This is a genomic window from Stieleria mannarensis, from assembly GCF_014154935.1.
Taxonomy (GTDB): domain Bacteria; phylum Planctomycetota; class Planctomycetia; order Pirellulales; family Pirellulaceae; genus Stieleria; species Stieleria mannarensis.
Map to the genome: position 1 here is coordinate 1 of NZ_JACEHH010000003.1, position 57,671 is coordinate 57,671.

Consider the following 57,671-nt stretch of genomic DNA (forward strand, 5'->3'; position numbering starts at 1 on the left):
ATGAAATCTTGGCAGTCGGACTGCCGATAATGGAAACCACCCGATTGTACGGGGCTCTGTCGGGCTGTTCAACACCTCCGCCAGCCATTACGATCGAGAGGTCAATCGAATCACACGAGGGAAAAATCGATCCTGACACTCCAGCGGTATGACGCTTGTCTGGGATTCTTGAATTTGCCAGCAAAGGAACGGGAGTGGTTTCCTCGCTGGATGAAAGCCTATGCCGACTTCCCCTCAGTCGTCGCCGATCAGTCGGCGGCACCCAACCACACCGTCAAACGCGAGTTGGTGATCGCGTTTCTACAGAGCCTCCATGATCGCAAGATCCAGGCTTGGAGGCGATGGCAGGCTGCCCGTGCGATCGAGGCCTACCAAGGAACCGTGCTCCAATCAAGCGAAGTCGATTTCCGGCCGATTCGGGAGACTTTGCAGGAAACGACAATGATCCATACCCACGTCATGAACCGTCCCGGCCTGGCCGTGACCAGCCGCCTGGCTGAGAGGATTGGGCGGGTGGCCGCGGGGCGGTCAGGGGGAACAGCTGAGGACAGCGGTTCTACACTCGTTCCCGCAGCTTGTAGAACCCATTGTCCGCAATTGTCCTCCGCTGAGCCGCCTGGCTGACCCGTTTTCCGGAACTTTCCCACCGCCACGTTTATCCGGGATGCTTCTCTTTTTGCTGGCCCTTTCCGCCCGCACCTGTTCAAATATTGGGAGCGATGTGAACGATCCCCCAAGGAGAAAACCGCGATGTCCCGCAGACTTCTTCATTCCGTGGCGGCTCTGTTGGTCCTTTCAGCCATCGTTTTCCCGGCGCCCTCAGACGCCCAGGAGATGCGTGTCCGGGACCTGATCGTTCCCGAGGGCGCGACGCAATATAGCATGATGAAACGTCGCGGCGATGTCCGCTTTCAATTGCCGTCGGACTTCAAATCGGTCGGAAACCTTTACGCCCAAAAGTTGACCGAGCAGGGTTGGCGGAAATCTGCAAAAGACAATTTGCAGAGCAGTTTTTGGGTCCAGACCTTTGCCAAGGGGAACGTGTCGTTGGTTGTCCGCGTCAGTGAAGAAGGCGGCGGAACCGCGGTCCGATTGACGCCCACCGGAATGATGTGGGAAGAAGACGACCAACCGACGCCCAAGGAATTGCCGATCCCCGACGATGCCACCGACTTGGAGTACAGCGACTTCTTCGAAACCGTTGAATTTAAGTCTCCATCGGATTTGAAAACCACCCAGCAATACCTGGTCCAGGAACTCGAGAAACGCAACTGGAAGAAGGATGCGACGACGATGGACTTCGCACACTACGTCAGCATGACGTTCTCGCAAAAGAAGTCCTCGCTGACGGTCAACCTGACCGCCGAAGATGACGGATGCGAAGTCGAATTTCGAACCAAGGGCATGCAGTGGGATGGAATGAAGGAAGAGATCGCGCGGGCCAAGAAGGAAGCCGAACAAGCGATTCAGGCGGCGAAAAAGATGGCTGCCGCATCGGCGACTCCGGACGAAGTGGTTGACGCATCGCTGGATTTGCCACCACGAAAGGAGAAACCGAAACAAGGCATCGGCGACTTGCCCAAGCTGCCCAACAAAGGCACCATCGTGATGGATGGCACGACCTACGAACTGCCCCACGTCATCGCGTATGAAGTCTTCCAGTACGACGAGTGGTCGACCAAGATCGTGGCCACTCAAAAGGCGATCAAACAAGACCCACTTGTTGCGCGGCTGCGCAAAACCGGAAGCGATGAAGACGACGACGGCGGGCCATCCTGGCCGCAGCCACACTTGTTGGTCGTGATCGGAGAAAATGACCAACCGCGTCGGTTGAGTTTGCAAGCCGGCGGAACACCCGGTCACGGGTCCGGCGACGAGCTGGTCGGCACAGCACTGGTCGAAGACGGCCGCGCGCGGGGCACGGTCGCGCTGAAAGAACCCGGTGACTTTTTTGACAAAGTCTACACCGCCGAAATCAGCTTTGACGTGCCCGTACTGACGCGCGACTCCACGCCCGTCAAGCAACTGGCCGGCGCACCCAAGCTGCCCAATTTCGGCAAGCTGACTCTCGGCGGCCGAACCTACAATCTGTCCAACGTCGTCGCGTATCCCGTGATGTTCTTCGACGACCCGATGACCGCCATCGTGTTCTCCGAAAGACCGCTGAACATGAACAAGCTGACCGCAGCCTTGGGCCGACCTGCGGCGGATGACTACTTTGAATTCACGCCGCAAATCAAATTGTTGGTCGACGCCGAAGACAACGTCAGCTCCGTTTCGATCTGGGCCGACAACAACAGCATCGGCAGCAACAGCGACCTGGACGACGCCATCGTGATCGAAGACGGACGGGCACGTGGCACCGTACGGATGTCCAAACCGGCTGAGTTCCTGGACAGCACGTACAGCTTTGAAGTCAGCGTGGACGTCAGCGTGCTAGGACAAAAAGCCTCCGCCAGCCAAAAACCGGTCGGTGGATTGCCCGCGGACAGCTACGACGCGTTGCCGGTGCCGCAAGGCCACGAAGGGATCGCTGCTGAAGGCAGCCCATTCCGCAAAGTGATTCAGACGACCGTCGCCGCAGAACTCAGCGCTGTGGTTGATTTCTACCGCCGTCAACTCGGCTCGGGACAGTGGGGGCAATGGAACGAAGCGACGGCGGATGCCAAGATTGATCGTCAGAGCGCCGAGCTGTCGTTTAGCGGACCGAGCGGCGGATTGTCGGTGCAGCTGGCCGGCAAGGGCGACGAAACCGCGATCACGCTGGTGTCCCGCGATGCCCAGGCGGCGAAAGCAGCCGGACTCTGGCCGGCACCGGGCAAGGCGCGACTGTTCATCGCTAACGACACCGCCAGTGCGGCCACGCTGACGATCAATCGCCGCGACTACACCATCGCCGCCGGTGCCGGGGCGCGCGATCCCAAGACGGGGTTCAACTGGGAGGTCGACCCGGGGAATTACACGATCGAAATCAAACCGGCCGGCGGTTCAGGGCAGTCGGAGAAGTTGAAGATCCAAGCCGGCACGACGACCGGAGTGATCGTCACGTCTTCGAGCGCGTTCATGAAGGTGGATCTGTATTGAACATTCTCGTGCCACCGGCGAAGGCTCAAGCGCCGTTGGTGTCTAGCCTTTAGGCCAGAGCATTTGGATTCGTCTCGTTTCGCCTCTGCATTAATCTGGATCTGGGGCTACATCCCCAGATTCCCCAGGTACTGCACTCCCTGTTGAAGCTCTGCGAGCGATGAATCCTCGCGTCCGACGATGCAGGGGCCGCGGAATCCGACGTCTTCCAACGTGGCAAAGATCTGTGGAAAGTCCGCGGTGCCTTCGCCGATCGGGACGTGCAGCCCGCGTCCGGCTGCCAGGTCCAACACACCGTCGGTGGCGCAGACGACATGGATCCGGTCTTTGAGCGCCTTGACCGCCTCGGTGACACTGTGGCGATTGACGATCAAGCGGCCTGGATTGAATGCCACCGCGACGAACCCGTCTTCGTCCTTGTCCAACAACCTCGCCAAGCTCTCTCCGGCCTCCGCGCCGGTTTCCGCGGCCAGAAACGCGCCGACCTTGGCTCCATATCTGCCCAGGTCACTGAGCACGGCTTCAAGTGCTTCATAACGCGGATCGTTCTCCTCGTCGGGGACGAATCCGATGGAATTGATCACGGCTGCCGAGCCCAATTTGTACGCCAGTTTCATCGCCGCCTTGGTCGCTTCGATCCGCCGCTGCAGGTCTTGGGGGTTGTCATAGCCGCGTCGGGTCTGGAACCGCAAACTGGCGACCGAGAGGTTCCGTTCATCCAGCAGCTTCTTCAGATGCCGCAGCCCCGTGTCGGTCAGCGATTCGGGATGGATCTCGCGACGGGCGTTCAGTTCCACCGATCGGATGCCCATTTGGGCGGCGACATCGAGGGCACGTTTCAGGGGCAATCCCAGCGAATCGATCCGGATCGCAAGGTTCAGTTCAGCCATGGGGGTCGCAGGTCTAAAGGAAGGGAAGCGTGAATGGCACGGACAGACGTGTTGGTGTACAGGCTTTTGCCGCCCAGTGTCGCTGCCAAGCAGCGACCGGGAATCGCCTCCAGGCTAGACACCAACGGTTGCTGAATCCCGTGTGAGGTCAGTCCATGCCATTGATGGAGAGCGTGATTTCTCACCATACCCAAGCCGACGGATTCTGCGTAGAGCACTACCAGTGGGAGTGGCGGCCAGCCTGCCAAGCCATGCCAGCACGTGGCGCCAGCGGCCGATTGATTCAATTAGTCGCACGGCGCTAGCCGCGGTTCTCGCCGCCACAAAACCGGGGCTAGCGCCCATCGGCGGATCATTAACTTGTTCATTTCGATTAAATCAACAGGCCGTCACGCTTCCCGCTGGCACTAGAGTTCGTCCAACAGTTCTCCAATCGCCTCGTCGAACGCTTCCGGCTCGGCGGCTTGTTGTCGGGCGACTTCGTTGATCACCCGCAGCGCGTCGCGGGGTGTGATGAACCCGTCTCCGTTGACGTCATAAAACGATGGCGGCCCGACGGTGGCGGTGATTTCGAACAACTTGTACGTCGAGCGGTGATAGACCGACGCCCGCGCCAGTTCGTTCAGCACCACCAGCGCATCCAGCGGCCTGACAAAGCCATTGTCATCGACATCATACTGGTTGATCGGGTTCTGCCATCCGTTACTGGCCTCCAACAGAATGTTGCTGACCTGGACCTGACTGTGGTCCGCATCAAACCCGACCAGATCGAACATCAACGTGGCAGCCTGGCCGCTGGCTTCCGGCGGTAAACTGATCACGACGTCGATCGGCTGAGTCAGATCCCCCAGACGTCCACTGCGGTTCACCCCTTCAACGGTCACCCCATCGGCGAAGTACACCGTCCCATCGGCCTGGATGGACAGCAACGCATCCCCGCCGGGCAACTTGGGCATCTCGCCCATCCAGCTGGTCGCATTGACTGAGTCCATCAAAGCGACCTCAAACACCTCCGGCGGATGCACCGCGTTGCCATCAGCCACGCCCCCGACGTCCATGGAAATCCCGGTCAACGTAAACGAAATCGTATTGATGCCGTTGGGCACGACAAAGGTTTGCGACAGATCGGAAATCATGCCGACGTCTTCTGTAATGATCGCGTCACCGGCGTCGATCGAGATGTCGCCGATCACATCCCAGGCGAAATCGTCGGCGGTCTCATTCGCTTGCTCGAAGTCCTCGTTGGTCAACCCGACAGCCGGACCGGTGACATAGGCGGATGCCACCGAATCAGCCATCAGCACAAATCCCAGCGGAACTCCGTCGTGGCCGTCTTGGTGAACGTAGTTGGCGTTCGCAAACGAATCAAAGTTGGACTCGGTCAGCGTCGCTCTGTTGTAGGCATCGGTAAGAATATCAGTTTCCGCTCCCGGCAACTTTCTCGTCCCGGCCCGCAGCGTTGCAGCCATCAGCAGTTCGCCGTGGCGGGCAGAGTCCATTTCGTTGCCGCCGGGAAGCAGGGTAAACTCGTTTCCTGCGGTCACAATGAATGGTGCCGTCGATTCGATGCCTTGGGTAATCGACGCAAATCCCGGATGCCATTGGCCGAATCCGAGCAAGTGCCCCAATTCGTGCGAAACCACGGTTAATAGATCATAGCCGTTGACCGGTTCGGCGTTACTGAATTCACGATCATCCAGCGGAGTCGGGTCGATGAACCACTGCCGTCCGGCGGCGTTGTCATCGATCAAAATGGATGCCGTCAACGTGCCGTTTTCGAAGGATTCCGGAATCGCAGAGGCCAGTCGTCCGCCTTTCAGGTCCGTAACATCGATTTTGACGGACACGTCGTAGGGGATGCCCAACTCGGCCTTCCAATACATTGCGGCTGCTTCGAGGATTTGCGAAAACGCGGCGGTATCCCCGATGGCTTCGTCCTTTGACAGTTGGAATTCAATGTCGCCGGCGGCCTGTGACACCCCGGTCTTCAACCCGGCCGACCGGTTCGGCGCGGATTGAGTGTCGGCAGAAATCCGAACGTCGACCGGACCATAGATCGCCGACGGTTCATCTGACGCGATCAGGTTGAGATCGCGATTAAAGACTCTGCCCACTGCGTTGATTACCGGCAGGTACGCCTTTTTATAGATCGTCGTGCGTCGCGCATCGGTGAACTGTGAACCCGATTCACTGGTAAACGCGGTGGTTCCGGTTTTTGCGTTATAGCTGACTCCGGTTGCACCCATGCGGATGTGGAATTCAGGATCGGTGTGCAGCCCCTTGGCACTGGTTTCCAACATCCCGTTGCGGCCGACCCAGGCGACAAAATCAAGTTCGATACCGGCGGCTTGTGTCACCAATGCAATCTGTTCACCCTTGCGTACGAACTCGTCCAGATTCTTTGCGAATTGCTGAAACTCTTTCGACCGATGGAATGTTCCCATTTTGTGCTTGGGTACATTGAAATATTGGAGTTGCAGGCCGCCAGATTTGTCCAATCCCAAGCGAACACGCGGCGCGGAGTTGTTGAGTTCGCTGGGATGCACGGCCAAGTTTTTACTGACCGGGTCAATCACATCATGGGCAAACAATTGGTTTCGGCCACCGATGCCGGTTATGAAATCTTCCAGCCCGCGGTGACGAATATCCAGGTCGGCGCTGTTGGGATTTCCGGACGCCTTGAATGCGTTCTTCTTGGTCTTCACCGCGACACCCGGATTGATGAAGTTGTCCAGGATACCGACGATTTTGGTGGCGACGGCATCGGCAATCGCCGCACCGTTTCTGCCGATGGCCGACGCATAGGTCGCAGCCTCGGCGCGGATCGCATTCAAGCCGTCACCGAACGAGGTCAGTTTGGTGTTCTCCAAGAAACTTCCCTTTGCGCCCAAGACAAAGAACTCGCTGTCAAGCAATTGACTGACTGTCCCCAGTGCGTTGGCAGCATCCTGCCGACCGGCAAATGGCCCCGGACCGGAAAGCGTGTTGATAAAATCAAGCGTCGAATTGCTTTGCGCCATCAGGTACCGGATTTCGGTCGCTTGGAAAAAGTCGCGCCCGACATCTTGGAAATCGATCTTGGTTCCCGAATCGCTGAGCTGGTGAACCACTTTTCCGCCGGCGTCTCCGTCGCGAACGATGCGCAAAACTCCGGCAGCGATATCGCCGTTCGGTTTTCCTTTTTGGCGGACTGCGGTTTCCTCCAGAACCTTCAGCATGTGATGGTACTGTTGTGAACCGCTAAATTTGTTGGCGACGCGGTGGCGATCCATGAATCCGGGAGCACCGCTGCCGAGCGTCTTCTGCATGTCGCCAATCAACGAACGAATCGTATCGGCCGAATGACCTTTTTCGACCTGCTGTGCCACCAACGTCTCGATTGCTGTTTTTCGGCTTGAGTCGGTAAACGTCGGCACGCCCGACAGTTCCCTGACACGCGCGGCCAGTCGCAATGCATCGTCACCTGTATAGACACGGTCCTTCGGCTTGGCCTGTTCCAGTCGGTCGACCGGGTGTGTTTTTCCCGGGAACAAGTTTGACGGATCCAGCTGTTTCGCGGCGGCAAGCAATCTGGATGCAATCGATGCATTCTTGACCGCATCATGCGTTGTCGGCTTGGGACGCTCGTTGAACTTCTTCCTTAGGTATTCGACCTTGCCTTTGACGTTGTTATAGAACTTCTCGGCGGTTTCCAGTTTTTCGTAATAGTCACGTTGCACCTCCGGATCGTTGAAGTGATCGCGGACTCCGTTGTAGGTTGCTTTTGCCTTGTCGTAGTATCCTCGCATTTTTACGTAGGAACTGTGTAACGACTTGGCTCCCGAATACAGCGTTTCCCATGCAGACCGGTTTCGCGGAGCCGTCGGCGCCGAATTGGTCGGTTCGGCATTGATGGCGTCGTGTTTGTGCTGCACACGCTGCGCGACGTCGGTGGTTTGACCTTGTGCCGCACGCTCTTGAGCCTTTGCCATAGAGCGGGTTTCGCCGGCGTCGGCTTTGGCACCGTGGCGGATCGAGTTGCCGCCCAAAGCGTTGTATCCAACTGATTTAACGGTCGAATAGGCGGTGCCGATTCCGCCCAGATCTTTGGCTCCGCTATAAACTTCCGTCATTGCTTCCCCAAAACCGCGACCGTCACCGCCGTAATACGCGGTCGTCGTTTTCAGAAAGCTCTCTTGGAAATCATGAGCATTGATCGCTGCGCCGGCAACGGCGGCAAGCGCCGGGCCGATTCCGGGAACTAAACCCAGTACCATCGGCCCGATCAATTTACCGGCTTCGGTATAGTTGCCGTGCACGACGGCCTGGGTCCAGAGTTGTCCTTCGGGCGCTTGGCCAGTCGCCATGCGAATCGGATCAAACACAAACGTGTTGGCCAGTTCGATCCCGCTTTGAATGGACGCGTCGATCGCGCCGTTGACTGCCCCGATGACGAACTTGGCGGTATCGAGCGAATCAACCGGACCGATCGGACGCTGCGCGGCTTGAACGGCGTTTCGGAACGGGTTGGCAAACAGACTCAATCCGCTGGGGTCACGCAAGTTGACCGGGTTGTTTTCAACGTAGCGGTAGAGATTGCTTTCACCGGAAGCAAATCCGATCGGATCCACACTGATAAAACGTCCGACCTGAGGATCAAAGTACCTGGCCCGCATGTAATACAGCCCGGTTTCGTAATCATACTCACGCCCGGCAAACAGATAATCGCTGGAGAAGCCTTCGACGGTTTGCCCGAGAACGCGACCGAAGGAATCGATCCAGAAGTGGGTCAACAAATTTCCGTCTGCATCGGTGATTTCGCGAACGGTGTTTTGATGATCCGTCACCAGCCATTGGTATCCGGCGTCGCCGAAATCCTGAGCCAGTACCAAATCGACTTCCGGGCCTTGCAGGTAGGTCGTGTCGACTTCCGGCAAACTTGCACCGCCGCCGTCAACATCGACCCACTTGATTGCGACCTTTCCGTCGACGTACGTGAAGTACTCGATTTGGGGACCGTTGGAATCACCGGGCGTATCGTCGATGCTACGAGAAACTCGCCGATCCAACGGGTCGTAGCCGTACTGAACGACACGGACCAGCGTGTTGTTCTCGTCATAGGTTTCGACTTGAATCAGGCGGTTGCGGTGATCCCAGGCATAGCGATCCACCGTACTGTCATCGACGTTGGTCGACGTGATTAAATTTCCTTCGTCGTCATACTCATACGCCAGATCTCCTGCCGACAGCAGTTCGTTTTGATCGTCGGTTTGGTAGGCGGTTCCGTGATGCGTCGACGCGATCCGTTGTCCGTTGGCGCCGTATTCATAGATTTCGTCGTCCAGTTCGGTCGCGGTATGCGTTACCGACCTTAGCTGATATTGATCGTCATAGGAATAAATGGCGTCATCAAAGGTGCCGGAGATGAGTTCAATATTGCCCGCGATATCGTAGGCCAGGTCATACTCGCTGATGGCCGAAGCGGAATTGACGTGTCGCAGCACATCCAGGAATCCGCGACTGTCGTAGGTCAACGTCGTATCCAGCAAGCTCTGTGAGCTGCGATCGTCATAGCGTTCAATTCGGGAAATCGATCCGAGTCCGGTCGCGTATTCAAATTTTACCTCTTTGTTGGTAACGGCGGTTCCGGTTTGACGAATGCTCTCCAACCGATCGGTAGCGGCCTGGTACGAATAGGTTTCCGTCAGTAGTGGATCTGCGGTACCGACACGGACTGATTGTTGCGCGGTTTGCCCAAGGATATTGCGGGTGTAGGAGACTTCGATGGGATCGATTCCGGGGACGGCATCGGTCGTTTCGCTGGAGGGATTCCCCAGTACATCGCCACTCAGTTGATAGGAGACCGAAGAGTTCGGGTCCGTGGTGGATATCAATCGTCCGCCGGCGTCGTAAATATTGTTGACTTCGAAAATGACATCGTCGTTGTCATCCAGCCATCGTTCGCGGAGCACTTGATTGCGACCGTTGTAGGTATACAAGGTGCGGCGACCGTTGCGATCGGTGGTCTCAATGATGTTGCCGGCCGGATCCATGACATATTCACGAACGCCTTGGCTGGTGGTTTCGCGGATCATGCGATCAGTGGCGTCGTGATCCATGGTGGTCACATTGTCCGCCGAGTCCGTGACGCTGGTCAAATTGCCGGCGTCGTCGTACTCGTATCGCGTTGTTTCATCGAGCGCATTGGTATAGGTTTTGCGTCGATTGTGCAGGTCATAGTCGGAATGATCGATCAGAACGCCAAACGCATCGAAGGTCTTTGTCAGGTTTCCGTTGGCGTCATATTCAAAACGCGAGGTGTTGCCGTCGGCGTCGGTCGCGGTATCTCGGCGATCGAGCGGATCGTAATCATAAGTAAACGACACGGATCCGCTGGTTTCGGCAATCAAATTGTTGTTGGCGTCATACCGCATTGTTGCGTCTTCATCAAAGCGGCTGGTGACGGAAACGGCGCGTCCCAGCGCGTCGTAGATGGTTTCCGTATCCAGGTTGCCTGCGGCGTCGAAGTACTGGACCGCATAACCGTCAGCGCGGTTGATGTATTTCCACCGATTGACAAACTTCCCCGCCGAACCGGCGGCCGGATCGTCGGTCAGTACTTCTTGTAGGATCACGCGGCCTTTTAAGTCATAGTCGCTGTTGGTTACAAACCCGTTTGCGTCGGTGGTCGAAACAATATTGCCCGCGTTGTTATATTCGTTCAGGACAGTGACGGCTTCGGGCGAATCCGGCGTGCCGACCTGTGCGTCAATCTTGACCAATCGATTTTGCCGATCGTAGGTGAAGACGTTGGTATAGAAGTCACCGCGTACCGAACTCTCCGACGCCACCGATCCGAGTGCGGTGTAGGAGATCTTTCGTACCAATTTGTCTTCGTATCCCGGAGTGGAGATGCCGGGCTCGCCGGGGACACCGGCAGGCATATGAACTTCGGTCAGTCGATTTAGATTGTCGTAAAAATAATCGACGGTGAAATACTGACCCCGCGGATCGGTTTCGGCGACCAAGTTGCCCATGACGTCATACTGCATCGTGTAGGTCAACGCTTCGTCTGTTTCCGCAGCCTTGGTGGACGCGATCAACAGGTTTCTCGCATCAAAGCGATTAACCGTTTTGATACCGCGAGGATCGACCGCTTCGATCGGATTACCGACCGCGTCGTATTGAGTCGTGGCGGTATTTCCAATTTCATCGGTGTGTTCAATGATTCGTCCCAAACCATCCACAACGGTGGTGGATTCGTAACCTCTGGGGTTCGTATCAATCCGTTTGCTGCCGCCGGATTCATAGCGACTCTGTGATTCTTGCCCCAATGCATCGACGGTCAGAACGTTACGATCCAGTTTGTCATAGCGGAATTGTGTCTGGCCGAGCGTGGTTGTCAGCGTGACCAAATTGCCGAAGGCATCGTACACGGATTCCTCGCTCTCACCGATCGGATCGGTCATCAAGACCATCCGTCCCAGCAGATCGTACCGATAGGTCGTTACGTAGTCTTCGCCGCCGATCCCGACGTGTTGAACGACGTTGCCCATCGCGTCATAGCGTTTTCGGTCAATCACCGTGTCGGTTGTTCCGATGTCACCACTGGGGTATTCCGAAGTCAGTGTGCGGCCGGCAAAGTCGACGGTGTAACGACTGATAAATTGCTCGCCCCGCGGATCGATATATGCGATTCGGTTGCCGGCAACATCGTATTGAAACTTGTCGACGTGCTGACTCGGGCTTCCAAATTCACCCGAGGCTCGCGACGTTTCCACGGGATGGTTCATCGTGTCATAAATCGCGGTGGTCGCGTAGGCCGGTCCGCGCGGATCAATGTGACGAACTTGATTGCCGACGCCGTCGTAATCGTACTGATCAACCAGATATTGACCTGAATCGATCGATTCGCCCGCCGGACGTCGTGTTTCCAAAACCAGATTCCGCGCGTCGTATTTGATGAAGGTCGTAAAGAATTCGCCGCGACCGTCGGTGGTGGCGATCACGTTGCCGACAAAGTCGTTCTGGTTTACCGTGGTGTGGTCTTCGGTGTCCGTATGCGTCAATTGAAAATTGAGTGCGTCGTAGGTCCAAGATTGCTCGTGCGGCAATCCGTCTTGGTCCAGTGTCGGGCCGACCACCCGGATCAGGTTGCTGTTTTCATCGTAGAACAGGCGAGATTCGCGTCCGTCGGCATCGATCACGCGTTCCGTACGCCCCAAAGCATCGGGGAAGACGGTTTCAATCTTGGTTTCGGAGAATTCATCCCCGAATCGTGTAGTAACCTCCAGGTTTCCGGCCGCATCATAGGAGTATTCGATGCGGTTGTCTTCGGCATCGATTTCCGCCGACAACAGCCCCCGCGGCGTGTATTCATAGCTGACGATTCCGCGTTCGGTGGGCGTGTTGACCCAAGGCAACTGTATCGTTTGGGTTCTTCCGGCCGCGTCGTAGTCGTAAGTGGTAACCGCAGGTGCGCCCGGTGCGTTTTCGCTGCCAGTCGGTTGAGAGATTTCCCGCAGCATCCCTCGCTCGTCATACGTCATGGTCGACGTGTAGTAGGCACCACGAGGATCGACGACCGATGTCTGGTTTCCGGCAGCGTCATACACATAGGTGCGTACGGAACGCGGCCCGGGTGTGTTTTCGGCGCCCGTGTTCGTCGACTGACTGACGACGCGGTTTTTGGCGTCGTGGGTATATTCGACTTTAAAGAAGTCACCCCGGGGATCCGTGACGGATTCGACGTTGCCCGCATCGTCATGCGTGTACTTGGTGACAAGAACTTGGTCGCTTTCAGCGGCATCGAATGTGTTGACATGAGTTTCCATCAACCGGTGCAGGTCATCATATTTGAACTCCGTCCAATAGCGGTCACCGCGCGGGTCGACTTGGCGGACCAGGTTTCCGACTGCGTCGTATTTGTACTGTGTGACGGCGAAGAGTTCTCCCTGTTCACCGGCCTGTCGAGTTTCAAGCTTCTGATGCCCCAGCCGATCGTAGTGATAGGTTGTCATATAGCCGCGGGCGTCAATCATTTCCGTCAAGTTGCCGACCGGATCGTAGTCGCGTTTTTCAACATTACCCGCTGCATCGGTGCGTTCTTTCAGCCGGCTCAGCGAATCGTAGACTCGCGTGGTAACAATTTCGCCGGAGGGAATTGAACCGTCGCAACTGGAGGCGCCGTTGCGAGGATCCCCCGTCGCGATCACGTTGCCCAAGGCATCGTAGGCAAAACAGGTGGTGTAACCGGCTGTCGTCGCCGCATCGGAATCGGCCGGTTCAGTGATGCCGATCAGCTGATTCAGCCCATCAAAGTACTGTGTCACCAGGTAAGTGTCGTCGGATTCACCGCTGCTTTCCGGCCCACGGATTTCCGTTCGGTTGCCGACGGCGTCGTATTCGTAGTAGGCGGTGAAACCCAAAGCGTCGGTTTCGCTTGTGACACGACCGGCGGCATCATAGGTGAAGGTCGTTTTCCATTCGACGTTTCGCGGATCGGAAACCGAGGTCATGTTTCCGGCGTCGTCGTAGTCGGTAACGATCTCGTAGGGTACCGGATTGTCGGGGGTGCCGCTTGGACCAAATTCCTTGACGAGGCGACCGACTTTGTCGTAATCGTAATTCGTTGTATAGAAGTCGCCGCGGGGGTCGGTCTGGGACATCAGATTTCCGGCGGCGTCATAGACAAACCGATCGACCAATCCATTGCGCGTCCGTGTCTCCATGTGTTTCAGATCGTCGTAGCCGAATTCAACACGCAAACCGGTGGGATCGATGTTGGTTTCGACCAAGCCCAGCGGGTTGTAATCGGTTCCCCAAATTGCTTCTTCGTCGCTACCCGGTGCAATCTTACGTTCGATTTCACGGCCCAAGAGATCGTATTTGAATTCGGTGCGGTGGTCGGCGCCGCGGTCGTCGATCAATTGAACCAGGTTTCCAATCTGGTCATAATCGTAGCGGGTGGTGTTGCCTTCGCCGTCGACGACCTTTCGCAATCGGCCCGATTTGTCATAAGTATTGATCGTCAAATTGGAATTGGTTGAATTTTGACCGCCGAACGTGTGTTCGTAGAATTGGTATCCGACGGCATCGAAATCAAACTCTTTGATAACGCCGGTCGGGTATTCGGCCCGGAACATGCGGTTGATCGGATCGTAGAAATAGGTGCTGGTATAGTCAGCCGCGTCGGCACCGTCTTCATTGCCTCTCGGATCGACTTCGGTCAGCAGGTTGCCGACGGCGTCGTAGGTGTAGGTGGTCATGTTACCGAGCGGGTCGGTCGACGAAATCATCCGGTTCAGTCCGTCATAATCCATCTCGGACCGGAATTCCGTGTTGTCGCGATTGCCGCCGGCGCGGCCGTCGACGGTTGCGATAACGTTTCCATTGCCGTCGTAGAATAGATGAGTGATTTCATCTTCGGCGTTGGTGATTTCGATCTGTCGATCCAACGCATCGTATTCAAACTGGGTTGTAAATCCGCGACGATCGGTTCGTGTTTCGATATTGCCGTCGGGGAAATACGTGAACGACTCGGACGCGGCACCGTTGTAGGTGATGGAGTCGACGCGATTGCGGGTGTCGTAGCCGAATACCGTCGCAAACGGATCGTCGGATTCGGCGGCTTCGATCGTCTGGGTGGGATTGCCAGCCAGGTCGTGGTAGGTCCGCAAGTAATGTCCTTCGGCGTCGATCTGTAAGCCGACCGAGTCGAACACGTTGTAGAAATACTGTGTGATGCGATCTTCGGTGGCATCATTTTCTTCGACAACTCGCGTCAAACGATCCAGGTTGTCGTGTTCAAAATGGCTGACTTCGACGGTCGGACCTGTTTCGGATTCAATTCGACCGCGACCGTCCAGTGTTCGGTCAATGAACACTCCGCCGGGCAACAGATCGTCCTCGTGTCGCCGTGCAGCGTCGTAGGTGAACGTGGTTTGCCGACCAAGTTCATCGTATTGATGGATCAGCAAATTGTGTTTGTCATAGACTTCGGTGGTGTAGTATCCGCGCGGGTTCTTGATGATGCGGTAGCTGTACGATGGATTTCTTTCGATGCTGTAGTCCGGCGTCAGCCCGGTTAAGTCGTATGCGAATTGCGACACGTAGTTCAGCTCGCCGGCATCGTCGATCCGCTCGATCGGCCGGTTCATCACGCCGTAGGCAAAGGTCGTTTGGGTTTCATTGCGATCGGTTTGCAGAATGGGGTTGCCCTGGGCGTCGTAATCACTGGTACTGGTGTATTGAACATCCTGCAGGAAATTGGTGGTCGTCAAAACACGATTCATCGGATCGTAGGTCATTTCAACGACGTCGCCGGCCGGATCGACCGTGCGCGCCAGATTGCCTTCCAGTCCGTCGTAGTCAAAGGTCATCGTGCCGTCGGTAAAGACGGTCGTTTTCATGCGTTCCAGCGTATCGTAGGTATAGCTGGTGACGTTGCCCAAGCCGTCTTCGACCGATGATGGCAGTCCGCTGGCGGTGAACGAAAATTTCTTGACGGTGCTGGTCGGGTTGCCTTCGGGCGCATCCGGCACGGTGGTTGTCACGGTGATCGCATCGCCCACCACGTTGAGCGTGTGAATCGTTTCGCGTCCGTAGGTACCCTGAGAGATCCCTTCGGTGATGCGCACCAGTTGATTGTTCTTGGCAAGATCGAATTCGTATTCCGTCTTGACGGCGACACCGGAATCGGGGCCGCCCGGAAAATCGGTGCGTTCGATGATGTTCCCAAAGGCGTCGTAGACAAAACAGACCACGTTGCTGAGTGCGTCGATTTCCGCGATCATCTGTCCACCCGCAGCGGAGCGATCGAATCGGCGCACGACACCAAGGTCGTCTTCGACTTTGGTTAGTTGACCGAACCCGGTGACTTCGTATTCGACTTTGTTGCCGCGGAAATCGGTGTACGTCGCACCGGCGCGGTAACCTAACGTTTCGTCATTGTTGTGATCCGGATCAATGCCGCACTTTTCAGCTTCGGGGCGATCGGGTTCGGCACGACGTTCCGGTGAAGCGACGATCTCCAGTTTGGGCGCGGAATCATAGTTCGACGCGTCTGCAACCTTTAGAACGGCAAAGGATTGTGATGGAGACAGAGTGAATGTCTTTCCGTCGATTCGTTCACCGCCGTTAACTCGTCCGATTCCGTCGTAGGAAACCGTTTCGTTGAAATCGTCATCCAGGGGATCGTTGGCGTTGCCCCGTTTAAAGACTTGGGACGTGATCAATCCGGTCAGCGGCCTTGCATCGCGATCCGGTTCATACGGCAAAGAATCGTAATTGAACGTTCGAAACGTTTGGTCCGGATCCGTAATCTTGGTCAATTGATCGCCGCTGTATTCAAACCGGGTAACCCGCCCGGCCGGATCGGTAATCGATGTCACTTGATCGCCCGAATAGCCGAACATCGTCACCAGTCCGACGGGATCGGTAACGGAGGTCAAACGTCCGTCTCGGTGAGTGAACCGGGTTTCGTTTCCATGGCGATCGCGGACCACGGACAAACGGTTGTCCGCGTCGAATTGATAGACCGTTCCGTCCAGCATCCGCCGTGTAAAGCGACCGTTGGCGTCCTGTTTCAGTTCGGAGTAGTCCAGTGCCAACGGTGTGTAGGCCTGTCCAAACTCTTCAGGCGCCAGGAAGATTTGTTCGGTTCCGTTGCCGTCGACCAGCAACACTCCGCCGTCACCTTCGAACAATTCCAAATAGCCTTCCAATCCCCAACCCGCTCCGAATGCGCCTTTGCGGGAGTTGACGACGGCCAGCGGTTCGGTTTGGGTTTGAACACGCTCGGGAACCAGACGTCCGCCCTGCTCCCGCACGATTTGGTAATCCATCGACAGTGTGTACAGTCCGCTGGCAGCTTCACTGAGGTCGAACGGGATTCCGAGCCCATACTGCGAATCGCCTTCGACCTTACTGGGCAGTTTGGTAAAGAACGTATTTTCGGACAGTCCCGCATCGCGCAATTGTTCCAATACTTCGTCGTTCGGTTTTGAGTCGGCTTGGAAAACAGCATCAGCGTTCCGTGCGGACAACGAAACGGCAATTCGCGGATCGCCTGTTTTGTCAATCTTATCGGCTTGCGGTATCGCAAAATAATGGATCAATCGAGTTTCGGCGCGCAACGAATCGTAATGGAGATTCAGACCACGGATTTGACCCTGCGATTGATAGGTAACCAGTGAATGCGTTTCGTGGAACGCGCCGGTTTGAATTTCTGCGGACGATTGGATTCCGGTTTCGACATCGGCCGCTTGATTCGGAAAACTTTGCAGACTCGGGGTCTGGTTGTACGGCGTCGGCGAAAGGCCGATCAAATTGCCTTTGAGTGTCGGTTGAATGCTGATGCCGCGCGGTCCGCGATCGGTCCCCAGCGGTGCGTAAAGGTTTGGAGGTCCGTTACCGAAGGGATCGATCGGCGGAACGCCATAGCCGACCGACGGTCGTTCGCCCGGTTCGTTGTCGGCAAAGAATCGGTAATCAGCGGCGATGCCGACTTGGGGCGAGACTGCATCAATGGGAACGGTCGACAGAGGCCCGCGCAGAATCGTCGATAGTTCCGCAATCGAATTTTCCGGCGGTTCGCCGTTGGGATATTGGCCCCACGGTTCCAAAACGCCGCGTTCGGAATACTCTTCGATCAGTGAAATTGCCGAAGCCGTGTCGTACCCGAACACGGTGTTTTTGGCAGTGAACGATGCCAACGCGATACCCGTGGCTGCGGACACGGCAACGTTGTCGGGGAAACCGGCTTCGATCGTTCGTGTTGCCGCAACCAACCGAGGCTCATCGACCAAGCTGTCAAAGTCGCCGGTCGGTTTTCGAATGATCCCGATGTTGCCGCCGGCGACAATCGATTCATTGATTGTCGAACGAGATACCGGGACACCGTTGATCCACTGTTCGAACAATGGGTTGTAGGCATCAAACACTCCCAGGCTGGGATCACTCATCGGATCGCCCGAAGTGAATTTTTTGAACCCCGTGATTAACGCGTAGGAGGGGTGTTCTTTGCCAATCGCGTCTTTGAACAGATTGGCCGGTACAAATTCCACGCTCTGCGCATTGCGGACTCCAAAGGCCTGGGTATCGCGGCCTTCGACCAATCGGGGAATTCGTCCAAACGGATTCAGGTCGACGAATTGGTAATCAAAGACTTCGGTTCCGCGTCGTAGTACTCCGAACCCTTGTCCGCTTGCTGAGCGATCGACAATCAGGAACACCCCGACTTCATCGGTTGCCGTAATGTCGTAGGGATTGGGGCCGACCTCCGTAATCGCATCGGGCAACTGTTTATCAAAGATCAAACGTCCGTCGATCGGCGGTGCCTTGCTTTGTTCCCCCGATCCGGAAACCAACTTGCGTGTGTTTGCGTCGCGAAGCGGGTTCAAATCGATGCGCAACACCTTGCCGGACCGGTTCGCCGGAGCGCTTTCAAAGATGGTTCCCGAAGGCGCCGTCACCATCAACGCACTTCCGTCGGTTTCAACAGCCAGTCCGCGCAATCCGCGGGGGACTTCCATCTCCGGCAAGTCAATCGAATCGACAAGTTCGTGAAATGTCGGCGAGTACGGGTTGATGTCGATCACGTAAATGATCGGATGCCGAAAGTCGGACACGAACAAATAGTGACCTTGGGGATCGACAACGGCATCAAACGGTTGTGCGCCGGAGGGCAAATCGATCGGTTGAACGCCGTCCTTATTCACATCGTCAGGAACTCTCGGATCATCTTCGGTGATCAGATCGGCTTCTTGAAGCGCGACCGCATCGATGACTGCAATTTCGCCGGATCGCTGCAGCGTGACATACACGCGGGTTCCATCGGGCGAAACAACGCTTTTGCGCGGCGCCAGACCATTGGGATCCACATCGGTGCGGCCGGCTCCCAGCGGAATCACTGCGACGACTTTCGGCACCAATTTGTCGTTGCCTTGATAAGGCTGTGTTGCAAACAAGTCATAGACGGTGACGGTATCGGCCCCGCCGGCGGGGACAAAGGCAAACCGGCCCTGCGTCACGGGGGTGACGGGATTACTGGTAAAGATCTGGCGGCCGAATTTACCGTCCAGCGGTGCGTTGTTCGGGCGAGTCACCGTGATCGTACTCGCCCCCACCAACACGCCTTGCGGAATCGGTACCGTCAAACTTGTGGCGTCGCCGGTCAGTTCGGAACCGTCGACGGTGTAATCCAATCCGCCGACCGGAAACACATTGCCGTCGGCATCGAAGGTGTCACGGCCGCCGATTTCAAAGGTCACGAACAAGTCGGCCACGCGTGTTCCCAGCGGTCCTGCATCCGCGTAAGGACTTTGGAACAAAAAGTCCTTGCCGGTAAGTTTCAGCTGTGGTTCTTCGTTGTTCGAACTGCTCACAATCTCGGCCGAAGTGATCGTCGGTGCCTTCAGCGTCGCTGCGATCAATCGAGGCTTCAGCGGGAATAATCCCTGCTGGATTTCTCCCTCGCTGACGCGGACGCGATTCGTTTCCAGCAACACCAAACCTTCCGGCTGGGCTGCGTGGTATTTCATGTCATAATCGAATTCGGCTACCACCGGCAGGAATATGTCACCGAACGGGCCGGCCGAAGCATAGAACCGTTTTTCCGGATCGCCCGCATCGGGACCGGTCGCTTGATCAAAGCTGACCACTCCCGGGAACCGTTGTGCCGAATAGTCGTTGTATTGCTTTTCACGGATTTGAAGATCGCTTCGCAGGGCCAAGTATCCCGACAAATCCGGTGCGGTCATCGCGTAGGCGGCTACCGGGCTGGGTTTGAAGATTGCCGACGAACCGTTGTTCCAGGTACGCGCCCCGACGCCGATGTTCGGCGGACTGGTTGTGCGCGCGATCCCGTCGGCACCGACAACCATCGAATCGACGTAGCGCCAACTCTGTTCCACAACACCGCCTTCCAAAACGACATCGACCGGTTGCATCAGGAAAAACTCGTCGCCCGGTGAAGCCGTCGGCGGGGCGGGGATCGCCAAGCTGAGCGGCAGATCGGTCGCCACTTCGTCGCCGGTGATCGTCACCCCCGCAGCAAACTTGAATCCACCGGGAACCGAATACGGAAGATCGCCTTCCTGGACCCGCTGAACCGAAAAGTCCCTCGCAGCATCCACGGCACTGGCGGGAACGCCGACCACGACTCCGGTGCCGTCGGATACCAAGCCGCCGTCGGCACCGATCGAAACCGTACCGGTTGCCGCCGAGGCAACTAAGATGTCGATGACCGTTGCCCGTCCGCCGTTGATGACGGTCACCCGCGTCGTGCCCTCACTGACGGCGACCAGGTTTCCTTCGGCGTCAACCGACACAACGGAAGTGTTCTCGGGAACGTAAACGGTGCCCGTGACCGAGGGTGAGATGTCGATAATCTCATCGAGCAAACGTTCACGAACGACGATCTCTCTCGCTTCGCCTGCGGTCATCGCGTAACTGGTCGGGAACACTTCAACCAATCGCTCGGCACGCGTTCCCACTTCAACCGCCAAAGCCGCCGATAGCCCGGCAGCGGTCACCGTGATGACGCCGGTTCCTGCGATGCCGGCGGTAACGAGTCCGCGGTCGGTCACCCAAGCGACGTCGCCGGCGGTGCTGCTAAACGATGCTTCGCCCGGCAACAATTCGACCACCGAACCGTCGGGGCGGACCCCTTGGACGCTGATCAGGGCGACATCGCCGGGAGACATGAGTCGTTCGCGCGAGCCGATTTCCAATTTGACAAAGCCGGCAGCCACGGTCGACGTTGACATAGAGGTAGCGGCTGAAGAAAGAATTCCATCATGGGCGGCGACGTCAATGCTTCCGGTTTGACCGATGGATCCGGTGGAACCCACCACCGCCAATCCACCGCCCAGGTTGCGAACATCAACTCCGGCGACGGACGAAGCCACAGCGAACAACGCATCATTCTCAGGATCAGAACTGAACGCCGTCAAATCAAGCGGCACCGATTGCCCGTTTCGAATTTCGATCGGCAGCGCGGGTAACACGATGACGGGCGCTTGGTTGGCGATCCATCCGAATGCACTTTCCAGTGCCGAACGATCCAGCGCGTCGACATCGCCGTCACGGTCCGCGTCGGCGGATTCCAAATAGTTCGCGTCGGTACGAATCGATCCGAACGCGGCAGTCAATAGAGTCTGGTCCAACCCGTCAACTTGTCGGTCGCCGTTCAAGTCTCCTGCGGCATACAGATTAACGGTGTACGCCGCCGACGCCGCACCTGAAATCAACACGGAATAGGTGCCGGGATCCTGGATGCTGTAGGTGCGAACGGATCGCGAACCATTGTCCACCGAAGTGCCGGCCACCAAGTCGACGATCTCGCCCACCGCACCAACGACATCCACGCCGATCGTAATCGCACCGGTTGGACTGCTGCGTAATTCGCCTTCGGTGATGGTAAACGTGTACGTGTCCGCAGCGTTTCCCGGCGTGCCCGTGATCGGGGCGGCCAGGATTTGGCGTGTCCCGCCCAGGTGAGGCTGGATCGATGTGGTGGTGTCGACCGAACCGTCGGCGTCGTAGCTGATCGATTGGCCCAGCGTTGTATTGGGACTGATCGTCGTCAGACGCGAATCCGTGTCGTAGCCGTAAAACGTCCGGTCGCCGTTTGACGCGTCGATCGCGACTGCCAATCGTCCTTCGGCGTCATAGCGGTAAACAAGATGTTCGCCCGCCGGCCCGACCAGTTCGCTGATCCGCCCGTCGCTGTCGCGAACAATCGTCAACCGTTCCCCACTCGGTGCCACGATCCCGCTGTCGGTCACCCGTAGCGACGCGCTCCCATCGGCCGCCGTGATCCGCTCCAGGGAAAAGGTGTCCGACACCTTTTTGGCAGAATAGGCAAACGTTTCGCCGCTGGGGGAGGTGAGGGTGAAGACGGTGTCGCCGGCGGGGACGAGCGTTGGGCTGTAGGGCAGGCCGCTGCCCACGACGTAGTAACCCGAACCCGCTTGGCGGAGGTTGGCGCTGAAGCTTTCCAGCGTCCAATCGACTCCCGCGTCGGCTTGCCAGGCGGGTGCGAAGGTGGTGACACTGCCTGACGAGGTCACCGCAGGCGCGAAACTGAATCCGACGCGTTGGCCATCGGGCAACGTCAAGTAGATCCGCACGTCGTCGGTCATCGCCGCAAAGGCGGCATCGGAATCGTCCCCCAAGTCGAGCGACAATCGCGGATCGAGCAGCGGCAGCGTCCAATGGGTGCCGAACGCGGAATCGTCCTCTGAAATCGTCAACGAATCATGGACCCGCGTGATCGGAACGGTGATCCCGCCGAGCATCACTGACAGGTCCATCGCGGATTCAAACAGCGAGCCCGATTTATCGCTGGAGTTGATTTCGATGTCATGATCGAAGGTCGACGTCATTCCACCGAAATCACTGGCCGTGACTCGCAACGTGTAAAACCCATTGGAGAATTTTGCGGGATCGACTTCGACGTTCTGCGTGATGCTGGTGGTTCCCTGACCAATCAATCGCGCCGACCCGCCGCCTTTGGGAATCAATTCGATCCGATACTCGGCCAGTCCCGTGTCGGAGATGTTGACGATCAGATCCCGTGACTCGGTGAACACCGGCGGTGCCAATTGCAGCACCTCGATCACCGGAGCGGCGAAGTCACTCGGATCGCGCACAAAGACCGGTTTGGTGATCGTCGTCGCGCGGCCTTCGGCATCGGTCACCACCGCCGTTGCATTGAATCGTCCGGGTGCGGCCGCGACGAATGTTCCGCGTCCGAGAGCGTCCAGCGTGATTGGTGTGCCGTCGATGGACAACGTGGTGCTGGAAAGTTCGACATCGCTATCGGCGATCGGCTGGATTGTGATCGGCTGTCCAGGCGTCGCGGGAAAACTGGGCGTCGTCAAGATTTGAACTTTGGGGCCGACCGGATCCAGGGAAGCGACGATTGTCAGCGGACGAACCGTTGACATCTCGCCATCATCCGCCGTCAATCGCACGGTAAACGTGCCGGCTTGGAAACTGGCCGCGGTCCAGCGGATGACGTCATCGGCATCTAGCGTCGCACCGGCGGGCAAGTCGCTGGCGGCGAGTGTGATCGTGTCGCCGTCGGGATCGGTCGCAATGATCGGGATTTCAAGCAAGCTGCCGATCTGGGCGTTTCGCAACTGGGGTGCGTCGATCACGGGGGCCCGATTCGTTTCAGACACGGTGACGGAAACGTCGACCGAGTCTTTCGCCCCGGAAGGATCCGTCACGCTGAACGGGAACGTGTAGTTGCCGGCGGAATCGAAGTCGACGTCCCAAATCACCGTCCGCCCGGCTGGATCGAATTCAAATCCGTTCGGCGCGGTGCCGTCGAAGCTGTAAATCAGCGTCTCGCCGTCGGGATCGCCAGCGGTGAGCGTGAACACCAATTGATCGCCTTCGCGGGTGAACAACCGCGGCAACGTGCTGAGCGTTGGAGCTTGATTGCTGTTGGTCACGGTCACCACGACGTCTTCGCTACGTGATCCCGCTCCGTCGCTAGCGGTGATGCGAATCCGGTAGGTGCCGGCCTGGGTTTGGCTGGGCGTCCAGCGGAACTGACCCGACTGGCCGTCAAACGTCGCACCGCCGGGTAGATGTCCGACAACGCCGCCGACGACCAGCCCCGCCTTGAAGAACACGGGGTCGTTGTCAGGGTCGGAGGCCGATGCGGTGAGTTGCAACGTCTGGCCTTCGGCAATCGTTTGCTGTCCGATCGGATCCAGGTTCGGACGGGCGTTGTTGTCACGGACGTTCAGCGTGATCGTCCGCGTGTCGGTCAGCTTCAGCGCGTCGTCGCCGTTGCCGCTGTCGGTGACCGTAAACGAGATCGTGTGCGTCCCGCTGTCGGCGGCCGTCGGTGTCCAGTTGAATTGGTGTCGCCCGTACACGCCGGTATCGATCAATGACGCTCCGGCCGGCAATCCGGTCGCTGTGACCGTCAACGCATCTTGATCGTCGTCGCTGACCAACAGATCGATCAAGAACTGGCTATCGACCAGCGCGACAGAATCGAAGAAAGGCGTAAAGTTCGGCGGCTCGTTCGGGCTGGTGACTTGCAACGTGAACTCGATCGTCGATTTCAAAGGCAGCGGTCCGGTGGTTTCGGTGGCCGTCACCGTGACCAAGATGTCGCCGCGATCACCAGGCTGCGGCGCAAGCGATAACAGTCCGGTTCCGTCTCCGTTGTCAGTGAACGTCGCAAAGTCGCGCAGTTGCGTGGCGCCGCTGAACGTGACTCCAAACGCCAGCGGGGCGCCTTCGAAGTCGCTGGCGGAAATCGGAATGTCCAGCGTCTGACCAACGGCTACGGACTGCGCCGCCACATCGACGATTTGCGGCGGGAAGTTTGCGTCGGCTACGGTCAAGGACAGCGTGACCGAATCGGTCGTTGGCACACCGGTCCCATCGCCGTCGTCGCTGGCCTGGAACGTGATGTCATATTGACCGGAATCATTAAAGTCCGGTGTCCAAGTCAATAACTGCGTGGTGTCGTCATAGCTTGCCCCGGCTGGCAATCCCGTCACGACGTAGGTCAGATCGGGAAGGAAGCTTTCATAGTCAACGAAGAAGTCTTCCGTGTTGGCCGAGGGGGTCACTGGCGCGACGGGAAATTCAGGGTCAAACGCGGCGACTCGCAACTGGAACGACTGGCCTTCAAAAATTTCAACGGGATCCATCGCGGGGAATCGAACCGGACCGTTCAGATTGTTGACCGTCAGTACGGTTTGCGTTGGGGCCAGGACGGTACCATCATCCACATACAGGTTCAGCTCATAAACGCCGTGTTGATCAAATCCCGGCGTCCATTCAAAGATCCCGGTGTTGGGATCCAAAAACGCCCCGGGCGGCAAGTTGGGCGAGAGGTATCGCAGATCGTCCCCATCGGCGTCATCAGCGAACACGGTGAACGTGATCTCGTCGCCCTCATTGATCGTCCGCGGCGCAACCGGTGCCACCGTCGGCGCGACGTTGTTGTTGGCGATGACGACTTGAAACGACACACTGGTTTCGACGAATCCATCGCTGGTGATCAAGGTCACGTTGTCATAGACACCCGCTTGATCACCACCGGGTCGCCATCGCAGGGCCTGGCCAAACGGATCGAACACCGCCCCGGGGGGTAAATTGTCGGCAAAGTAGAACAGGTCATCACCGTCGGGATCAAATCCGCTGACGGGGACTTCGATCAAGTCGCCTTCGGTGGCAAAGACGTCTTCGATCGGTGCGATGACGGGCGGACGGTTGGCGCCGCTGACGTCGACGATCCAGGTCTGGCGTTTGTAGGCACCGCGCGCGTCGTAGGCTCGCAATTCGAACTCGGCTTTCGGCGCTGCGTCTCGGCCCGGACTCCAGTCGACCACGCCGGTGTTCGGATCAACGGTCGCATCTTTCGGTCCGCCGGCCAACACGTAGGTGATCGTCGCACCATCCGGGTCATCCGCTTCGGCAACGTACTCGTACGGCGTCTGGGCGGTCGCCACCAAGGCGGGTGCCGAAGCGAAGACGGGCAGCTGGTTCGGCGGCAACGTTGCCAGGATCCGAGGGTTGAAATTTAGGTCCAACAAATTCGGGTTGGCGACCGTGACGGTGTGCCACTGGGAATTCGAATGGGCCCCGAGCACGGTTCCGTCCGCCAAGACTTGATAGCCATTGACGCCGGCCGGTTGATTGTCATTGTCGAAGAAGACGACGGAGTGGTCGCCTAGTTCATCGAAGACCACATTGATCGGACCGGCGATGTCAAAGTCGGCCGAGTTGCTGACCATGACGTCAAACAGCAGCGTGCCGTCGGCGCGATTGATGCGCGTGTTGGAGTACGAAACACGCGTCGAAATCGAAACGTCTTCGAACACGCGGAACGTCGTCGTAAAGCCGTCGCCCCCGATCGGGACGCCCTGTTCACTTTCCACGGTCGACGACACCGTCAACTCGTATTCAGCCGGCGAGAGCGTTTCAAAAAGCAACTGTGACGATCGCGTGGCCTTGTCGTAGCGGACCGCACCGATGTTGACACTTTCTCCCGTCTGCTTGTTCCGTAGCGTGTAGTTGACAGGATTGTTGCCGCCGGCGGGATCGGAAACGTTGTTGGTCAAGGCGACATCAAAGACCAACTCGGCTCGATTCATACCTTCAGCGATCCGCGTTTCGATCACACGTGGGGCGGCAACGGTAAAGAAAACGTCGACTTGGTCGCCGCGGGCGACTAGGAATCGACCGTCGTCAATCGGCTGGATTCCCTCGACACGTCCGCGGCCACCGGTGGCGATTTTGGTTTGCCGCAGCGACAGCGGATCGAGCACCGTGACGCTACCTTCGGTCTCATGCCCGACCAGCAACGCCCCTTCCAGGATCGATCCGACGGGACCGAACGCGATTGATTCGGCGCCGCCGCTGACCGTTGCGATCGACTCGGCGCGACCGCGGAAATCAAATCGCAACACCTCGCCGCCTTCGGGCCACGCCGTTCCGTACAGCGTGCCGTCGGCGGCAACGGCCATGGAGTCGACTCGGATTTCACTGAAGGGCGTCAGCTTGCGGGTCGCGGTGTTGAAGCGGCTGATTCCGCCGGTCGTGGAAACATACAGGGCCGTCTCGCCGGGAATCGCCGCGATCCCCAACGCAATCCCCGCCCCGATTCGATCCAATACCGCGCCGGTATTGGGATCCAATTGCAACAGCCCTTCGCCGCCGGTCGACGCCCACAGTTGTCCCGACGCATCAAACGCGAGTTCATAAATCGGCGTGGTCGTGGGATAGGCTTCCAGCCTGTCGATTGCATTGGATGCCCCGCTGGAAGCCTGTCCGACTGTGTACAACTCGTTGCGTCCCGGCCCGCCGGAAACATAGATCGTCCCGTCAAGCCCAACGGCCATCGCCAGCGCCCCGACCCCTGCCCCACTTTCACCAGGAATGGTCGCAAATCGTTCTGCCGCCAAGGGACGAATCACGCGTGTGAACTTACTGGGTTGTGTCGCACTGATCTGCGAAGGGATCCCAAACGCGGCTTCGGCGAACAAACGATCGGCGACGGTCCCCGGGCGGGCCTCCGCTTTCGGAATCACCACAGGCTGGATGACACTGACCGACGGCGCACTGCCCAGGTTGATCTCCGGCACCAGTCGTGGCACACGCACGCCTTGAGCGACAGGTTCGACATTTCCCGCGTTGTCGATTCCTCGGACCAAGAACAGCGGTTGTTCGTCCGGATCAGCCTGGTAGACGTACGAGGTCTGATCGGTCCGGTACAAGACGCTACGATAACGCGTGCCGCCGTCACGCGAGACCAGCAACGAATACGCCGCGACACCGCTTCCTCCGGCGTCGTCGGTCGCGGTCCAGGAGACTTCGAATTGATTTCCGCCGATTGCGGTCGTGGTGACGGTACTGGTCGGCGCGAAGGCATCCAGCGTCGCCAACGAGACCCGGCTATCGACTTCGGCTCCGCCGTCGATGATCGACCGAGCCGTCATTTGAATTTCGTCGCCGGTGGCCAACGGATCCACATCGCCCGCCGCAACCACGTCATTGGCTGCCGCCCAAAAACCGACGGTCACCTGCTCGCCCGGCTGCAACAGACCGATGGCCGGATCGACCGGCGGCAACCCGTCGCGGCCATCGATCGCGCGCAACAGGTACGACGCGACGCGGGTGTTCGCATCCACGCCGGCGGTGACTTGCAAGACGTAGCCGTCGGTTTCGGTCAAATCGAATTCACCGACAAAGTTCGGTCGTCCCGCGGGAAGCGAGATCGATCTTCCACCAAGTTGGATGTCTGCGACTTGGAAACTGCGTTCGTCGAGTGTGTCATCCAGTGGGACCAAAATGCGAATCTCGCGCGCCGCATCGACCGAATCGCTGTCATACGTCGTTTCGACGGTGTACGGCAACGGTGTCGCAACCGGCACAAAATTCTGGTCGCCGAATCCGGTCGGCCCGGTCAACGTGGTTGAGTCACCGACTTGGTTGCCAAGATCGTCCAGGTCGAACGCGATTTCATCCGCAATCTCGCCGGCTTCGAACAATGGCGGCGGTCCGGCCCGCAGGGTAAACGTGACGAAGGAGGTCGGGTTGGATAGCCCCTGATCAAAGTCTTCGAAATTCGCCACACTGCCGCCACCGGTCGCGTCAGCGGTGTGACCGTAGAAGCCGCGAATCAATTCGATCAGCGCGCTCAGGTTGTCACTGGCCGATGCCAACGCGGTGCCGGCATCGTCGACGATTCCGGCACCGGTTTCACCGCCCATCAATCCGCCGATCACGGTGAAGAACGAATTGATGTTTTCCGCTTGGCCGTCGGCGACCGGAGGCGTGTCTTCGGGCCGCAACAATCCGCTATCGACCAACGCTTGCAGATAGAGCGTGGTGAACGCTTCTGCGTCGCCGGCGATCGAAACCAACGCCGATTGGGCGCGTCCCAGGAACGAACCGGGAACGTCAATGTCGGCGGCCAAGATGGCATCACGCAATTTCGTCGCTTCACCGCGTTGATACTCCAGGTACTCATCGGCCGTCATCGGTGTCGATGCCGCGGCGACGTAGAAGTCGAACCCCAGATCGTCTAATTCGAACGGGCTGAGGTTCTTCAGGAATTCAGGATCAGTCTCCAGAAGTTCTCGCAACCCCGGATAGATTGTCACGGCCGATCCGATTTCGGTCACACCTTGATTTGGCAGATCGATCGCGACGCCACGTGCGGTCAGCACGCCGGAAAGATTCAACTCCGGCATGACCCCGGAAAAATCGAACGTGCTGATCGAGTCGAACAGCGGGGCGACGGTTGCTGAATCACCGCGCACTCCGCTGGCGAATTCGATCGCCGGACCGGGAATCAGATCCGGGCGGCGGTTCTTCACGTTAGGAAACGCGAACTCCATCAACGTGTAGGGCGTGTCCACGTTCGCCAGGTTTTGGACCGCGAACCCGTAGCTGCCTGTCGCACCGAGATCGATTTGGCTGGGGCCGCCGACGCCGACATTGACTTGCAACGGATCAGCCGATTCGACCTGGAATCGGTATGGATCGACCGCGGTTCGCCCATCGGGGTGCAGGACTTGAACGTCGTACAGCCCATGAGGCGCGTCGCGCAAGTCAAACACGGCGACGATCTTCGTCGCGTCGATGCGGGACACCGAAACCGGCGCGAATTCGGCCAACGTCGGTCGCACCAAACGCACCGCCGCTTGTTCGGGGAATTCCGCGCCGCGAATCGTCATCGTCACGTACCGATCGTCGCCGCCCGAATCCGGCGTGACGTCGGTGATGCCGAATGGCACCCGAGTGGCATTCATCTTCACCGGGTATTCCAGTCGCGCCCGCGGATCGTTCTCTTCGACATCCACTCGAACCCCACCACGAGCGAGCACGAAGTACCGTCCACCGAGTGTTTCCGGGATGACCAACGACTGGTCGGCCGACAGATAGCCTTCGTAAGCGGCATCAAAGTCAAAGGCGGAAGGCAATCGTTCGTGGGCCGCATACAGTTCGTGTCGGCCGACACCGGTCGTACTATCCAGATCGACCTGAATGGTTTGACCGGGCGAGACGTCTAACTGGAACAAACGGCTGACACCGACGGCCAACTGTTCTTCCAGCGGGATGTCCAATCGCAACAGCGGCACCGTGATGTTGACTTCGTCGGCGGACGTCGACGCGTTGTTACGGTTATTCTCTCCCTCGACGACGTCATCGAAAATGTCGGTGCGAACGATCACCCGATACCCGTCCGGCAAAACCGCGGGGACTTCGAAGTCGAGCGATGCGGTGTAGGAATCGCCGGGCTGCAACGTACGTGCGGAAAAGGGTTCGACGCGTCCGAGGAATCGATCGCCGATGTCCCAGGTGTTGTCGGCCGACAGATAGACGGCGTCGGCAATTCGCGCCTGGGCCTTCTCGTCGCCACGGTTTTCGACGGTCCACGAAACCGTTAACACATCACCCACGCTTCCCGATGTCGGCGTCGAAATGTCGATCACCTGCAAATCCGACGGCGGCGGTTGGATGATCAGGATCGGAGTCGCGGAAACCGTGATGTTGTTCCTTTCGTTGGTTTCGATCACCTCGCCATCGGGGCGATTGGAACGCGGAATGTCCGTTGCCACGATGATGAAGTAATCGCCGGTGATCCCGCGCGGCAGCCAAGCGGTCTGGGTGATCGATCCGGTTTGGCCTGCCGCCAACCCCTCGTCGCGACGAATCTGTCGGACGAAGTGATCGCTGGAAACGTCCAACAACCGGTCCCGCGACAAATAGACTCGATCATAGAAGGGGACTTGAGAATCCGGGATCACGCCACCGTCGTTGCTGTACGTGTACGTGAACGTGAAATCGTTACCGACTTCGACGACATTGGACGGCCGGTCGTCCGGGCTGATGAAGTCGACCGAGTCGATCACCAAATCAGGCGCAGGAACGAACTGCACATCCAATTGCACGGTGTCCCGGTTGTCGCCTTCATCATTGAACTCCTGGACCTTGTTTCCCCCACCTCGCAATCTTGCCCAGCCTTCGGCGATCGGGTAGGGCAGCGAATAGAGTGCGGCGTTTCGATCGACAAAGGTCGCATCGGTTTCGGCAATCACGTGGAATTCGCCGCCGATGTTGTTCGGAACGCGGACTTGAAGGGCCACGTCGTAACTTTCCCCGATCCCGAGTGCCCCGTTTCGCCGGAACGCCCCCAGTTCGATGTCATAGGCATCGGTCGAAGTATCGGTCGACAAGTACACTCGGTCGTGCCACTGATCCACGCGGGTGACACGCGTCCCGGCGTTGGTGACGGTGAATGTCACGTCCATCAGCGAGCCGCTGTCAGGGCTGGTCGGAACGGCTGACAGATTCGAAATCACCAAATTCGGTTCGGCGTACTCGATCGCGATGATGTCCGACGAAGCAAAGTTGTTCGACTTGCGACCGGCTTCCCACGTCTTGCCGGCAAAGTATTGCGGCCAATGGGGAAAGCCGCTCTTAGCGAATGCGTTGAGTACGGGTTTGCCTCGATACAAATCAACGTTGGCAAATACGTGAGCGTACCAATTGCCGCTGCTGCCCGGCGGCGACGCGACGACCATGCTGGCGTTGTAGGAACCGTCGGCCGCGATCGGTGCGCTAAGAACTTTCGCGCGGGAGCCGACCAAGATCGCACGACTGGCGTCAAAGACAGGGTCTTTCGACAAGTACACGTATTGCTTGACCGATTGCGTGACGTCATCGGTCGCGGCGTCACCTGAATTGCGAACCGTCCAGGAGACCGTGATCGGTTCGCCGGACTTGCTGGTTGGCGAAGCAGTGACGTTTTCGACGACCAAATCGGCAATCGCATCTTCGACGGTGGCTTGGGCGGCACCGACGTTGTTGTCGGTGAAGGGTCCCTCGTACACTTGGACCAAGGTGTTGGTCGGCCCGGCCAGAATCTCCAACAACTCACTTCGTGAAAACTGTTTCAGGTCACCGATCTCGGTTTCGCCGATCGGTTTGCCCGTCGCCGATTCGATCCGTTTCAAGACCGCGGCGACTTCTTCGAGGAACTTTGCTTCTTCCGTCAGCGCGATGCGAGGGTCGACGTTCGTCCTGACAAAAAAGTGGCTCCCGATGGCCGTCGGCGGCAGCGTGAACTCGACTTCCTGCGTGTACTCATCGCCCGGTTGCAACCGCCCGGCATGTGGAATCGCGAACACAAGTTGATCGCCGGAATCGAAGACGTCGTCGGCGGACACATAAACCGCATCGGCCCAGTTTTCACGGTCCGTCGCGACCGGTCCGATGTTGTCGACGGTCCAATCCAACGCCACCGTTTGTCCGCCCACGATCGGCTGATCGGTGGTCACGTTCAGTTGCCGCACCCGCAAATCCGACGGCGGCGTCAACAGGATGTTGATCGGCGTGCTGGTGTAGTTGTTACCGTCCAGATCGTTCGGAGCGTCCGGGTTGGTGTTCTCGGCAAACGATGCTTCATAGACGCTGCGGTATCCATCGGCATAAACCGTCAGGAAATATTGACCGGTCAGCCCCTTGGGGATCCTGACCGTCGCCTCGGCTTCATACGACTGGCCGACCTCCAGAACACCGCCATGACGAAAGGATCCGATGAAACGATCACCCCGCGCCGCATTGGGACCGTCCAATCCGAGCGTCAACCACAGCTGGTCCGTCCAGGCCCCCGGATCGGTCACGCCGGCGCCACGGTTGGTGACCTTGTAGCGAACCGTGAAGGACGAATCGTCAAAGGCGTCGCCGGGACCGTTGATAAAGTCCGCGACCAAGTCCGGCGGCGGAACGGGATTGGCGTCGATTGCGATCGCTTGCGCGTCACGGTTGTTCCCGTCGTTGGGGAATTCATCGACGGCGTTCCTGGCATCGGTTTCCACCAACACGAACCAGTTTCCCGACAGCGCGCGTGGGATCGGAAAACTTGCCGTCGTGCTGTACTCGGTCGCCTGGCCCGAGGTCGTTCCGACGTACCCGAGGGCAGAGCCATTTTGCAGTTCCCCCAACAGGATCGCCCCCGACGTGCTGCTGGCTGAAGATGACAACCAAACGCGGTCCACCCAGCGGCTGCCGCCCGACGGCGTGTCCGCGGTGCCTGCGTTGCGGACGGTGAACGCAACGTCGATGCTCGTGCCGGCGGTCACCCCGGCGGGATACTCGCTCGTCACGTCGACGCGCAAGTCGGCGCGCGGTTTCAGATTTAGCTGAAACGGGTCGGAAAACGACGTGTTGTCCAACTCGTTCGCTTCGAGCACCCGGTTCGTGACATCCGATTGGACGAACAAACGGAATTGACCGATCGCACGCGGCAATCGCACCAGTTCGGTTCGCCGGACCGATTTCCCGGGCTCCAGCGGGTCGGCGACGGTAAACCGCCCCAAATCGAAGGTCTGTGATCCATCGGTCGACTGCAAATAGACGCGGTCGGTCCAGCCGTTTTCCGTGATCCCGTTCGGATCATCGGAATCATTCAGGATGGTCCAGCCGACTTCGATCTGTGTGCCATCGAGGAACCCTTCGGGCGAATCTGGCACGGTGATCGATCCCTCTTGGACGACCAAATTGGCGGTCGGCGGTACGAACAACACGTCAACCGCGTCGCTGCGTCCCTGATTACCTCCGCTCGCGTCATTGCCTGCGTACAGAAATTCGTAGGGACCGCCCGTGCGAACGAAGACGTAATACTGTCCATCCAGTTCGCGGGGCAAATCAAAGGCTTCGGTTCGGGTGTACGAGTCACCGACCGACAGTGCCCCGCCGTGGGTGCTGCTGCCGACCAATCGCAGCCCACTGCCGTTTTCGTCCTTGCTGACATAGATGTAATCGGTCCACGTATCACGGTCGGTCGTCGCGATGCCGCGATTTCCGATCGTCCAACTGATTTCCAGCGGCAACCCGGCCGTCGCGGATTGCCCGCCGCTGACGGAGACCGATTCGACGAACAGGTCGCTGTAGGGCGCCGTGGTGATGTCCACGTTTTTATCAGGCGAGCCGGTATTGCTGGCGTGGCCGTCCAGTTCATAGACGACATCCCCGACGTCGGTTTGCACGAAGAGCGTGAACCGCCCGCTGGTTCGCGCGGCCAGCGGGATGATCTCGGTGCGGGTGTAGGATTGGCCGACCGGAACGGCGCCGAAGTGTTCGAAATCGCCCAGCACGATGTCATCGGCGTCATCCAGGATCGCATCGTTGGACAACACGACGCGATCGGTCCACCCCGTTTGGCGTCCGGGTCCCGAGCCGATATTTTCGACCGTCCATGTGACGGTTAAATCGACCGGATCGCCGATCAACAACTCCGGGGCGATCACTTCGCTGACCGTCAGATCGGCGTAAGGAAAGCTGGTGATGCCAAATTCCAGCGACGCGTTTCCGGTCGACTCGCCATCGCCTTCATTGACCGAGTTGTCGGCATCGGGGACGACGATCAAATGATGCGTTCCGGACACGCCGTCGGGCAGGGTTACCGTCAAGCTGTTTTCCATCTGGGCGCCGATCGCCAAACCGCTCGTCACCGCGATTTGTCCCAACGCGACGTCATCATTTGACAGTGCATCGTCGCTGGATAGATAAAGTCGTTCGATCCAAGCTCCGCTGGTCGCCGCATCACCCTCGTTTCGCGTCGTCCAGTGGACCGTCAAGGCTTCACCACTGACCGGGCTGGTCCCCGAATCGATGGTGATCCCTTGCGAAACGAGGTCCGGCAAAGGAGTCAACGCAACGTTCACCGTGCCAAGGCTGGACGCGGTGTTGTTGTCTTCCGCAGTCGGTTCATCCACGCGATTGGTCGCATCGGTTTCGACCAACACACAGTAATCGCCGACGGCAACATGAGCGGGAATGACAGGCGTTGCCGACATCGTGTAAGACGCATCGGCCGCAAGATTGCCGGTGTGGGTGTAGCTGCCCAGGAAAATGTCGTTGCCACGAACGTTGTCGGTGCTCAAGTACAACCGATCGGTCCAACTGTCGACCAACGTGGTCGCGCTGCCGTCGTTGCGGACTCGCCAGGTCACGTCGAGCGTGTCGCCGATGAACGCGGCGGCGGGGATCGAGATCGCGTCGACGATCAGGTCGGCCGGCGGATCGGCTTGGGCGACCGTGATCGCGGTCGCCTGCGTGTTGTTACTGGTGTCGTCCTCGTACACCTGGTTGGCGTGGTCGGTGCGAACGAAGACGAAAAAATTTCCTTCAATCCCGAACGGAATCGACGCTTGGATCGACGCCGTGTAGGTTTCGCCGCCGGCAAGATCGACAGCGCGGGTGACGCTGCCGAGGAATCGGTCGTCGGCGCCGCCGTAGACGTTGTCTGCGGACAGGACGATGCGGTCGGTCCAGGGATTTGCCGCCGATGCACCACCAGTGTTCTCGACCGTCCACTCGATCGTGACCAAGTCACCGTTTTGCACCGCGGTCGGCAACACCGGCGCGGTGACTTCCAAATCCGGAGCGGCAAACGTGACTGTCCCGCGAAAGAAATCATCGTCCGGTTCGCCAAAGTTTCCGTCACCGTCTTGGTCCATCCGATTGCCGGCCAGGTCGGTGATGATCGGTCCGACTTGAAAGGAATAAACCCCCAAGTTGTTCTGCGTGCCGAACGAGACGCGGACCTTGTTGACGTCCATGGTGACGACCTGGTTGACCGGAATCCCGCCGGCCGGTCCGGTGAAGGCGATGTCTTGGGGAGTAAAACTGCCCGGGACAATCGCCTCGTCAAACGTAAAATCGATGAAGGCGTAAGGTTTGCTGACGAAGTCGGGGGTGTACGCGGTGATCGACGGACCGATGGCGTCGATCGCAAACGAGGTGTTGAACACATCCTGGCCCGTTTCCCCGGCGATACCGTCCCGGTCTTGGTCCATCGGCAATCCGGCGAAGTCATCGATGTTGGGGCCGATGGCAAACGTGTATGTGCCGCCGGCTGTTTGGGCGGGAAACGCGAGCGTGTAGGACCGGGGGCCGGACGGCGTGATGGACGTGATCGCAATCGCTCCATTCGGCCCGGTGAAATGGATGTCTTCGGTCGTAAAACTGTTTAATCGGACCGGTTCGCTGAACGACACCTCGGCGGAATCGCTGCCGGGGCCGAGCGTGCCGAGTGGTGAGAAACCGGTGACGTAGGGACCGCCGCCGGCGACCTGCAAACTGCCGACGTAGCGGTCTTCTAATTCGCCCGGCACCGCGTCGCCGTCACTGTCCATGCGGTTGCCCGCCGGATCGGTGATGTCGGGGCCGACGAAGATCTGGTAGTCGCCGTCTTCGGTGGTTCGCTGAACGTTGACGCGAAACGTCGTCGCATCAACCTGCTGGATCGACGTCACGGTGACTTCGCCGCCCGGGCCGATCACACGTGCGTCGGTGGTGGCAAAACTGTTGGGATCGATCGGGACGTTGAAGGTGACCGTGAATTCTTCAAACGCACCATTGATGGTCGTCGTCGGTGATTGGGCAACGACGCGGAGCGGATCGCGAGCGACCGTGATCCGGCTGACGTATCGATCCTGCACCGGTTCTGCACCGACGCCGTCGTTATCCTGGTCGTGCCGGTTGCCTTGCAAATCGGTCGCGTTAGGATCCACGACCAACAGATAGTCGCCGTCGGACGGTTGTGGGGGGAAACTGATCTTGAAGGTTGTGTTGGACTCATCCGTTGGATCAACGGACAGAATCTGAATGTCACTGGCCGGCGGAACCGGGTTCGTCTTCACCGCCAATCCGGCGCTCGCTCCGACCAGTTGAAAGGTAGACGCATCAAACATCGCGACTTCGCCCTCGGCCGCCGCCAACTCGAATCCCAGGCCGCCGGTTTGGTTAAACATCACCATCCGCAGCGGGTAGTCGCCGGCGGCCGGGAAATCGAACACGTGCAAGTCCGTCGCGATCGCCCGGCCAGTCGGGAACTCACCAATCCGCCCGTCGATGTCCAGCCGATACCCGTCGTCGCTGGCGACCGCAAACGTCCACTTGCCGGCGGTCGGAATGCTGATCGTAGCACGCGCGTCCAACACGATATAACTCGCGTCGGATCCCGATAGCGGAATCGACTGATCGGACGGGAAATTGCCGGCCGACGTACCGTAGTTGATCACCGGTGCGTTGACCGATTGCGTCGACGCGTGCCGATTGACGTCGTCGATCACCGCCAAAGCGCCGCTCAGTCCGCTGAAGGCCGTGGTCGATTCCACCACCGACACGCTGAATCCGTCGATGACTTCAAGTGGATCGTAAGCATCCCAGGCTGCGACGCCTGCCGGATCGAACAACTGGATGTCATCGGCCGATAGCGAATCCGGATCGATCGGCTCGTTGAAGGTGATGTCGATGGATGACAGCACCGTGCCGGTCGATCCCGACGGGGACTGGCTGACGACGCGGGGACCGAACGTGTCGATCAACAGTGAAAACTGAAAGACGTCGTCGACCGGTTCGCCCGCAAGGGCATCGGCGTCTTGATCCATCAATGTGCCTGCCGTCCCCGTGACGTTCGGCCCGACGGAGATGACGTAGGTTCCCGCGTTGCTTAAAGATTCAGACAGGGTGACCAGCGCGGAGTATTCGCTGACGCTTTCGACATCGACCGCAACCACCGTGGACGGCCCGGAAATGTGAATGTCGTCGACGCTGAAACTGGCCGGATCGATGGGGCGGTCGAAGGTCACCAAGAACCGGTCTTGGGGAACGAACGGGGTGAGTGTCCCTGAGTCACGCAGAGACACGATGTCCTGGTCGCTGACACCCCGATCGACAATCGACACCTCGTCGATCCGTCCGTCGAAGAAACCCGCATTATCGAAGGTTGTACTTCCGAGGCGGGCACCTGCGGTGGATGGCACATAGTCGGGGGCCGCGACGCTATTTTTCAACACGCCGTCGATGAAAACGTGCACCATTCCATCACGAAGCGTTGCCGCAACATGTGTCCACACGCCTACGGTTGCTGCAATCCCGCTATCGACGACTTGGCCGAATTCGAACACCGCCACGTAATTGCCGTTGTAAATCGAAATCGACCAGTCGCGCCGGGACGACTGGCTGCCCGCCAGCCCCACCCAACCGGTTGCCGCGACAGAATTCGGATTGACCCACGCGGCAACGGTCCAATCGTCCTGCGGTGCCCAGCCGCCCAGGTTAATGTAGTCGCCATCTCCATCCAGCAGGAACGAGGATCCGCCGGATCGGCCAGGACCATAACTGGCCTCGCCCACCGGAGTGCCATTGTGTAATCCGGTCTCGTCGAGCGCGTTGTTGGTCGCTTCGTAACGATGATGAACCGGCGCGGTGGTCGGATCCAGTCGTTGCATCGAAACCACACGCGGGCCGATGGCTCGCGCAGGTGGCGAGGTCAAGAATCCCGCGTAGTCGACGTAGTCCGAGACCAGTTGACCGGCAGGATTGTCATTGATCAATCCGTCAGCGCTGGACGGATCGTGCGGCCCGCCGGAGCTGGCCCACCAGTTGTTCTGAAAGAAGGCGAGTCCGGGATCGGTGCCGTCATGGCGAACCGCGATGCTGTTGCCGAGAAAGGTGCTGTGCGAGACGTTGGCGGATTGGCCGTTGAGGACATAAATTCCAATATCGCCGGAACCATCGTGGGCAAGGATGTCCAGATCCGTTGCCGTCAGCGTGCCGTTGACCACGGCGATCGCCGATCGAGCAGCGTTGTCCGATCCGGTGGTCGAATCCAAACGGCCGCCGGTGTAGGTCACGTTCGCCCCGCCTTCGATCCGAACGCCGCCGCCATAAGACGATTCAATATCGACGTTCGTCAGTGTCATATCCGTGCTGACTTCGATCGCCTGTCTTTCACCGGATGCGATGCCGTTTCCATCGGTGTCACCGGCGTAGCGAACGATGACGTTGGCGAGTTCGCTGCCCGCCGCGTCGATGTAGATCGATTCCCAGAAACCGGGGTAGGGGCTGGTCGCATCGCCGTCGCCGGTCGCATCCCCGCCGACGGTATCATCGCTGGCGGCGGTGAAGTAGATCGGCTGGGAGGGTGTCCCGAACGCGCGGAGTGCTCCGTCGCGGGCCCAGAGGTACGCCGCGCTGTCAATCTTGACGACCGTCCCGGCGGCGATTTCCAGATCCGCAGGAGTGGACTGCGAATCGGTTCCCAGCGTCAGGTTGCCGTTGATGATGTGAATCGGTAGATCGCCGTAATCCCAAACCCGGCTCTGTGTCAGCGTGCCGGATTGAATCGCGATTCGATCCCCGCCCAGATTGCCGTCACCGGTCAGCCCCGTGACCGATGGATCGGCGTCGAGTTCGAAGTAGTAGGCCGCACCGACGTTTCGAAACGCGTGGACGTTTTCGAGCGTCGGCGTGGACTCGCGAACGTTGATGGCGTTGGAATAGCCATAGGAAACGCTGACGTTGCTCAGCCGATTCTGCGTTTCCGGCTCGTTGCCGTCGTGATACAGTTCGATCGACCCGACTTGGCCGCCGGCGATTCCGTTGCCGTCGGTGTCGCCGGCATAGCGGACTTGGACGTGCTCCAGGACATTGGACGGGCCGATCAAGTACAGCGATTCCCAATAACCGGGGTACGGTTTTGTCGCCGTTCGGTCGCGGTTGGAATCGCCGCCGACAGTATCATCGGTCGCGGCGGTGAAGACGATCGGGTCGTCTGCGGCTGCGACCGCGTGGATCGTGCCTTCGCGAGATTCGAAGAAGTACGACTTGGGCATCTTGATCACCGTGCCGGCGGCAATCGTCAATGTGACGGGATCGCTTTGGGCATCCGCACCGACATAGAAATCGCCTGCGGTCAAGTGAATCGGCAAATCGCCATAGTCCCACGTCCGATTCTCCGTCAACGTTCCTGACTGGATCGCGATTTGATCGCCGCCAAGGTTTCCACGCCCGCTTAACCCGGACGTTTGGGGGTCGGTGTCCAGTTCAAAGTAGAACGGGACGCCGAAGTTGTCTTCGACATGAATGTTCTGCAGGACAGGATCACCATCACGCAGGTTGATCCCGTTGGAGTAACCGTCGGAGATGCGAACGTTGGTCAGTTGAGTCTGTGTCTCGGGCGCATCACCGGTGTGGCGAAGTTCGATGCCGCCGACCTGACCGCCGGCGACTCCATTGCCGTCGACGTCGCCGGCGTAGCGGATTTCGACGTTTTCCAAGACGTTGTTCGGACCGTCCAAGTAGACCGATTCCCAGTACCCGGGATAGGGCGTCGACGCATTTCCGTCGCCTTCGGAATCTCCCCCGATGGAGTCGTCCGAGATGGCCGTGATCACGATCGGTTCCGACGGCGTCCCATTGGCGACGATCGTTCCCTGCCGACTCTGCAGGTAGTAGGACTTGGACATCTTGATCACGGTCCCGGCGGCAACGGTCAAGGTGACCGGATTGCTCGACGCGTCCTGTCCGACCACGTAATCTCCCGGCGCGATGTGCAGCGGAAGATCGCCGTAGTCCCACGTCCGGTCTTCGGTCAGTGTTCCGCTTTGCAGCACAATCCGGTCACCGGCCACGTTGTCGCGACCGGTCAACTGAGCCGTCGCGGGATCGGAATCCAAATCGAAATAGAACGGGTACCCCAAGGAATCTTCGACGTGAACCGTGTCGAGGTCCGGTGCGCCCGCGCGGACGTTCACTCCGTTGGAGTATCCGTCGGAGATGCGAACGTTGTGGAGCCGGTTCTGCAGGCTCGGATCGCGGTTGTCGTATCGAATTTCGAAGGCACCGATTTGCCCGCCCGCGACTCCATTACCGTCAACGTCTCCGGCATACCGCACCTCCACGTTTTCGAAGCGACTCCCCGGGCTGTCCAAATAGATCGATTCCCAATACCCGGGATAGGGACTGGTCGCATCGGCGTCCCCGTTGGAATCTCCCGCGATCGTATCGTCGGTCGCCGCAGTGATGACGATCGGTTGGGCTGTCGTCCCGACCGCATGGATCTTGCCCGGCGAGGATTGCAGGTAATAACTCCGCGGGACCTTGATGACGGTCCCAGGTGCGACCGACAAGGTGACCGGATTGTTCTCGGCATCCTGCCCCACGATATAGTTTCCGCCATTGATCGCGATCGGCAGGGCGCCGTAGTCCCAGCTTCGATCCGAGGTCAACGTTCCCGATTGGATCGCGATTCGATCGCCGCCCGCGTTCCCCGATCCGCCACTGGCCGAAACACTCGGATCGGCATCGATGTCAAAGTAGAACGGGACGCCCAGCGAATCGTTGGCGTTGACGTGATCGAGCGTCGGGCTGCCGGCACGAACGTTGATGCCGTTGGAATAGCCGTGACGAACCAAGACGTTGGTCAGACGCGTTTGCTCGGCCGGGTCCGATCCATCAAAGGACATCTCGATTGAACCGATTTGCCCGCCGCCGACTCCGTTGCCATCGGTATCACCGGCGTAACGAATTTCGACGTTTTCAAGCAGCGTGTTCGGTCCATCCAAATAAAGCGATTCCCAGTGACCCGGAAACGGAACTCCCTCCGATCCAGCCGTCAGGTCTTCACCGACGCTGTCGTCGAGCGTACTTGTGAAAACGATCGGTTGTCCGGGCAAGCCCTTGGCATCAATCGCCCCTGTCCCGGTCAGCCAACGTCCCGCTTCAAATTTGACGACCGTCTCAGGCTCAATCGTCAGTTTCGATCCGGCCGGAACCGTGACATCGCCGGTGACATGGATGGTTCCCGACCAGGTGTCGTCTCCCGCTAGCGTGCCCGAGACTTCGCGGGCAAGCAGTCGTCGGGCTTCCAGTGATTCGAGCCTGCTGCGGCGAGTCGGTGCTTTCCTCTTCTTGCGCTCTGTGGACAGGTTCTTGCGCTGTCTGGACGGGCGGACAGGTCCGCGTTTGCGCCACTGGAACATCGGAGGCTCGGCATGGGTGTTGGGCAGGAACGGCGGCAGAGGCCGCCGAGGCCCAACAGCTACACGCCGATCCCCCGGTGGGGACAAGCCCCTATTGTCCTCCCCCGGTTGGCGATATTCAACACTTGTCCACTAGGAAACCGCAGCAAATCGCATGCCTCCGCCTGCCCCCTCCGGGGTCTCCGCCAGCCACCCTCCGTTTCACCGGACGTCGGGAGCGCACCTCCAACACAATCTTCGCCCTCCCGAGCCATGCCTAAATAATCTCGGCGTCTCCGGTCTGGCCCCTGAGCATGCTGGAACCGTCTCGTCGCGCGTTACCAAAGTCGTCTCAGCGTTTTTGGCACATTCCACGAAGATTGTCGAACGAATCGCGGCAACTTTAGCGGACGTCGAATGTGCGGTTGAAGTGTGCGATCTTGCGCGCTCGCGACCGGAGCAATCGCTCGATGAGTATGACGGAGTGATCGCTGGCGGGCCATTGCATGGCGGCAAGCATCCGCCAGAGCTTGTACGTTTGTCACCGAAAACCGTACGACGTTGAACACAAAGCCCTCGGCGTTCTTCTCCGTCAGCCTTTCCGCTGCGGGAGACGCGAAACAGCAGGCAGATGCGACTCGTTGTCTGAACGAGTTTCTTGAAGAAACCGGTTGGAAGCCAAGTGCCACCACGACGGTTGCCGGAGCACTCCTTTACCGTGAATACGGCTTCTTCAAACGCTGGATGATGAAGAGCATCGTGAGCGGTGCCGGTGGTGACACGGATACGACACGTAACTACGTGTATACGGATTGGGAATCGCTTGAGAAGTTTGCCCATGAACTCGCCCGCGACTGGACTACGCGGAGGGCCGTTCTACACGAATCGGGACTGACGTGCGGTTCACCGCAATCTTAGGAAACTGGAGCCAGCGATGACTGACATGCACCCGAACGTCGCTCTTCTAAGCCGATTCGACACGGCCGACATCGCTCAACCAAGACCATCGCTCCGCTAACGCCTCGGGACAATTGACATTCACGTCAATCTCTGGCTTGGTCGGTGTCGCCGGAGAACCGTCTTTGTTGCGGCGGCGGAGGGAACAGACGCAACCAACGCCGAGCGACCTCATCGTCACTCCAGGTCGCAGCAACATCGGCCCGGCTGCGCAGTACCAAGTGCAGCTGGTTGCTCATCACGGCAAAGGTCAGGCATTCGATCGCAAAGACTGACGCGAGGAACTCCAGCCGACTGCGAATCCCCCCCACGCCGATGCTCGAAGGACTGGCCGGTGAAATGATCTTCACCGCACAAAAACGCCCGACGGACGCAGCGTTGCACGCAGTGCAAGACCTGAACATCCGCAGGATCCACGACTTCCGAGCGAGGTCTCCGAGCCATCGCAATCTCCCAAGGTGAACAAAGCAAGATGAAAGTAGACAAAAACAACCGCCGTGGGTCAATGAATTTGGGTGGCCTCCTTTAACTCAGTTCTTCCAGGAATTTAGTGGCATCCATCCAAGTAGGGATTTTTTGAGGCATTGGCTCCTGCGTCCAATGAGCAAAAAGGCAAGCCCGCGGCGGAGGTGTTCCGCCACGGGCTTGCTGCACCACCTGCGCGCTAGATATCCCTTCCCAGGCCCGCGTCCCCGCAGAGCCTGAGTCCGTTTTTCCCGGCACCTTGAAGCCTGCCGAGTACCAACGAACGTTGCAAACAGTCATTGGACGCAGGAGCAAATGCCTCCGAAAATCCACCACCATGAGTTCGGCCCAGGCGAGCTACACGGTCACGAGTTTGCCACTAAATGCCGCGAAAAACCTTTAACTCGAAGATGGCTGTGCTTTTCTCTCTTTGGCCAAGATGTGGAGCTATTCAGAGCTTGGACTCTCGCGGATTTTCGATGAATAGCCGTTCGCGACGTCCGCCTGAAATCCGATAAAGTAAGAGGTTGACCAGCCACCAAGGACTTCGTCTTCGCTCGTGTCGGGTAATCCGGTGGCGTTGTCCAGCGGCGGAATGGCACTGTAGAGTCCAACGCCATCTCCAGCCCGCATGTCTCCCGTACCGCCGGAACCAGCTCCAATGCCACCACCGGTGCCGACACGTCGAAACGGGCCAACGAACAACAATGCTCTATCAATATCCTTTAACTTCCCATCCGGTTTTTCCGTAAAAAGCTGGACATTCGATTTTCCGAACCCTAATGCAAGTCCGAGACCGGATCCCCAATCGGTCGTCTCGTATCGACCAGCCCCCTTGATATCGAGCACCCCGTAAGTGTAACCAGCGACAACTGCATCGAAGCCGAATGTTTCCCAGGTCCCTGTCCATTTCTTGCTGTTTTCTTCGTCCGGAAGCTCAAACTCGCCCCAGACCTTGTAAATGTTGGCCAATTCAATGATTGTAGTAGTGATCCCGATTAGAGTCCCCAGCAGTGCGACAAGAAATTCACCATCAGGATCAATGTTGTTGATCGGATCACCACTGACATAGGTGTAGCGATTGAGATTCCTCCAGTCCCCAGGCTTCACGCCTGCGCGGTCGGGGCTGACAAATCGCCCGTCCTCAGGCGAATAAAAACGCGTTCGCAGATAATCAAGTTCGACACCGTCTAGTCGCCGCTGTGCACGGTAAAGGAAATCGTTCTCGATGGTGGCGTCTTCCGTTAAGAGTTCACCGAATGCTCCGTAATCGTAGGTGGCGAGGGCCTTGCCGCCGGAGCCGCTCATGCGCCGTACGCCGCTGTGCAGATCTTGGTGATAGTACGCGGGCTGACCGGCGCGAGTCATCGACAATCGATCAATGCCGTAGGTGTAATAGGTTTCGGCAGTGCCCGTCGGACTGTAGTCAGCGACGACGCGGGGCCGTTGGCCAACTTCATCGATCAGATGGTTCTGCACGACGCCATCGCGGTTTTGTCGGACCAGATTGCCCTGAAAGTCATAGGTCAGTTGTGTTACGGACGTCACCCCGTTGGTGGTGACTTCAATCTCAACAAGTCGCCCCCATGGATCCCAGCGGTAATCAGTTATCGACTCGGGCGTCTGCTTGCGAATCAGATTGCCATCGGCGTCATAAGCGTAGGTCGTTTCGCCGAGGTCGGATACTGAGCGGACGAGACGCCCGCCTGAATCGTACTCATGTGCCGTCGTCCCATCGGCATTGTGTTGCCTTACACGATTCCCCGCGGAGTCATACTCGTAAGTCGTTCGTGACGTCAACTGCCCGTTAGAATCGAATCGTTCCTCGGCGATCAAACGATAGGCCAGGTCATAGCGATACTCTCGGCGACCTTCGGGTGAGATAACCGAACTAATTTGCCCAGAATCATGGTAGCTGTATCGATAGGAGTCGATGATTGCCCCATTCAGTGTCTGTGCAATCTCGATTGGACGGCCGAAGTCATTATAGCTGCGTGTCTCGGTCATGCCGTTGGGATAGCTGATCGATGCGACCTTGCCGGCTGCGGCGTACGTGTAAGAAACGGCGTCGCCGCTCGGATCAATCACGCGTGCTACCTGCCCATCCGCGTCGTATTCGTACCGAGTCGAGCCGAACGAGGTAGTCATCTCGACAACGCGGCCGACGCTGTCATAGTCGTACGCAATCGTTTCTCCATCCGGATCGGTTTTGAGGATCAGTCGCTGGCGGCTGTCGTACTCATAGCGAGTCGTGCCCCGCGCATCGCGCACCGTTTCGACTCGCCCGGCTGCGGTGTAGCTGACCTCGTATTCGACTTCGCTAGCGGTTTGCGTCAATTCGTTGCCGTTGGAATCAAACGTTGCCTCGATTCGGCTACCGTCTGCGTTCATCAATCCGACCCGATTGCCAGCCGCGTCATAACTGAATACCTGAGGTGTCTGATCACCAATCTGTTGCGACACGACTCGGCCTAGCCGATCGTACTCAAACTTGCTAATCACATCACCGGGCGCCGTTAGTTGGATGATGTTTCCAGCAAGATCGTACTCGTAGCGCGTAATCCCACCAGCGGGATCGGTAACTGAAGTCAATCGCCGGGAGGCATCATACGTCATCCGTGTTTCACCACCGTTGCGGCTGATCTGTGCGATCCGATTTCCGACCGAGTCGTAACGGAACTCTTCGAAGCCACCGCTGCCGTCTCCGATAGCGACCAACCGCCCAACGGCGTCGTAGCGGCGAATTTCAATCGTGCCATCGGCCCGCTCAAGCCGCGTCGGCCGGCCGGCGGCGTCGAATTGAGTGGTTTCAGCAAAGTTGGTGACACCTTCGCTCGTTGCCTCACGCCAGGAGCTATCAAACGTTCGCTGGCGGATCAGTTCACCGTCCACACTCACCTTAGTTTGCCGAGCGAGGGCGTCGTGTGTGTAGTCGACGGAATACGTTTCGGTCCCTTCATCGTCGAGGTAGCGCACGCCCGCCAAGAAACCGCGTTCATCGTAGTTCATCTCTGCGATCAAGCCACCTCGGCTGAGCCAACGTATCGTGTTGCCATCGCCATCGTATTCGTACGTTGCGGATGTTCCGTCTGCGAAACGTTCGGCAACGATGTTGCCATTCCCGTCAAAGTCAACTTCGGCCGCGTTTCCTAGCTCGTCGATCGAACGCACCGGCTGCCCATTGGCATCGTAATCGGTTGTGGTGGTGGAGCCATCGGGCAAAGTGGCGCTCAGCCTTCGACCCTCCGCGTCATACTCAAATGTGTAGCCACCGACGCGGGGATCGTCGACCGTTCCGAACGCGGCGGTGACCTCCAGTTGTCGTCCCACCGAATCGAAGGTTCGCCGCGTCACGCGACCCATCGGGTCGGTAAACTCCAACACCCGGCCGGATTCATCTCGATTCATCGTCGTGCGAGCGCCGTCCGAATCGACTCGTTCGATAACGTCTCCCTGGGCGTTGACGGTGAACTGCGTTAGCGCACCGAGCGGATCGATTGTGGCAACTCGATTGCCCGATGGGTCATAACGATGCTTTGTTACATTGCCCAATGCGTCGGTCGCCGACGTGATGTTGCCGCTCATGTCGTAGGTTCGGTAGTACGTTTCACCAAGTGGGCCGATTCTTTGGGTTTCGAATCCTTGAGCATTGTAGGCATAACTGAATTCCTGACCGGCGACATCGGTGCGTTTCAGCAGGTTGCCGTCATCATCGTAAACGAACTCCGTTGTATCACCGAAAGATGAAACGGCGTTGATAACTCGACCCGCGTTATCGTACGTCCTTGTCACCTCGCGACCGGTGGCGTCGATCACCGTCTCCGTTCGCTCGTCAGGATTCTGCGTGAGACGCCTCAGGTTGCCCACCGCATCGCTTAGACTCGATACACGACCGTCTACGTCGTACTCAACGACGTGCACCGCCTCGCCGCTGGGACCAACGACGCTAGACAACCGCCTCGGAGTGGATCCGTCATACAGATACTTGGTCAACACTCCGGTGCGATCACTGAATGATGTTAACAAGGCATTGTCGTAACCGTATGTCAGAGACGCTCCGGATGGATCCGTGATTGCAATGATCCTCCCGCGCGCATCGCGGTCAACCGCGACTGCTACTTGGTCCCCGTAACGCACACCGTCATTGCCGAAAGTCAACGTATTCCCATTGCGATCCTGAGCTGAAGTCAGTTGGCCGCTCGCACCTTCAACTCGATAACGAATACCGTCGCGTGTCGTCACCACATACGCTCCCCCGAAGTCCGGGCTGGCAGGGTTGTAGGGAATTCCTCCGGGGGCGTAGAGTTCGCCCTGTTCGTTGACGTGTAGGTAGTTGCTGGTACCCGTCGAAAGCGTTGACGTGACACCGGGATCGGGTATGAAACGCGGGCGGGCTAGCACAAGATTGTTGCCGCCCCAGCCTGGCAGCACGCGGATGTCCGGATTGAAGGTGAATCCTTGCCGGCCTTGGCCGGGAATGTTCAAGAACACTTTCACGCCCGGTCGCAGTCCGCTGTAGATGCCGATGTCTTCCAGTCCGCTTGCCGGCAGACCCACGCGCAGATCCGTGTCGCGATATTCAAGTCTCCAACCATAACCAAAGTCGCCTTGGCGGTCTGCCTGGAGCGTATCGTAGATCCGTGTGATTTCGATTGGGATTCCCGCTACCGGAATGACCATGTCCGTAAAACTCAACTGGAAATTGCCAAGTTTCAATTCGCCCGCCAGACCCACGTGATGCTCGACCACATTTGCCGTACCTTCGGTGGTGGCAACTTGCAGCCGAATGACATACTCGTCGTTGAGCAGCAGGCTGGTATCCCACACTCCGAGCTCACCGTCGACAACCGGTGTGGTGCTGCGGAGGATTTCGGTGAAACTCGTCTCGTCGGCGCGGCGGTAGGACAGCGTGTACGCACCAAAGTTTTCGTGATCCGCCGTGCCGGTAATGGAAACCATGCCGACGGCGGTCCCATTGTCGGCCGGGCTGGTGATGATCGCCGTGGGGACTTCAGGGCCAGGGTTGTTCGACCAGCCCTCTGGCACGTCATAATTGAACGAAATCGTTTCCGTCGACACGTTGCCACTGGTGTCAATAGCCGTAGCCGTCGCGGTGATCGTTTCAAAAAACCAATCTTCAAATTGGAACGTGGCGGTGCCGGCGGCGCTCAGCGGTATGTCTTGGCCATTGGCCTCGAGCGTCAGTGAAGCAACCTCCACGTTATCAATTGCCTTGGCGTAGACAACAAAAGGTCCCTGCCAGGGCAAGATATTACGGCTGCCATCGTCGGGCACCTCGATCAGGCTCACCCTTGGTGCGACGCTGTCTTCGATGACCGTCAGGGTGAAGGATTGTGAGGTCGAGCCGCCGCGCGGGTCTCGGACGGTAACGTCAAACGAATGATCACCGAGGTCCGAAACCGTCGGCGTCCAGCGGATTCGTCCGAAGGCATCGATCGATGCCGAAGCCGGTGCTTGAGTTAATTCGTATGTCAATGGATCCAGGTTGGCATCGGATGTCAGAACGTCATAGCGATACAATGCTCCCGCAGTCGCTTCGGCGGGCGCGGAACTGTCGATCACTGGATCCAGGTTCTGCCCCAGCACATCGATTTCGAACGACTCGATCGCCGCCGCTCCGCCTTCATCAACGACACGGATCGTAACAGGGACTTTGCCTTCAGTTCCAACACCAGGCGTCCAGGTGATTCGGCCCATCAAATCGATCGCCATGTCGGCCGGCCCTGTCGCAATCAGGTAGCTTAGCTGGGTTCCTTCTGGGTCGACAGCATCGATCGTGTATTGATAGGACGATCCGACCGCGGCGAATCGAGGAGCGTTACTATGGATGACCGGCGCCGCATTGGCTGCACCTTGGTTGACTCGAATCGCAAAGGTTTGGGTGCTCGTTCCGCCCACTCCGTCGGAGACCTCGATGGCAACCGTTTGTGAGCCGACTTGATCCATACCGGGTGTCCATACGATCTCGCCGGTCGTTTCGGTGATCGACATTCCGGCAGGAGCATTCAAAAGGCGATAGGCAAGCGGATCGTTTTCGGCATCGCGCGCGATGACCGAGTAGAAATAGGCATTGCCAACCGCAGCCTCTGTGTCCGGAACACTCTGGATGACGGGGGGGCCGCCAAAGCGTCGAGCCACGAGCTTGAAGGAATGGATGGTTTCCGCACCGAAGGTGTCAGCCACACGAATCACAACTTCATGTTCGCCACGCTGGTCCTCGGCGGGCGTCCAGCGAAGCGTCCCCGCAACTGGATCAAGGCTCATTCCGGCTGGCCCATCGAGCAGTGCATACGAAAGAGGGTCCCGATCCGGATCGACCGCTTCAAGATCGTAGATGTATCGCTGGTCGACGACCGCAGCAAGGATCGGACTGGATTGAATTTGTGGCTTCGCATTGGCCAGCGAGCCGACAACTGAAACGGGGACGTCAACTTCCAGCTCCGTTCCGTCCGCAGTCACGGCGACGAAGGTCAACGAGTGTTCGCCGAGTTGGCTGCTGCTGGGTGTCCACCGAATCGTTCCATCAGCTTGTACCATCAATCCGGACGGTGCGTCGTTGATCGTCCAGTCAACGTCTCGGCCAAGTGAATCCATTGCCGCAATCCGCGCGATGGTTTGTTGACTGACTGGGAACCGATTGCGCGGAAGTTGAACGTCGACCAGTTCCACAAGCGGCGTCGCGGATGAGACCTCGATGGTAAAGCTCTCTTCGGTGACCGCACCCTCACCATCAGCGACTTGCAACAGGAACTCAAACGGCCCCGTCGCATCGGGAATCCAAGTCATTCGCCCGCTGTCCGCATCGATGCTCGCACCGTGTGTCTGACCAGACAAGGTGAAGGTCAGCGGTTGTTGCTCGGGATCCAGTTGCTCGGGGTCCTGAGCAGCGATATCGAACTGATGTGGTTGATTGAGATACGCCAACCGACCGGGCAATCGGGTCACAACGGGGGCGAAGTTGGGTGCTGTCACATCGACCGTGAAATCTTGCATCGCGACGGAATCACCCGAAACCGCTCGCAAGATCACGGTATGGCTGCCAACCTGAGCGATGGTCGGTCGCCAAGCAATCAAGCCGGTAGCGGGATCCACGACCATTCCCTCCGGTGCCAGGGGCAGGTCATACTGTATTTCGGCTTCGTTGATTGCCATCGCGACCGAGGCGTAGGTGAAGGTCTCTCGGGCTTCAATCGCCGAGGGCGCTGTGGTGACAAAGTGCAGTCCGGCGGCGACCGAAGTATTGGTTGGCCGGAGTACAAAGTCGTTGTTTTCATTGACCTCATCCTCGCCGAGCGTCACCATCAATCCATCGATTGCAGCCGCATCGATCCAGCCGGCCGGGGTGTCGGTGAGCAGTTTGTAGTCCCCCGCTGACAATCCGGCCAGTGCGTAATGACCGTCCCGATCGGATATCGCCATCGGCTCCGATGGATCGCGCTGTCCATCCTGATCCAGGTCAGCGAACACCTTCCAGAAAGCAATCGGTGTATCATCTTCGGTCTTGAGCTGACCTCGAATTTGGCTCAGTGTTAGCGCATTGATCGCCAGATCGTACGATGTTGCTGGGTCAGAACTATTGAACTGCTCCGGTTCAACTCGCCCGACAAAGCCGGACGGCGTTTCAAATCCGGCAACGGGCTCAATCCGCACGGCGTATTCACCCGGCAGTAGTTTTTCAAAACGGTAATCTCCGCTCGCGTCGGTCGATGTTTGGTGTTCGTGCGGATCGGCGAAACCGTTGTCGTTGGAGTCAATGAACAGCCTCCAACCGTCCAAGCCGGGTTCGGCAGGATGCTCACTGCCATCATCCTGCACACCATCGTCGTTAAGGTCATTGAATAGGCGTCCCGTGATACTGCCACGAAGATCTGGAAGCACATGCAGCGTGAACGTTTGGACGTCGAAACCGCCACGTCCATCTTCGACCGAGATCGAGAACTGCTGTGGTCCGGGATCGACCAGCCCGTCGGCCGCACCGGGAGGATTGCCATTGGTGACTCGATAACCGTGGTTTTCGTTTCCACTGTAGTCGCGAACCGTCAATTCGTCCTTTTCACCAAAGCGATAGTCCAACACGAGCGACGGTTCATTCTCGTATTGGGTGTTTAGCCCTTCACGAATTTGCTGCGCGTCGCGAGCGGTGTTCCAAATGCGATAATTGTCCGTCGCCCCCTGAAACTGGAAAAAGCTATCGTGGATGCCTGGGTTGCGATTCGAATAATCGATCGATCCCGGCAGGGGCCGCGTAAACAGTGATTGTCCATTGGCGTAGACGGAAACTTCATTGGTTGAGTCGTCGATGCTGATCGCGAAGTGATACCAACGATTGGCGTCGAACGAAAACGGCAAATCATAAAACTGGTAACCACCTTCCGTGTGAGCTTCGAACCGAAGGGTATTGTTGAACCGATTTGATAGACCATAGGCGTAACCCGCATTGTTGGACCGAGAGAACAAGTAATCGGCCCCATTTCCGGCCGGCAACGCCGTCCAGTTGAACCAACCTTCCACGGTGATCGATTCCGGTTGAAGAGAATCATTGACCGGCGTTCGAACGTAACCGGTACTCGACCGGGGGAGGAAGGTGCTGAGAGTAGAATCTTGGCGAGTGTCCCAGGCCAGTTCGCCGGTCACCGGATCCAGCGTGGCTCCCTCGGGACCCTCCAGCAGACGATAACGCAGCGGATGCCCGTCGCCATCGTTCGCCGCAACGCCATAGGAAAAGGCTTCACCCGAACCGATTTGGGTTACTGGCGTGGTGGCGATCAAGGGTGCCACATTTTCGCGAGCCGGCTCGACAGCAATCTTGAACGATTGGGTCGCCACACCGCCGCGACCATCGTCGGCCGAAAGAGTGACCTCATGCACACCGACTTGGTCGGGTGATGCCGCCCACAACAGATCGCCGGTTTGCGGGTTGATGATCAATCCGCCTGGACCATCAACGATCGCGTAGGTCAGCGGGTCATCGTCGGGATCGATCGCCTCGCTGTCGTAACGATAGACCTCATTCGGATCGAACCGATTATAAATCACGCTAGCAGTGGCATCGCCCGCATTGACGACGATCAAATCTTGACGTCCGTCTTCATCGGCATCGGCCACGGTAATTCGTTTCGGAAATTCACCGACGACGATCGACTGCGGTCGCGCGAATTGGTTTCGTCCCAAGCCGTAGAACAGCTGCAGGCTGTTTTCACTGCCGAGCGTGACCGCCAGGTCCAGATTGCCGTCGTCGTTCAACGAAATCGCAGCGACGTCGGTGGGCGTCGACGTGAGGTTGACGTACACCGGCGACGACAAGACACCGCTTCCGACCGATGGCACGATCATCACACGCTGCGAGTCGGGCAGACTGATGACCGCGTCAGTTACCCCATCGCCGTCGACGTCGGCGACGACAAAGCGTTCTGGGCGATCGCCCAGCGGAATCGCGACCGGTTCGCCGAGCGTGCCGCTGCCGTCACCTGAAAGAATCCACAACGCGTTTTCGGCGTCATCCAGGACGGCGACATCGATGTTGCCATCGTTGTCAAAATCCGCTGTCTCCACATCGATCGGCCCCGCACCGACAGCGAGCTCCGTTTGCGCGTATCCGTTTTCAAGGTCACCGACGAACACCTCGAGTGTTCTTGACGCTCGGTTGGCGATGAACAGTTCGAACTGTCCATCGTCATTGAGATCGCCCACGGCGACGGCCTTCGGAGCTCGACCAGTTTGCAGATCCGGCTGGCGAGTGAGTCCGCCAAGATTGTCGCCGACAAAAATTTGCAGGCGATCCATTTGCTCTTGGACTGCTAGGACCTCTTCGTTGCCGTCACCGTTGAGATCGACCGTCACCAGGTCGACCAAATCGTCACGTCGACCGGCATAGATCACGGCATCATCGCTACCGTAGTTGCCATTGCTGCCGGTGGCGTAGACAAAATCCAGGTGTCCGTCGCCGTCGATGTCCGCAAAGGGATTGCCGCTAGGCGGTACGGAAGCCACAACCCCCACCGATTCGTCCAGCGAGAAGTTGCCTGTCCCATCGCCCAGCCAAACAGACAATGGCCCCGAACTATCCTGACCGGTCTGGAACAAATCCAGATGGCCGTCTTCGTTGAAGTCCACCAGCCACGATTCACGGTTGCTCTGTTCGGTGCCCACCGGGCGTAGCAAGCGGTCGAACCTGAAATTGCCAGCGCCGTCATTGAGGAACACACGCGTGCCACGAAAGGAAACGGCCATTAGATCGCGGTCACCGTCGCTGTCGATGTCGCCGCCGACAAAATCACCCGGTTCGACAGGCAAGCCGAGGATGGTGGCTTGGCGAACTTCGTCGAATCCCGCCAATTCGCTGTAACGCGCGAAGTTGCCCTCACCGTCTCCCGCCATCACGACGACTTTGATCACATTGTCGCCGCCTGAGTCTCGTTCGGCGGTTGCAAAGTCCAGAATTCCATCCCCCGTGAAATCACCAACGTCGTACGCACTATCCCACTGAGAGACATTGACACCCTGCGAACCGGGTGGAAATGTGAAACGGGTCGTTCGGGAGAAGAACCCAGGGTTCAAGGAATCATTGATGAAGAAATCGATGTAGTTATCGATTGCGTTTTTGGCATAGAAGTCCGAGTAGCCATCACCGTTGAAATCGGCAGTTCCCATGTTGACGTAATTATAAAACGTTCCATTGGAAACCTTTTCGGTGACGGTGAAGGTGCCATCGCCATTGCTGAGCGCAACGTAGTAGCCGCCGGTACTGCGCGTGCTATAATTTCCCACAAAGTCCGTCAAGCCATCGAGGTTGAAGTCCGCCGCGTCACCAGCCGAAGAACCGCCGATTTGGCCGCTGGCGGGAATGGGATCCGAAAAAGTTCCATCGCCCCGGTTTAGGAAGGTTCGATCGTTACGCGAGTCGACAAGGTCGATATCGCCATCTCCATCAAAATCGCCTGGCACAGCGACATTCGATCCCGAGTTCTCCACCCAGGGAATACTGCGAGACCTGCCGAATTCGCCGGGTCGCGTTCCTAGTCGAATTCCCACACCGTCAAAGTCGCCGCTCTGGGTGAAGTACGAGAAGTCCGTGACGCCATCGCTGTTATAATCACCAAACATCGCGCCGCGGACGGTGGCCGAAGATTGGTTGGGTTGAATGTCGCCCGAAAAATCCGGTGTGGCGTATTCGACAGCGCGCAAATTGCCGTCGCCATCGTTGATACCCACCAATGCGGCCACTTGATTGGAACCGCTGGTGCCAAAGATCACATCCAAATCGCCATCACCATCAATATCCGTCGGCTCGAACCCGCCGGCGGCATTACCGGCCTGTAGTGTGAAGTTGACAGCCATTTGACGAGTGAAGGTGATGCCGTCTCCCGCGCCGACATAAAGATCCAATCGCGTGTTGAAACTTTCGAGGTGCAGAAAGTCCAGGTTTCCATCGCCATTGAAGTCTCCGGCACGCACCCAATCACGCCACCCCGAAACAATCGGCAGCGACGCAACCGAAGTGAACATCCCGGTACCGTCCCCGTGGTAGACGTTGAGTTCATTGCCGCCGGCAATCACAAAGTCCAGGTGACCGTCATCGTTAAGATCGGCGACATCATGGGGCCGTTTCATCGTGCTCAGAGTGCCATCGCTGCTGCCGCCCGCCGAATCGATGATTGTAGGTTCGTTGAACGTGCCGTCGCCGAGACCTTTCCACCACGCGGCCTGATTGGCTCCGCTCCCGAACGACGCGGTTTGGCCAATCAAATCGGTCACGCCGTCCTCGTCGATGTCGGCCACGCGAAAGGCGCTGATGATACCGCCATTGAACGATTGGCCGACGGCCTCGCCGAAAGTCCCATCCCCGTTGCCCAGCATCGTGAACAGCCTCGCATCCGGTGCCCGCCGAGCGAACAAAATGTCCTCGTTCCCATCGCCGTTGATGTCGGCAAGGATCAGGTTCTGAAAACTGGACAAATTGGTCCCCACCGAATACGAAAACAGTTCGCGTCTATCAAACGAACCGATTCCGTCACCGAACATCCCTTGGACCGAAAAGATGTACTGCGTCCCGTTCTGCGAGAATTGGTGCACTGACATGCTGACCAAATCCAAATTTCCATCCCCGTTGAGATCGCCTTGATCCAAACCGAGCACCTGGTTCGCGTCGAACACATCGCGAAACGCCGGCAAGCCCACATCGATGGAGTAACCGACATCGAACAGTTGGCCGTTGGCCGCAGGCAAACCGGTTGAATAGGACATGGCATCATCAAACCGATCGTTGTTCTCACCCGCGTAGACTCCGATCATTTGGTCGTCCGCGTTGGCCGTCACGATTCTGGGACCACGGAATCCGCTGATCACCGCCGCACCCGCCGGCCCGGCACCGACACCGACGGTCGTTACTTCGAACCCACTTGATGCGATCGCTTCGGTTACCGGGTCAGTGACGAAGTTCGGAGGGCGATTCTGCACCGAATCCCTGACCTGCAAATCAAAGGTCTGATCGACGAATAATCCGTACGGATCGGTCGCCCGCACCGTAAACCGATTGCTGCCGATCTCGGCCGAGGTTGATTGCCAAGTCAGCCTGCCGGTCGTCGCATCGATCAGGCCCGTGGAGTGCCCGGCTACCAGCGAATACGTCAACCGATCGCCGTCGGGATCGATCGCGAGTGCCGAATAGCGAAAGACATCGCCCGATTGCAGCACTTCAGTCGGACTACTGATGAAGCGTTCCGGTGCCCGATTCAAATCACCAAACGCGAGCAATCGGTATTGAAAGGGTTCATCGCCGGGGTTGGTGAACCGAACCTCCCGCGCCCGCGTCGACTCGCCCGGCCCCAGGGGACCATCGGCAAAGGGGGTCAAGTTGAAAAACGGACGGCCGTCAGGTAGCAACCCGTCGGGACGCAGCGTCGCCAGGTCAAGGTTCGTGAATTGATCCAACACGATTACCAAGTCGCCGGCAATCGTTTGGTTGCTGCGATTGGTCAGGACCAACTCGGTGATCACCTGTGATCGATCGGTCGAGTAGGAGGTCCTTCCATAGCTCGGCTGGACGCTATTGCTGAGATCGACCAGCGAATCAAAATCGATCGTTGCCGTATTCGACACGGATCGGTTCGCCGAAGCGTACACCTCGCTGGGATCGTCCAGTCCGCTGATGATTTCCAAGTCGCGGACGACGACGGAGGTTCCGCTGTCCCCGTCGTTGTTCACCAACCGGACCGTGACGTCGACCTGCTGGCCGATCGGCAGATGGGCGAGATTCACCGTCAACTCGTACGGCTGGCCGGAATTCTCCGCCGGGACCGTGACCGCGGACGAACTTCCCGTCGCGAGCTCGGTGTTTTCAGACCAGTTGAAGGCGCTCTGGCGGTCGGCCGTGTAGGTCTGCGTCACCGTCTGACCGTTGCCGTCGGTCACGGAAATCTCGACGGCATCCTGCATCCCTCCGTCGCTGCTGCGATCAAATTCGGGCGCGTCAAACGTCAACCGGACGCCTTGACCGCTGCGCGTGATCGGCACCGGCGTGGTGATTTCCGTCCGCAACGAATCGCCTTCGACCAACTGGGCATGGCAGCCCGCCGCAACGACACGTCCCGATTGATCGCTGATCGCTCCGCTGGTCGTCAGCGCGAACTGGGGTTCGAAAAACGATCCGGCCAGATTGTTGAGGACGAACAATGCGTCGCGAGGGGTCGCCAAACTGTCACAGTTGACATCGATGAACGGAGGGGTCACATCGTCGGGGACCTCCGAATCAAGTTCTCCGGTGTTGGCATCGACGTACGTACCGCGAGCGATTTCATTGAGCACCACCAATGCGTCGAGTGGTGAAACCGCCCCCGAATTGTTCACGTCCAGCGAAGACAGCACGTTGTGCCAGACTGCCGCCGCAAGCATCTGACGGGCTTCCAGTTGTTCAAATCTGGAACGTCTTGGCCGACGACGGGATCGCGTTCGACTTCGCTCGGTTTTGGAGGAACGGAGGTCTTTACCCACACGACGGCGATTTCGCGGTGTCAGCATGAATCGAGGGATAGCAGTTGGGGATAGATCGCTACCCGCCTTTCATGATTCTGCCGAGTGACCGAATCCGGCAAGAAAACATCCAAAAGCGGGGCAGCTCCCGGGGGGAACGGCAGCCACGCGAAATTTGCGTGTGCTTCAATCCGCATGCTAACTGAAGTGACGCCACATAGCGCACATTTGTTTCTAGATTTTCTGCAATGTACGAAGCCTGAAATTGGGGATGAGGATGGGGTCTCGTTCAAGGCAGTTCAGCACTCCCAACGAAACAGCGCACCTTGTCCCCCCTGAGTTGATTCTGGAACCGTGACTTGTTTCGTGAATGACCAGGAGTCTCGTGCACAAACGCTGGATTCTGTCGATCCAAACTAGCTGGGCAGGAGGTTCTTCGCAGTTGAATGATTCGGCCGGAGTCCTACTTCCCGCCCAAAAATCCCTCGATGACGGCTTTGGCCTGTTCTCCGCCGAGGCATTGTTCGGCGTGCCAGCCCCGCGCGGAAGCCGCTTGCACGTTTTCCGGTTTGTCGTCGATGAACAGAATCCTGTCCGGACGCACCCGAGCGGCTTTTTCGGCGGCCTCGTAAATCTTCCCGTCTGGTTTCATCGACATCACTTCACAGCTCAAGATCCGGACGTCGTAGTCGATCTGCGACACCGGCCAGGGCTGTTTTCGCACCCAGCGCCAATGCGCCGGGCAGGTGTTGGACAGCACGCCGACGCGACCAGCCGTCCGACGCGCCATCTCCACCACTTGGACCATCGAATCGATGGGCGTGAACATGTCGCTGATCGCGTCCAAGACCTGATCCTGCGGCAATCGATCGGCATCTAGTTCAAGCACGTCACGCAACGTTTGCGTGTACGAACGGCTGGTGATTTCACCGCTCTCGTATCGATCCTGTAACCCACTCTCATAGATGACTTCGCGGGCCCTGTCGGTGGAGATGCCGGCCAA

7 protein-coding genes and 1 pseudogene (1 of these 8 running past the window's edge) are annotated in these 57,671 nt (G+C 58.3%); 3 read left to right on the top strand and 5 right to left on the bottom strand.

From position 1 onward, the window contains the following. Window positions 1-210: 210 nt before the first annotated feature. Together H1B37_RS02625 and H1B37_RS02630 are read left to right on the top strand one after the other, a co-directional pair. On the top strand, window positions 211-624 hold the full coding sequence (locus tag H1B37_RS02625; protein WP_182865070.1) for a hypothetical protein: 414 nt from the start codon (window positions 211-213) through the stop codon (window positions 622-624). 126 nt (window positions 625-750) lie between these two features. Then, complete coding sequence (locus H1B37_RS02630) at window positions 751-3,084, top strand: hypothetical protein (RefSeq protein WP_182865071.1); 2,334 nt, start codon at window positions 751-753, stop codon at window positions 3,082-3,084. Window positions 3,085-3,191: 107 nt separating this feature from the next. On the opposite strand, the gene H1B37_RS02635 is transcribed toward H1B37_RS02630, so the two are convergent. After that, window positions 3,192-3,974, bottom strand: coding sequence for a sugar phosphate isomerase/epimerase family protein (locus H1B37_RS02635; RefSeq protein ID WP_182865072.1), 783 nt, complete (start codon window positions 3,972-3,974; stop codon window positions 3,192-3,194). A gap of 407 nt (window positions 3,975-4,381) precedes the next feature. Then, entirely contained in the window at window positions 4,382-41,278 is a 36,897-nt protein-coding gene (locus tag H1B37_RS02640) for a CARDB domain-containing protein (protein ID WP_182865073.1), read from the bottom strand. Between the two features lie 154 nt (window positions 41,279-41,432). Here H1B37_RS02640 and H1B37_RS33605 point away from each other — a divergent pair. Further along, window positions 41,433-42,175: pseudogene (locus tag H1B37_RS33605) on the top strand (flavodoxin domain-containing protein). Window positions 42,176-42,300: 125 nt separating this feature from the next. On the opposite strand, the gene H1B37_RS33610 reads toward H1B37_RS33605, so the two are convergent. The 3 genes from H1B37_RS33610 to H1B37_RS02665 all read right to left on the bottom strand — a co-directional run. Then, window positions 42,301-42,564, bottom strand: a complete 264-nt coding sequence (locus H1B37_RS33610; RefSeq protein ID WP_286177345.1) for a hypothetical protein — start codon at window positions 42,562-42,564, stop codon at window positions 42,301-42,303. Between the two features lie 562 nt (window positions 42,565-43,126). Then, window positions 43,127-56,590, bottom strand: a complete 13,464-nt coding sequence (locus H1B37_RS02660; protein WP_182865076.1) for an FG-GAP-like repeat-containing protein — start codon at window positions 56,588-56,590, stop codon at window positions 43,127-43,129. A gap of 541 nt (window positions 56,591-57,131) precedes the next feature. Further along, window positions 57,132-57,671 carry the 3' portion of an HAD family hydrolase gene (locus H1B37_RS02665; protein WP_182865077.1) on the bottom strand. 84 nt of this gene lie beyond the right edge of the window, so 540 of the gene's 624 nt are visible here — the last part of the coding sequence; the start codon falls outside the window, past its right edge — the gene reads right to left on this strand; the stop codon is at window positions 57,132-57,134.

Bases quoted from the DNA above. Each gene is read 5' to 3' on its own strand.
- H1B37_RS02625 (WP_182865070.1), top strand. From the start codon at position 211: ATGAAAGCCTATGCCGACTTCCCCTCAGTCGTCGCCGATCAGTCGGCG.
- H1B37_RS02660 (WP_182865076.1), bottom strand. From the start codon at position 56,590: ATGCTTGCGGCGGCAGTCTGGCACAACGTGCTGTCTTCGCTGGACGTG.
- H1B37_RS02635 (WP_182865072.1), bottom strand. From the start codon at position 3,974: ATGGCTGAACTGAACCTTGCGATCCGGATCGATTCGCTGGGATTGCCC.
- H1B37_RS02630 (WP_182865071.1), top strand. From the start codon at position 751: ATGTCCCGCAGACTTCTTCATTCCGTGGCGGCTCTGTTGGTCCTTTCA.
- H1B37_RS02640 (WP_182865073.1), bottom strand. From the start codon at position 41,278: ATGTTCCAGTGGCGCAAACGCGGACCTGTCCGCCCGTCCAGACAGCGC.